Origin of the sequence: Pseudomonas sp. KUIN-1, assembly GCF_009176725.1 — a bacterium.
Classification (GTDB): domain Bacteria; phylum Pseudomonadota; class Gammaproteobacteria; order Pseudomonadales; family Pseudomonadaceae; genus Aquipseudomonas; species Aquipseudomonas fragariae.
Map to the genome: position 1 here is coordinate 2006029 of NZ_AP020337.1, position 56296 is coordinate 2062324.

Annotated in this window: 54 protein-coding genes and 1 other RNA gene (2 of these 55 running past the window's edge); 26 read left to right on the forward strand and 29 right to left on the reverse strand. The window is 60.2% G+C overall.

Annotated features, from left to right (window positions below):
• Positions 1 to 26, forward strand: partial view of a LysR family transcriptional regulator gene (locus KUIN1_RS09400; RefSeq protein WP_058822608.1) — the 3' portion only. The gene continues 829 nt to the left of window position 1, outside the view; the window shows 26 of its 855 coding nt (coding positions 830-855); its start codon lies beyond the left edge, outside the window; its stop codon occupies positions 24 to 26.
• Positions 27 to 77: 51 nt separating this feature from the next.
• Here the strand turns inward: KUIN1_RS09400 and KUIN1_RS09405 are convergent, their stop codons facing one another.
• Positions 78 to 1094, reverse strand: coding sequence for a 1-aminocyclopropane-1-carboxylate deaminase (locus KUIN1_RS09405; protein WP_002552793.1), 1017 nt, complete (start codon positions 1092 to 1094; stop codon positions 78 to 80).
• Between the two features lie 186 nt (positions 1095 to 1280).
• On the opposite strand from KUIN1_RS09405, the gene KUIN1_RS09410 reads away from it, so the two are divergent.
• Complete coding sequence (locus tag KUIN1_RS09410; RefSeq protein WP_003315203.1) at positions 1281 to 1787, forward strand: Lrp/AsnC family transcriptional regulator; 507 nt, start codon at positions 1281 to 1283, stop codon at positions 1785 to 1787.
• Between the two features lie 147 nt (positions 1788 to 1934).
• Positions 1935 to 2843, forward strand: coding sequence for a DUF808 domain-containing protein (locus tag KUIN1_RS09415; RefSeq protein WP_003404371.1), 909 nt, complete (start codon positions 1935 to 1937; stop codon positions 2841 to 2843).
• 176 nt (positions 2844 to 3019) lie between these two features.
• Here the strand turns inward: KUIN1_RS09415 and KUIN1_RS09420 are convergent, their stop codons facing one another.
• The 6 genes from KUIN1_RS09420 to puuE all read right to left on the reverse strand — a co-directional run bounded on the left by KUIN1_RS09420 (position 3020) and on the right by puuE (position 8661).
• The gene (locus KUIN1_RS09420) at positions 3020 to 3805 is read right to left on the reverse strand and encodes an outer membrane protein OmpK (RefSeq protein ID WP_003423373.1); all 786 of its coding nucleotides are present in this window, start codon (positions 3803 to 3805) and stop codon (positions 3020 to 3022) included.
• A gap of 365 nt (positions 3806 to 4170) precedes the next feature.
• Positions 4171 to 5463 carry a urate hydroxylase PuuD gene (locus KUIN1_RS09425; RefSeq protein ID WP_024651259.1) on the reverse strand — a complete coding sequence of 431 codons (1293 nt, stop codon included), beginning with the start codon at positions 5461 to 5463 and terminating at the stop codon, positions 4171 to 4173.
• A 5-nt stretch (positions 5464 to 5468) separates the two neighbouring features.
• On the reverse strand, positions 5469 to 5981 hold the full coding sequence (locus tag KUIN1_RS09430; RefSeq protein ID WP_003415815.1) for an ureidoglycolate lyase: 513 nt from the start codon (positions 5979 to 5981) through the stop codon (positions 5469 to 5471).
• Between the two features lie 201 nt (positions 5982 to 6182).
• A complete protein-coding gene (gene alc, locus KUIN1_RS09435; protein ID WP_024641047.1) occupies positions 6183 to 7178 on the reverse strand; it encodes an allantoicase in 996 nt (331 codons plus the stop codon).
• 41 nt (positions 7179 to 7219) lie between these two features.
• Positions 7220 to 7735, reverse strand: a complete 516-nt coding sequence (uraD, locus tag KUIN1_RS09440) for a 2-oxo-4-hydroxy-4-carboxy-5-ureidoimidazoline decarboxylase (protein WP_152091953.1) — start codon at positions 7733 to 7735, stop codon at positions 7220 to 7222.
• Positions 7732 to 8661 carry an allantoinase PuuE gene (puuE, locus tag KUIN1_RS09445; RefSeq protein ID WP_024641045.1) on the reverse strand — a complete coding sequence of 310 codons (930 nt, stop codon included), beginning with the start codon at positions 8659 to 8661 and terminating at the stop codon, positions 7732 to 7734. Before puuE ends, uraD begins: the two co-directional genes overlap by 4 nt.
• Positions 8662 to 9059: 398 nt before the next feature.
• Here puuE and uraH point away from each other — a divergent pair, with 398 nt between their 5' ends.
• Together uraH and KUIN1_RS09455 are read left to right on the forward strand one after the other, a co-directional pair.
• Positions 9060 to 9413, forward strand: a complete 354-nt coding sequence (uraH, locus tag KUIN1_RS09450; RefSeq protein ID WP_054092417.1) for a hydroxyisourate hydrolase — start codon at positions 9060 to 9062, stop codon at positions 9411 to 9413.
• Between the two features lie 111 nt (positions 9414 to 9524).
• Positions 9525 to 10274 (forward strand): GntR family transcriptional regulator, encoded by a 750-nt coding sequence (locus KUIN1_RS09455; protein WP_003397271.1) that lies wholly within the window; start codon positions 9525 to 9527, stop codon positions 10272 to 10274.
• Positions 10275 to 10946: 672 nt separating this feature from the next.
• Here the strand turns inward: KUIN1_RS09455 and KUIN1_RS09470 are convergent.
• The 5 genes from KUIN1_RS09470 to xdhA form a co-directional block, all read right to left on the reverse strand.
• A protein-coding gene (locus tag KUIN1_RS09470; protein WP_096127119.1) for an IS3 family transposase occupies positions 10947 to 12298 on the reverse strand; the annotation gives its coding sequence in 2 pieces (ribosomal slippage) (positions 10947 to 11839 and positions 11839 to 12298; 1353 coding nt in all).
• 191 nt (positions 12299 to 12489) lie between these two features.
• Entirely contained in the window at positions 12490 to 13803 is a 1314-nt protein-coding gene (gene guaD, locus KUIN1_RS09475; protein ID WP_162886098.1) for a guanine deaminase, read from the reverse strand.
• Positions 13804 to 13820: 17 nt separating this feature from the next.
• Entirely contained in the window at positions 13821 to 14660 is an 840-nt protein-coding gene (gene xdhC, locus KUIN1_RS09480; protein ID WP_024640636.1) for a xanthine dehydrogenase accessory protein XdhC, read from the reverse strand.
• Positions 14657 to 17176, reverse strand: coding sequence for a xanthine dehydrogenase molybdopterin binding subunit (gene xdhB / locus KUIN1_RS09485; protein ID WP_152091954.1), 2520 nt, complete (start codon positions 17174 to 17176; stop codon positions 14657 to 14659). Before xdhB ends, xdhC begins: the two co-directional genes overlap by 4 nt.
• Positions 17169 to 18623 carry a xanthine dehydrogenase small subunit gene (gene xdhA / locus KUIN1_RS09490; RefSeq protein WP_116830977.1) on the reverse strand — a complete coding sequence of 485 codons (1455 nt, stop codon included), beginning with the start codon at positions 18621 to 18623 and terminating at the stop codon, positions 17169 to 17171. Before xdhA ends, xdhB begins: the two co-directional genes overlap by 8 nt.
• A gap of 277 nt (positions 18624 to 18900) precedes the next feature.
• On the opposite strand from xdhA, the gene KUIN1_RS09495 reads away from it, so the two are divergent.
• The 5 genes from KUIN1_RS09495 to KUIN1_RS09520 all read left to right on the forward strand — a co-directional run bounded on the left by KUIN1_RS09495 (position 18901) and on the right by KUIN1_RS09520 (position 28124).
• On the forward strand, positions 18901 to 19560 hold the full coding sequence (locus tag KUIN1_RS09495) for a GntR family transcriptional regulator (RefSeq protein ID WP_003405873.1): 660 nt from the start codon (positions 18901 to 18903) through the stop codon (positions 19558 to 19560).
• Positions 19561 to 19564: 4 nt separating this feature from the next.
• On the forward strand, positions 19565 to 23053 hold the full coding sequence (smc, locus tag KUIN1_RS09500) for a chromosome segregation protein SMC (protein WP_024652347.1): 3489 nt from the start codon (positions 19565 to 19567) through the stop codon (positions 23051 to 23053).
• A 250-nt stretch (positions 23054 to 23303) separates the two neighbouring features.
• Positions 23304 to 24167, forward strand: a complete 864-nt coding sequence (gene zipA / locus KUIN1_RS09505; protein WP_003405868.1) for a cell division protein ZipA — start codon at positions 23304 to 23306, stop codon at positions 24165 to 24167.
• A 129-nt stretch (positions 24168 to 24296) separates the two neighbouring features.
• Complete coding sequence (ligA, locus tag KUIN1_RS09510) at positions 24297 to 26660, forward strand: NAD-dependent DNA ligase LigA (protein ID WP_152091955.1); 2364 nt, start codon at positions 24297 to 24299, stop codon at positions 26658 to 26660.
• A gap of 297 nt (positions 26661 to 26957) precedes the next feature.
• The gene (locus tag KUIN1_RS09520; protein WP_011267262.1) at positions 26958 to 28124 is read left to right on the forward strand and encodes a zinc-binding metallopeptidase family protein; all 1167 of its coding nucleotides are present in this window, start codon (positions 26958 to 26960) and stop codon (positions 28122 to 28124) included.
• A gap of 57 nt (positions 28125 to 28181) precedes the next feature.
• Here KUIN1_RS09520 and KUIN1_RS09525 read toward each other — a convergent pair whose 3' ends face one another.
• Positions 28182 to 28670: a GNAT family N-acetyltransferase gene (locus KUIN1_RS09525; protein ID WP_103753956.1), complete on the reverse strand. Its 489-nt coding sequence runs from the start codon at positions 28668 to 28670 to the stop codon at positions 28182 to 28184.
• A gap of 226 nt (positions 28671 to 28896) precedes the next feature.
• On the opposite strand from KUIN1_RS09525, the gene ffs reads away from it, so the two are divergent.
• Both ffs and KUIN1_RS09535 read left to right on the forward strand, forming a co-directional pair.
• Positions 28897 to 28993: signal recognition particle sRNA small type (ffs, locus tag KUIN1_RS09530), an RNA gene on the forward strand.
• A 334-nt stretch (positions 28994 to 29327) separates the two neighbouring features.
• On the forward strand, positions 29328 to 30452 hold the full coding sequence (locus KUIN1_RS09535; protein ID WP_003405859.1) for a mechanosensitive ion channel family protein: 1125 nt from the start codon (positions 29328 to 29330) through the stop codon (positions 30450 to 30452).
• A 5-nt stretch (positions 30453 to 30457) separates the two neighbouring features.
• Here KUIN1_RS09535 and acpA read toward each other — a convergent pair whose 3' ends face one another.
• The gene (gene acpA, locus KUIN1_RS09540; RefSeq protein ID WP_024643164.1) at positions 30458 to 32143 is read right to left on the reverse strand and encodes an acid phosphatase; all 1686 of its coding nucleotides are present in this window, start codon (positions 32141 to 32143) and stop codon (positions 30458 to 30460) included.
• A gap of 93 nt (positions 32144 to 32236) precedes the next feature.
• The gene (locus KUIN1_RS09545) at positions 32237 to 33031 is read right to left on the reverse strand and encodes a substrate-binding periplasmic protein (RefSeq protein ID WP_152091956.1); all 795 of its coding nucleotides are present in this window, start codon (positions 33029 to 33031) and stop codon (positions 32237 to 32239) included.
• Between the two features lie 100 nt (positions 33032 to 33131).
• On the opposite strand from KUIN1_RS09545, the gene dnaX reads away from it, so the two are divergent.
• From dnaX to pdxB, 4 genes are all read left to right on the forward strand, one after another.
• Positions 33132 to 35348 (forward strand): DNA polymerase III subunit gamma/tau, encoded by a 2217-nt coding sequence (gene dnaX, locus KUIN1_RS09550; RefSeq protein ID WP_152091957.1) that lies wholly within the window; start codon positions 33132 to 33134, stop codon positions 35346 to 35348.
• Between the two features lie 61 nt (positions 35349 to 35409).
• Positions 35410 to 35736, forward strand: coding sequence for a YbaB/EbfC family nucleoid-associated protein (locus tag KUIN1_RS09555; protein WP_002552818.1), 327 nt, complete (start codon positions 35410 to 35412; stop codon positions 35734 to 35736).
• 137 nt (positions 35737 to 35873) lie between these two features.
• Positions 35874 to 36128 carry a sulfurtransferase TusA gene (gene tusA / locus KUIN1_RS09560; RefSeq protein WP_003371482.1) on the forward strand — a complete coding sequence of 85 codons (255 nt, stop codon included), beginning with the start codon at positions 35874 to 35876 and terminating at the stop codon, positions 36126 to 36128.
• An 89-nt stretch (positions 36129 to 36217) separates the two neighbouring features.
• The gene (gene pdxB, locus KUIN1_RS09565; RefSeq protein WP_024660979.1) at positions 36218 to 37360 is read left to right on the forward strand and encodes a 4-phosphoerythronate dehydrogenase PdxB; all 1143 of its coding nucleotides are present in this window, start codon (positions 36218 to 36220) and stop codon (positions 37358 to 37360) included.
• Positions 37361 to 37434: 74 nt separating this feature from the next.
• Here the strand turns inward: pdxB and KUIN1_RS27625 are convergent, their stop codons facing one another.
• Positions 37435 to 37605 carry a PA1571 family protein gene (locus tag KUIN1_RS27625; RefSeq protein ID WP_003315168.1) on the reverse strand — a complete coding sequence of 57 codons (171 nt, stop codon included), beginning with the start codon at positions 37603 to 37605 and terminating at the stop codon, positions 37435 to 37437.
• 287 nt (positions 37606 to 37892) lie between these two features.
• On the opposite strand from KUIN1_RS27625, the gene KUIN1_RS09575 reads away from it, so the two are divergent.
• On the forward strand, positions 37893 to 39662 hold the full coding sequence (locus tag KUIN1_RS09575) for an ABC transporter transmembrane domain-containing protein (RefSeq protein ID WP_152091958.1): 1770 nt from the start codon (positions 37893 to 37895) through the stop codon (positions 39660 to 39662).
• Positions 39663 to 39721: 59 nt separating this feature from the next.
• Here KUIN1_RS09575 and ppnP read toward each other — a convergent pair whose 3' ends face one another.
• Positions 39722 to 40003, reverse strand: a complete 282-nt coding sequence (gene ppnP, locus KUIN1_RS09580; protein WP_003343080.1) for a pyrimidine/purine nucleoside phosphorylase — start codon at positions 40001 to 40003, stop codon at positions 39722 to 39724.
• A gap of 112 nt (positions 40004 to 40115) precedes the next feature.
• Positions 40116 to 40658: an exonuclease domain-containing protein gene (locus KUIN1_RS09585; protein WP_003405835.1), complete on the reverse strand. Its 543-nt coding sequence runs from the start codon at positions 40656 to 40658 to the stop codon at positions 40116 to 40118.
• A gap of 252 nt (positions 40659 to 40910) precedes the next feature.
• Here KUIN1_RS09585 and KUIN1_RS09590 point away from each other — a divergent pair, with 252 nt between their 5' ends.
• Complete coding sequence (locus KUIN1_RS09590) at positions 40911 to 41750, forward strand: substrate-binding periplasmic protein (protein ID WP_080397890.1); 840 nt, start codon at positions 40911 to 40913, stop codon at positions 41748 to 41750.
• Positions 41751 to 41787: 37 nt separating this feature from the next.
• On the opposite strand, the gene KUIN1_RS09595 is transcribed toward KUIN1_RS09590, so the two are convergent.
• Positions 41788 to 41955: a DUF2897 family protein gene (locus tag KUIN1_RS09595; RefSeq protein ID WP_003405831.1), complete on the reverse strand. Its 168-nt coding sequence runs from the start codon at positions 41953 to 41955 to the stop codon at positions 41788 to 41790.
• A gap of 118 nt (positions 41956 to 42073) precedes the next feature.
• Complete coding sequence (gene eat / locus KUIN1_RS09600) at positions 42074 to 43438, reverse strand: ethanolamine permease (protein ID WP_011267271.1); 1365 nt, start codon at positions 43436 to 43438, stop codon at positions 42074 to 42076.
• A gap of 291 nt (positions 43439 to 43729) precedes the next feature.
• Here eat and pyrF point away from each other — a divergent pair, with 291 nt between their 5' ends.
• Positions 43730 to 44428, forward strand: a complete 699-nt coding sequence (gene pyrF, locus KUIN1_RS09605; protein WP_024643169.1) for an orotidine-5'-phosphate decarboxylase — start codon at positions 43730 to 43732, stop codon at positions 44426 to 44428.
• Between the two features lie 75 nt (positions 44429 to 44503).
• Here the strand turns inward: pyrF and KUIN1_RS09610 are convergent, their stop codons facing one another.
• Positions 44504 to 45511 (reverse strand): NADP-dependent oxidoreductase, encoded by a 1008-nt coding sequence (locus tag KUIN1_RS09610; protein WP_024643170.1) that lies wholly within the window; start codon positions 45509 to 45511, stop codon positions 44504 to 44506.
• 231 nt (positions 45512 to 45742) lie between these two features.
• On the opposite strand from KUIN1_RS09610, the gene KUIN1_RS09615 reads away from it, so the two are divergent.
• A complete protein-coding gene (locus tag KUIN1_RS09615) occupies positions 45743 to 46678 on the forward strand; it encodes a S66 peptidase family protein (protein WP_058399297.1) in 936 nt (311 codons plus the stop codon).
• Between the two features lie 28 nt (positions 46679 to 46706).
• Here KUIN1_RS09615 and KUIN1_RS09620 read toward each other — a convergent pair whose 3' ends face one another.
• Both KUIN1_RS09620 and KUIN1_RS09625 read right to left on the reverse strand, forming a co-directional pair.
• Positions 46707 to 47900: a benzoate/H(+) symporter BenE family transporter gene (locus KUIN1_RS09620; protein WP_116830979.1), complete on the reverse strand. Its 1194-nt coding sequence runs from the start codon at positions 47898 to 47900 to the stop codon at positions 46707 to 46709.
• Between the two features lie 116 nt (positions 47901 to 48016).
• The gene (locus KUIN1_RS09625; RefSeq protein WP_003405819.1) at positions 48017 to 48487 is read right to left on the reverse strand and encodes a MarR family transcriptional regulator; all 471 of its coding nucleotides are present in this window, start codon (positions 48485 to 48487) and stop codon (positions 48017 to 48019) included.
• A gap of 82 nt (positions 48488 to 48569) precedes the next feature.
• Between KUIN1_RS09625 and KUIN1_RS09630 the strand changes: the two genes are divergently transcribed.
• Genes KUIN1_RS09630 through KUIN1_RS09640 form a run of 3 tightly spaced genes read left to right on the forward strand, consistent with a single transcriptional unit; the run spans position 48570 to position 50795 of the window.
• Entirely contained in the window at positions 48570 to 49736 is a 1167-nt protein-coding gene (locus KUIN1_RS09630; protein WP_103378557.1) for an aminotransferase-like domain-containing protein, read from the forward strand.
• Between the two features lie 39 nt (positions 49737 to 49775).
• Positions 49776 to 50378, forward strand: a complete 603-nt coding sequence (locus tag KUIN1_RS09635) for a glutathione S-transferase family protein (RefSeq protein WP_104652953.1) — start codon at positions 49776 to 49778, stop codon at positions 50376 to 50378.
• A 30-nt stretch (positions 50379 to 50408) separates the two neighbouring features.
• Positions 50409 to 50795 (forward strand): lysozyme inhibitor LprI family protein, encoded by a 387-nt coding sequence (locus tag KUIN1_RS09640; protein ID WP_011267277.1) that lies wholly within the window; start codon positions 50409 to 50411, stop codon positions 50793 to 50795.
• Positions 50796 to 50816: 21 nt separating this feature from the next.
• On the opposite strand, the gene KUIN1_RS09645 is transcribed toward KUIN1_RS09640, so the two are convergent.
• Entirely contained in the window at positions 50817 to 51194 is a 378-nt protein-coding gene (locus tag KUIN1_RS09645; protein ID WP_003405811.1) for a glutaredoxin family protein, read from the reverse strand.
• 73 nt (positions 51195 to 51267) lie between these two features.
• Complete coding sequence (folE, locus tag KUIN1_RS09650) at positions 51268 to 51813, reverse strand: GTP cyclohydrolase I FolE (protein ID WP_003343112.1); 546 nt, start codon at positions 51811 to 51813, stop codon at positions 51268 to 51270.
• Between the two features lie 488 nt (positions 51814 to 52301).
• Here folE and KUIN1_RS27630 point away from each other — a divergent pair, with 488 nt between their 5' ends.
• Complete coding sequence (locus KUIN1_RS27630; protein WP_003343114.1) at positions 52302 to 52511, forward strand: hypothetical protein; 210 nt, start codon at positions 52302 to 52304, stop codon at positions 52509 to 52511.
• A gap of 91 nt (positions 52512 to 52602) precedes the next feature.
• Positions 52603 to 52770, forward strand: coding sequence for a hypothetical protein (locus KUIN1_RS27635; protein ID WP_003405800.1), 168 nt, complete (start codon positions 52603 to 52605; stop codon positions 52768 to 52770).
• Between the two features lie 458 nt (positions 52771 to 53228).
• Here KUIN1_RS27635 and KUIN1_RS09665 read toward each other — a convergent pair whose 3' ends face one another.
• From KUIN1_RS09665 to KUIN1_RS09675, 3 genes are all read right to left on the reverse strand, one after another.
• Positions 53229 to 53786 (reverse strand): Smr/MutS family protein, encoded by a 558-nt coding sequence (locus KUIN1_RS09665; RefSeq protein ID WP_058822463.1) that lies wholly within the window; start codon positions 53784 to 53786, stop codon positions 53229 to 53231.
• A gap of 45 nt (positions 53787 to 53831) precedes the next feature.
• Positions 53832 to 54149 carry a hypothetical protein gene (locus tag KUIN1_RS09670; RefSeq protein ID WP_003405796.1) on the reverse strand — a complete coding sequence of 106 codons (318 nt, stop codon included), beginning with the start codon at positions 54147 to 54149 and terminating at the stop codon, positions 53832 to 53834.
• A 148-nt stretch (positions 54150 to 54297) separates the two neighbouring features.
• Positions 54298 to 54888, reverse strand: coding sequence for a cysteine hydrolase family protein (locus tag KUIN1_RS09675; protein WP_003315142.1), 591 nt, complete (start codon positions 54886 to 54888; stop codon positions 54298 to 54300).
• Positions 54889 to 55149: 261 nt separating this feature from the next.
• Here KUIN1_RS09675 and prmB point away from each other — a divergent pair, with 261 nt between their 5' ends.
• On the forward strand, positions 55150 to 56058 hold the full coding sequence (gene prmB / locus KUIN1_RS09680) for a 50S ribosomal protein L3 N(5)-glutamine methyltransferase (RefSeq protein WP_024651614.1): 909 nt from the start codon (positions 55150 to 55152) through the stop codon (positions 56056 to 56058).
• Between the two features lie 89 nt (positions 56059 to 56147).
• Here the strand turns inward: prmB and KUIN1_RS09685 are convergent, their stop codons facing one another.
• On the reverse strand, positions 56148 to 56296 hold the final stretch of the coding sequence (locus KUIN1_RS09685; RefSeq protein WP_024642073.1) for a hypothetical protein. The gene runs 655 nt beyond the window's last position; only the last 149 of its 804 coding nucleotides appear in the window; its start codon lies off the right edge, out of view; the stop codon is at positions 56148 to 56150.

Sequence of the window (56296 nt, forward strand, 5' to 3'; positions counted from 1 at the left end):
CCCTGCAGAAGTATTTTCGGGTTTAGCCGGGAACACTGCAGCCGAAGTGTGTTATCGACTGCAGGAACGCTTTCGGCTCAACCGTCCTTGAACAGAAAGCTGTAGGCATTCAGCGCCGGCACGCCGCCCAGGTGGGCGTAGAGCACTTTCGAGCCTTCGGGGAATTCGCCATTGCGCACCATGTCGATCATGCCGTGCATGGATTTGCCTTCGTAGACCGGGTCGGTCAACACGCCTTCCAGGCGGGCGCAGAGGCGGATGGCTTCGAGGGTGCCATCGTTCGGCAGGCCGTATTCCGGGTAGGCGTAGCGGGTGTCGAGCACCACGTCTTCGGCGGTGATTTCGCGGCCTAGCTCCACCAGTTTTGCAGTGTTCTGAGCGATACGCAGGACCTGCGCGCGGGTCTTTTCCGGTTTGGCCGACGCGTCGATACCGATCACACGCTGTGCCCGGCCATCGGCAGCGAAGCCGACGAGCATGCCTGCGTGAGTGCTGCCGGTCACCGAGCAGACCACGATGTAGTCGAATTTGAAGCCCAGCTCTTCTTCCTGCTGGCGCACTTCATCGGCAAAACGCACGAACCCCAGGCCGCCATACGGATGTTCCGAGCAGCCCGCAGGAATCGGGAACGGCTTGCCGCCGCTTTCCTCGACGTCGGCCATGGCCTTTTCCCAGCTCGGACGAATGCCGATATCGAAGCCTGCCGAATCCAGGCGCACATCGGCGCCCATGATGCGCGACATCTCGATATTGCCGACCCGGTCGTACAATGCGTCCGAATAGTTGACCCAATTCTCCTGAACCAGCACGCACTTCATGCCCAGATGCGCCGCTACGGCTGCCACCTGACGGGTCTGGTTGGACTGGATGCCACCGATCGATACCAGCGTGTCGTAGCCGCCGTCGATGGCTTCCGGCACCAGGTATTCCAGTTTGCGGGTCTTGTTGCCGCCGAAGGCCAGACCGCTGTTGCAATCCTCGCGCTTGGCATACAACTCGACCTTGCCGCCCAGGTGCTCACTCAGGCGTTTCAGTGGGGTAATGGGCGAGGGGCCGAAGGTCAGAGGGTAGCGCTTGAACTTGCTCAGGTTCATATCGGGTCTCCGTTGATGAGTTGATCCGGGCATTGAAGGTGGGCCTCGATGTGTTTATCGAGCGGCCCGGCATGGCTCCCATCATAGGAAAACTGCGAATAATCGTGGTTGCAAAGAATTGTCTATCTACAAAATAAGCGTTAGCCTGAATACAACTAAACAGACTTTTATTGTGTGATTTTCATTATGAAAGCAATAAATGAACGCACTAAAAAGTCCGGTGCCGATGTAACGCCGCTGCTGGACAGGATTGACCGCGCCATCCTCAAGACCCTGCAACGTGACGCGTCCATTTCCAATGTGGCACTTGCCGAGAAGGTCAAACTGAGTCCGCCTGCGTGCCTGCGGCGCGTCGAGCGGCTGAAAGAGGCGGGCGTGATCAAGGGCGTGGTGGCGCTGCTCAATGGCGATGTTCTGGACGCGGGCATGGTGGTGCTGATCGGTGTCGTGCTGGACCGCTCGACACCGGATTCATTTGCGCAATTCGAAGCCGCCGCGCAGAAGGTTTCCGGCTGCATGGAGTTTCATGTCGTCACCGGCGAGTTCGACTACTTCATGTTGCTGCGCACCCGGGACAGTCAAAGCTTCAACCGCCTGCACGCTGAACAGTTACTGTACTTGCCCGGTGTCAGGCAGATCCGTTCGTTCATGGGGCTGCGTCAGGTCGTTTCCACGACACAATTACCTCTCTGACGGGGTTCGGCGTGGCCTGTTTGCTGCATGCAGCGTCAAACGTTCACATCTGACCAAGGTCAGAGTTGCTGACTGCCACACGATTGACTCTGGCGCATGATTCAATCAGTGCCGTTTCCTTTTTTTACTTGCTCAAGGATTTTCATTTTGGCTGCTGGAAGCTTGCTTACCCTGCTTGACGATATTGCGACGCTGCTCGATGACGTGGCACTGGCCACGAAGAAGACGGCGGGTGTGCTGGGTGATGATCTGGCGCTCAATGCCCAGCAGGTCACCGGTGTTTCGGCGGATCGCGAGTTGCCGGTTGTCTGGGCCGTGGCCAAGGGGTCGCTGCTCAACAAGGCCATTCTGGTTCCGGCAGCGTTGCTGATCAGTGCTTTCGCACCCTGGGCGATTCTGCCGTTGCTGATGATCGGCGGTGCGTTTCTGTGCTTCGAGGGCTTCGAGAAAATCGCCCATAAATGGCTGCATCCCGAAACCGGCGAAGAGCATGAGCAGCGTAAGCAGGCGTCGACGGATGCCTCAGTGGACATGGTGGCGTTCGAAAAGGAGCGCGTCAAAGGCGCGATTCGTACGGACTTCATTCTTTCGGCGGAAATCATCGTGCTCGCACTGGGTGTGGTCTCGGCCAGACCCTTCATGGATCAGGTCGGTGTGCTGGTCATCGTCGCAGTGCTGATCACCGTCGGTGTCTACGGGCTGGTGGCCGGTATCGTCAAACTCGATGACCTGGGCCTGTACCTGAAGAAAAGCGCAGGTTCGGCGTCACAAAAGATCGGTGCCGGCCTGCTGTGGCTGGCACCGGTGTTGATGAAAGTGCTGTCGATCGTCGGTACGGCTGCGATGTTCATGGTCGGCGGCGGGATTCTGGTCCACGGCCTGCCGTTCGCTCATCATTGGGTCGAAGGCGTGACCGAAGCGGCAGCGGGGGCTGTAGGCGGTCTGTCGATGATCGTCCCGACCCTGATCGATGCGCTCGCCGGGATCATTGCCGGTGCCGTGCTGGTGTTGGTCGTGACGCTGATTGGCAAGGTCTGGAAAGCTGCGAAGGAGTGATTGAGGCGGTCATCCACACTTCTGATCCAAGGCCGTGAAGGCGAGCCGGGCGACGCTTCGCTTGCTCGCGAAGGGGTTGGTACAGCCAACCGAAGGGTGGCTGAAACACCGCCTTCGCGAGCAAGCTCGCTCCCACAGAATTCCGGAGTGAGCGTCATCACCGTCAAACAACGTGCTTAGAAGAACACCTTGACCAGCAAACTCGCGGTGTTCTGATCGGTGTCGAAGGAGCTGGTGTCCTTGATGCCGTATTTGTTGGTCCAGTAGTCGTATTCGATACCCACGTACAGCTGCCGCTCCGGGTAATTCAATGCCTTGCCCAGGTCATACTTGATCTGCGGGTTGAAGTGCAGGTTGGAGTGGTAAGTGCCACGCGAGGTCTTGTCGTTGTCGACCACCCAGTCCATGAAACCGTCGATCAGCACATCCGATTTGCCCACCGGAATGGTGTAGGACCACACCGGAGTGATCTGCCACACGCCGTCGCCCGGGCGATTGCCTTCGGTCTGGCGCTGGTAGAAGTTGAGCTGGAAGTAGTCGAAACCCGGAATCTTCAAGTCGAACGCCGGACCGATCAGGTACGACTCGTTATCGCCCTCACCAAACTCGTAAGTTGCGGCAATCAGCACATCGCTGATCGGCCCGAACTCGAACTTCTGGCCGAAGATCTTGCCCAGCGACAGGCGTGGCGAGAACTCGCCGTAATAGGTGTTATCGCCAGCGGTGGCGTCTTTCTTGCCGTTGTAGAAGATCTTGTCGACGAAGAAGAAGTTGTCGCCGTACTTCCAGCTGTCCGCGTGCTCAAAGGTAAAGGTCTGCTGATTTTCCGGGTTGACAGCAAAGTCTCGTCCATTGAGATAGGTCAGGCTATTACTCTGCCACTGGAAAATATCCCCTGCCATGGCGGGTGCAGCAGCCAGCAGACTGCTGGCCAGTAATGCACTGGAAATCGTACGGTTCATGCGGTGAGCCCCTTGATGTAGATCGTGATTTTTTCGGACTGGCGTTCTATGCATGACGCCTTGTCGGTGGTTGCAATAATTTGTCTGTCTGGTCAGCTTTGTGTTGTTAGCAAGAGCTGCGCCAATCAGTGAAAAAAAGTTTAAGTAACCCTTCAAATCGATATCCAGGTGTCGATTTCAGGTCATTTTTTTCAAGGGGCAGCGTTCTGAGTGCCGTTCAGCCAATGGGCCGCCCGGTCAGGTTCAGCTGTCGGCAAAGAGAGGGGCGGGTTGGCAGCGGCGGCGGAGGATACTGACTCGCGTCGCCGTGCTCAAGTGCTCCAGAGCAGGGCGTCCGGAGCGAAAACAGGGCAATGCCCGTTGCCTCAGTTGATGTGTGCGCCCTGATCGATCCAGGCGCCTACCAGATCACGTTCCTGCTGGGTCATCTGGGTGATATTGCCCAGTGGCATGATCGGCGCGGTGATTGCCTGCGCCTTGATGCGCGGCGCCTGTTGCTGGATCTGTTCAGGCGTATCGAACATCACACCGGCCGGAGCGACGCTGAACAGCTGGCTGGTAGGCGTGGCCGAGTGACAGACCGAACAACGTTGCCGGATGACGTCGTGCACCTTGTTGAAGTCTGCACCTGCCACCTTGGCAGGCTCGGGCTGAGCAGGCGCTGCCTGGGCAGGCGCAGCGGCGGGTTGCGCAGGTTGCTCATCAGCCCGATGACCGCCGACCGCCGTACCGGGCAGTGGCTGATAGACGATCTTGGCTGGCGGTTGCGCAGGGCCGGTGACATACGCCAGGCACAGCATGCCCAGTGCCGCGACCGGCAGGGTCCAGGCGAATCGATGGCTGTTGTGCCGCGTATTGAAGTAATGGCGCACCAGCACGGCCAGCAGCGCGATGCCGGCGAGAATCAGCCAGTTGTACTCACTGCCGTAGGTGCTTGGAAAGTGATTGCTGATCATGATGAACAGCACCGGCAGGGTGAAGTAGTTGTTGTGTCGTGAACGCAACAGGCCTTTTGCCGGCAGGCTTGGGTCCGGCGTACGGTTCTCGGCAATGGCGGCCACCAGCGCGCGCTGGGCCGGCATGATGATGCGGAACACGTTGCCGACCATGATGGTGCCCATGATCGCGCCCACATGCAGATAGGCACCGCGACCGCTGAACACTTTGCTGAAACCATATGCCGCCGCCACCAGCAGCACGAACAGGACCACGCCCAACAGGGCTGGGCGCTTGCCCAGTGGCGAGTCACACAGAAAGCTGTAGATGAACCAGCCAACGAACAACGAACCCAGGCCGATGTGCACACCCTCGGCGCCACTCAGGCTGCTGCCCGGGGCCAGCAGGTACAGCGTCGGGTTGGCGTAGAACACCACGCACAACAGCGCGACCCCTGATAGCCAGGTCGAATAGGCTTCCCATTTGAACCAGTGCAGATTCTCCGGCATGGTCGGTGGTGCGAGCTTGTACTTCTCCAGGTGGTAGATGCCGCCGCCGTGGATCGCCCACAGATCACCCGACAGGCCTTCACGCGGGTTGCTGCGGTTGAGGTTGTTCTCCAGCCAGACGAAGTAGAACGATGCGCCGATCCAGGCGACGCCGACAATCATGTGAATCCAGCGCACGCCCAGATTCAGCCATTCCATCATATGTGCCAGCACGGTGTTTACCCTTCCAGTGGGTGGGGATCGAGAACCAGCAACTGGCTCTCGGCAAAGTAATGCTCGTCGCAGTTGTTGCCTTCGCCACTGCGATCAACCACCAGGAAGTCATCCCGCTTTTCGATCGTCAGCACCGGATGGTGCCAGACGCCGCGATGGTAATTGACACCCTGCCTGCCGTTCGACACGAAGGCGCGGGTCGCCTCTGATTCAGGCACATCGCCGACCGGCGCGACCACGATCAGAAAGGGGTTGCCGAGCAGCGGCACGAACGCCTGACTGCCCAGCGGATGACGCTCCAGCATGCCGATGGTCAACGGCATCGGCAGCGCTTCGGCGCGGAAGATGCTGATGATCGCCTTGTCCTCCGGCTGCGCGGTCTGCACGTCAGCCAGACGATGAAAGCGCATGGTCGAGCCGTTGTTGATCATGAAGTGATCGCTGCCGTCGGTTTCGATCACATCACCGAATGGCGCAAAGGCTTCCTTGGTCAGTGGCTCGATTATCAGTTTGCGCATGCGGGTTCTTCTTCAATGGTTTTGAGGGTGCGCTCATCGTTATACACAAATCCGCTTTGGATTCTGGCCGGAGGCCGTAGGAGCGGACCGGGCGACGCTCCTACGCCCTTCGGGCAGAAGCCTGGCAGCCTTTTATTCAGGGCGCTCCAGGACTTATGTATATGATGAGCGCCGAACGTAGGAACGAGAGTTTATGCGTTGTTACCTGGCCACCTTGCCCAGCACTCGCAGGCGGCTCACGCCACCGTCCGGGAATACGTTCAGGCGGATGTGGGTGATCGGGCCGATCGCCTTGATCTGCTCGGCGAACTCGTGTTCGGCGTGCATGGTCAGCTTCTGGCTGGGCAGCAACTCGCGCCAGAACAGGCTCTGGGTTTCGATCTGGCTGTCGGTGCCACCCTTGACCAGGGCGCCCTGGATCGAGCAACTGTCCGGGTAGTTACCTTTGAAGTGCAGGGTATCGACGATGACTTTTTCGACTTCACCCTTGTGCCCGAGCGCCACGATCACCCAGTCGTTGCCGGGCGTGCGGCGCCGCGCGGTTTCCCAGCCGTCGCCCATGTTCACGCCGCGACCAGGGTTGAGGATGTTGCTCATGCTGCCGTAGTGTTCATCGGAGCAGGCAATCGATCGGCCGCCATTGAGTGCTGCAACCAGATCGATCTGCTCGTCCGCGCTGACTTTCGACCAGTCGCGATGCGGCACGCCGTACACGCGCAGACGCGCGACACCGCCGTCCGGGTAGATGTTGAAGCGCAGGTGGCTGAACGCCTGATCGCTGCTGATCTCATGGTAATGATGGCTGTTGCCTTGCAGCTCCACAGACGGCAGCACTTCGGTCCAGGCGGTGTTTTCATCGGGCTCGCCCGACGCCAGGAAGCACGCTTCCAGCGATGCGGAAGGCGGGAAGTTACCGGTGAAAAACGAGGTGTCGATGTCCACACCCTTGATGGTTCCCGCCACACCGAGGCGAATCACCGCGCTGTCGTACCCTTCGAAACGCTTGCGGCGTGACTCCCAGCCGTCCATCCACTTGCCGTTGTCGTCGAACACACCTTCTTTCCAGACGGCCGGGGTCGGCTGGAACAGCCGGTTGGCGTCGGCGAACCAGTCATCGGTGACCGAAAGGATCTTGGTGCCCAGACGCGCGTCGGCCAGGTTCACGAACTTCTCGAACGGTGCGGCGTAAACTTTCATGCTCTTTGTCTGCCTTCTGAATACGGTTATGACTGCGACGCTCAAAGCGCCTGTAGACGAAACAGTGCGATCTTGTTGATCTCGGCCAGGGCGCAAGCGAACTCGGCCTCGAGCGAGTGGTGAATGCGTTGCTCGAACGCCGCCAGAATCTTATGCCTGTCGCTGCCCTTGACCGCCATGATGAACGGAAAGCCGAAGCGGGCCTTGTAAGCCTCGTTCAGCTCGGTAAAGCGCTGGAACTCCTCAGGCGTGCAATGGTGGATACCGGCGCCGGCCTGTTCATCGGTACTGGCCTGAGTCAGCTCGCCTCGAACGGCAGCCTTGCCCGCCAGGTCCGGGTGGGCATTGATCAGTGCCAGTTGTTGCTCGTGAGTGGCACCCAGCAGGATCGCGCTCGTGCGCGCATGCAGGGTCTCGAGCTGATCGAGTTGCGCGCCTGTGCTTTGGTCGAACGCCTGCTGCGCGACCCACGGTGAGTGTTCGTAGATATCGGCAAAGGCCGCGATGAACGCATCCCGGCCCAGGCTTGAAGGTGTCAGTGTCTTGAACGTGCTCATTGCTCGGCCTTGCCGGTAAACGGATGTTCAGTGTGCCAGTGCCGGGCGATATCGACACGACGGGTAAACCACACTTGCTCATGACCTTTGGCGTACTCGATGAAACGCTTGAGTGCGGCGAGGCGGGCGGGGCGGCCGATCAGGCGGCAATGCAGGCCGATGGAAAGCATCTTCGGCGCGTCTTCGCCTTCGGCATACAGCATGTCGAACGCATCCTTGAGGTACTGAAAGAACTGCTCGCCGTTGTTGAAGCCCTGCACCTGGGTGAAACGCATGTCGTTGGTGTCCAGGGTGTACGGAATCACCAGATGCGGCTTGCCGGTCGGGTTGTTCGGCTCCCAGTACGGCAGGTCATCGTCGTAGGTGTCGCAATCATAAAGAAAACCGCCTTCCTCCATGACCAGGCGCCGGGTGTTGGGGCCGGTGCGCCCGGTGTACCAGCCCAGCGGCCGTTCGCCACTGATTTCGGTGAGGATCTGGATCGCCTGGCGCATGTGCTCACGTTCCTGGGCTTCGTCCATGTTCTGGTAGTCGATCCAGCGATAGCCGTGGCTGCAGATCTCATGACCTTCGGCGACCATGGCGCGGATCACCTCCGGGTGACGCTGCGCGGCCATGGCCACGGCGAAAATGGTCAGTGGGATATCGAACTGTCTGAACAGCTTGAGAATGCGCCACACACCGGCGCGGCTGCCGTACTCGTACAGCGACTCCATGCTCATGTTGCGCTGGCCCTGGAGTGGCTGCGCGGCAACCATCTCGGACAGAAAGGCTTCTGATTCCTTGTCGCCATGCAGAATATTGCGCTCGCCACCTTCCTCGTAATTCAGCACGAAAGACAAGGCAATGCGCGCATTGCCCGGCCAGCGTGGGTGAGGCGGGTTGTTGCCGTAACCGATCAGGTCGCGTGGGTAGTCAGCGCTCACTGCAAGCTTCCTTCTTGTCCATGGGGTGCGTTGGTTGCGTTAAGTCAGGTGCAATGCCAGGCGCGGTCGAGGCATTGCTGGGTCAAGATTGTATACAATTTTATTTTCAGCTTGTAACCCTGTACGTTTCTGCACCGAAGCGTGTCGGCAAGAGTAAAACAAGCAAGAAACCTGCCTGACTGGTCAGCTAATCATAAAAAACCTGATATTTTTCCTCTGCTTCCTCAAGGTTCGGCCCATCCCGTGCCCAGCCACCCTCTTGAATACGGGCTGTCGGTCGATCAGGAATTTATTGTGTACAGGTTTTCCCGAAAGTGTCTTAATCGGTCGCAATCGCACGATGTAGAGCACTTCATTGGTGCACTGCGTCACCATGGCCGGATGTAAGGAGTGAAGTTTTGGGAAAATTGACCACACACGTACTGGACGCCGCCCACGGCTGCCCGGGCAGCGCCATCCGCATCGAGTTGTACCGGGTCGAAGAGCAGCAGTTGCTGCATATTGTCAGTGCGCTCACCAACAGCGATGGGCGCTGCGATGCGCCTCTGCTGCAGGGCGAGGCCTATCAATCCGGCGTCTATCAGTTGCACTTCAAGGCTGGCGATTATTACCGCGCGCGGGGCGTGGTCCTGAATGAGCCCGCCTTTCTCGATGAGGTGGTGCTGCGCTTCGGCATTGATGCAGGTCAGGAACACTTTCATGTGCCGCTGTTAATCTCGCCGTACAGCTACTCGACGTATAGGGGCAGCTGAATACCTCTTGCCCGCCCCACACTGCGGGCTTTTTTTTGCGCGTATCTGCGCTTTTGCCCTGTGTACAATGCGCCAGTCCCGACGCCGCCATCCACCTGCGCACGAGTGCCCATGAACGACCAGTCCCTGCCTCTCAAGAAACAGCCGCGCAGCCTTGGCTCAAGCCGTAACGTCACGCAGGACGATGTCGTTTACGAACATGTTTTCGATGCCATTCTGGAACAGCGGCTGGCGCCGGGCACCAAACTGAGTGAGGAGGCGCTGGGCGAGATTTTCGGTGTCAGCCGCACCATCATTCGTCGCGCCCTGTCGCGGTTGGGCCATGAGGGCGTCGTGCTGTTGCGCCCCAACCGTGGTGCGGTGGTTGCCAGCCCCAGCGTCGAAGAGGCGCGTCAGGTGTTTTTCGCGCGGCGCATGATCGAGAAGGCAATCACTGAACTGGCGGTCGAGCACGCCACTGCCGAGCAACTGGCCGAGCTGCGCCAGATGGTCAGCGACGAGCGCGACAGCTTTGCTCGCGGTGATCGGGGCGCCGGTATTCGTCTGTCCGGCGAGTTTCACCTCCAGTTGGCCGTGGCCGCGAGGAACGCGCCGCTGATCAGCTTCCAGCGCAGCCTGGTGTCGCAGACCTCACTGATCATTGCCCAGTACGAAACCGGCAATCGCACGCATTGTTCCTACGATGAGCACAACCAGCTGATCGACGCCATCGAAGCCCGCAATGCAGCGCTGGCCGTCGAACTGATGATGCATCACATGGACCACATCGACAGCAAGCTCAACCTTGACGAAGACAGCGCCTCGGATGATTTGCATGCGGTGTTCTCGCACGTCATGGGCCGGAAAAAGCCGGTGCGTTGAGGGTGTCTGGATAATTCAATCTCTTGACGACGCAGAGCGTCGTGAACTGCATTCCCACGCTGGAGCGTGGGGAACGATAATCTTAACTTCGTGCTGAAGCTCTGCGTCGTAATTCAACTATCGTGCGACGCTCCGCGTCGTCATGCCGTTCCGGACGCTCCGCGTCCTCTTGGCGACGCAGAGCGTCGCGAACTGCATTCCCACGCGGAGCGTGGGGAACGATAATCTTAACTTCGTGCTGAAGCGCTGCGTCGGTAATTCAACTATCGTGCGACGCTCCGCGTCGTCATGCCGTTCCGGACGCTCCGCGTCCTCTTGGCGACGCAGAGCGTCGTGAACTGCATTCCCACGCTGGAGCGTGGGGAACGATAATCTTAACTTCGTGCTGAACTGCGTCGGTAATTCAACTATCGTGCGACGCTCCGCGTCGGCATGCCGTTCCGGACGCTCTGCGTCCTCTTGACGACGCAGAGCGTCGCGAACTGCATTCCCACGCGGAGCGTGAGGAACGATAATCTTAACTTCGTGCTGACGCTCTGCGTCGGTAATTCAACTATCGTGCGACGCAGAGCGTCGTCACGCCGTTCCGGACGCTCCGCGTCCTCTTGGCGACGCAGAGCGTCGTGAACTGCATTCCCACGCGGTGGACTGCCCCCCGAAAGTTGGACAGTTTTAGCTCGCCGCCTGAGCCCTGTATTTTACGGGGCTCAAGCCGTTTAGCTTCAGCTTGATGCGGTCATTGTTGTAGTAGCGGATGTACTCATCCAGACCTGCCTTCAGCTCTTCTATGCTTTCAAATCGTTTCAAATAGAAAAACTCGGACTTCAGCGTACCAAAGAAGCTTTCCATTGCGGCATTGTCCAGGCAATTTCCCTTACGCGACATGCTTTGCTTCACGCCCTTGACCGCCAGCTTTTGACGGTACTGCGCGTGTTGATACTGCCAGCCCTGATCCGAGTGCATCACAAGCTTCGGCTCGTCCTGCAACTGCTGGAGAGCCTTGTCCAGCATATTGGTGACCAGCTCAAAGCACGGCCTGGTAGACACTTCGTACGCCACGATCTCACCGTTGTACAGGTCCATCACGGGCGAGAGGTACAGCTTTCGATTGGCCACTTTAAACTCGGTCACATCGGTCACCCATTTCTGGTTCGGGCGTTGCGCCGTGAACTTGCGCTCCAGCAAATTCGGCGCAATTTTCCCGACGGTGCCCTTATAGGAGCGGTACTTCTTGGGTCGCACAACTGATCTCAGGCCCAGTTCAGCCATCAATCGCTCCACAACCTTCTTGTTGACCAACGTGCCTGAGTTGCGAATGACCGCCGTGATACGCCGAGCCCCATAAAGACCTCTCTCCTCGTGATAAACACGCTCTATCTCCTGCTTCAGAGCTGCATCTGGATCGGGTCTGGATTGCACCTGAGCCTGATAGTAAAACGTGCTGCGCGCCAGGCCCGCCAGCGTCAGAAGGGCGCACATCGGAAACCGGTTCCTCAGTTGTTTGACGATCAGGGCTTTTTCTTTTGCCGTCGTTGCTGCTCCTTCAACTCTTCCAACTTTTTTAGGTAAGCGTTCTCCATGCGCAGGTATTCAAGCTCGGCCATTAACTGGTCGCGTGTCTTGTGCGTATCGTCAGCGGTTACGGGTTCGGTGGGATAAGGCTTCTTGGGCATGGCAGCAGGCTTTCTTCTTGTGGGAACACGCGGGGCTAGACCGTCACTGTAATGCTGCTGTTCCCAAATGACTATTTGGCCAGGATCACCAATACCAAAATGCGCTGCGGTCTGGCGAAGCGACAGCCCGTGCTCGCGCTTGTGCTCAAGCACTGAGCGTTTGAAGGCTTTACTGTACCGAAGACCAGGCTTGCGATGGCCTGTGTGCCCATGGCTCTTGTAATTGGCGACCCAGCGTCGAAGCAGGCTGAAATCGATCGAGAACTGACTGGCCACCTTACGAAAGCCGATGTTGCCTTCAAGGTACGCTTTGACGACGGTGAGTTTGAATTGCTCTGAATACTTGGCCATTTGAACACCCCCATTAGGTCGGATTGGTGTCCAACTTCTTGGGGGCAGTCCACGGAGCGTGGGGAACGATAATCTTAACTTCGTGCTGAAGCTCTGCGTCGTAATTCAACTATCGTGCGACGCTCCGCGTCGTCATGCCGTTCCGGACGCTCTGCGTCCTCTTGGCACGCTGGGGCGTGAGGAACGAGGTGCTAGCCTCTGTCATGCACCAATCGCCCACCCGACCAGGTCTGCTTCACCGTCCGGTCGTCACCGATGGTCATCAGCACGAACAGAATCTCTTCGATAGTCTTCGCCTGCTTCAAGCGATACGACAGCAGCGGGGTGGCGTTGTAGTCGAGCACCAGGAAGTCGGCCTCGTTGCCGGGCTTCAGGCTGCCGACCTTGTCTTCCAGACGCAGCGCCCGCGCGCCGCCCAGCGTTGCCAGGTACAGTGATTTGAACGGATTGAGCCGTGCGCCCTGCATCTGCATGACCTTGTAGGCCTCGTTCAGGGTCTGCAGAATCGAAAAGCTGGTGCCGCCGCCCACGTCGGTGCCCAGACCGACATTCACCTTGTGCTTCTCGGCCATCGGCAGGTTGAACAGGCCGCTGCCCAGAAACAGGTTGGAGGTCGGGCAGAAGGCAATCGCCGAACCGGTCTGCGCCAGTCGGGCGCATTGTTCGTCGCACAAATGAACGCCATGGGCGAACACCGAGCGCTCGCCGAGCAGGTTGAAGTGATCGTAGACGTCCAGGTAATGCTTGCGCTCCGGGAACAGCGCCTTGACCCACTCGATCTCCTGAAGGTTCTCGCTGATGTGGGTCTGCAAGTACAGGCCGGGATACTCGGTGAGCAACTGGCCAGCCAGACTCAATTGCTCCGGGCTGCTGGTCGGCGCGAATCGCGGCGTCACTGCGTAACTCAAACGTCCTTTGCCATGCCAGCGTTCGATCAGTGCCTTGCTGTCGGCATACCCGGATTCTGGCGTATCGACCAGATAATCCGGCGCATTGCGGTCCATCATCACCTTGCCGGCAATCATGCGCAGATCAAGTGCCTGCGCCGCGCTGAAAAACGCCTCGACCGATTCCTTGTGCACGCTGCCGAACACCAGCGCCGTGGTCGTACCGTTGCGCAGCAGCTCTTTGATGAAGATGTCGGCTACCTGCGCCGAATGCGCGGGGTCGGCGAACTGGCTTTCGCAGGGGAAGGTGTAGGTGTTGAGCCAGTCCAGCAATTGCTCGCCGTAGGAACCTATCATGCCGGTTTGCGGCAAGTGGATATGGGTGTCGATGAACCCCGGTGTGATCAGTGCGTCCGTGTATTCGATCAGCTCGACATCGTCGGCGAGCCGCTCCAGCAGATCGGCAGCGTGACCCACCGAAACGATCTTGCCGTCCTCGACCAGCAGCAAGCCGTCGGCAAAGTATTCATAGGATGCTTCCAGCGCCACTTCGGCCGGGTCGGCGAGGCTGTGAACGATGGCGGCGCGGTAGGCTTTACGGCGGGAAACTGAACTCATGGCACTCTCGTTGTAACTCATTGCGACTGACTGCGGCGCGATGCAGGCAGCAGTCTGGCGATAGGTTCGGCGTTGGCGGTGTGTTGGCCAAAGCTGACATTGTAAGTGGCGATTATTTCCGCGGCGATCGACACCGCGATCTCGATGGGCAGCTTGCCTTTGACCTCGGCCAGGCCCATCGGGCAACGCATGCGTTGCAGCAGACTGGCGTCGAAACCGCGTTCCCGCAAGCGATGTTCGAACTTGACCCGTTTGGTTTTCGAGCCGATAAGCCCGAAGTAACCAAAGTCGCCACGCGTGAGGATGGCGGCTGTCAGTTCCAGATCCAGCTGATGGTTGTGGGTCATCACGATGCAATAGGTGCCGACCGGCAGTTGCGCGACCTCGTCGACCGGCTCGTCATTGATGATCTTCGTCACGCCCTCGGGCATCTGTTCGGGGAATTCCTGCTCACGGCTGTCGATCCAGCGTACCCGGCAGGGCAGGCTGGCCAGCAACGGCACCAGCGCGCGGCCGACATGACCGGCACCGAATACGGCGATCTGCGCGACGGGCTCGCCCATCGGTTCGAACAACAGCACGTTCACGCCGCCGCAGCACTGGCCCAGGCTTGCACCCAGGTTGAAACGTTCCAGGCGCGTCTGCCGGGTGCCGCTGGCAAGCATCTCGCGGGCGATTTCCATGGCCTTGTATTCCAGGTGGCCGCCACCGATGGTGTCGTGGATGTGCTCGGCGCAGACCACCATTTTCGATCCGGCATTACGTGGCGTGGAGCCCAGCTCCTCGATGATCGTCACCAGAATGCCGGGTTCTCCACGGGCCTGCAGCTCGGCCAGGGCGCTGATCCAGTTGTTCATTTCTGCTCCAGGACAGAGTGATCCAGGCCAGGCGCCTTCGCGAGCAAGCTCGCTCCCACGGGGGCATCCTGAATAGGTGAAGGCGAGCCTGGCGAAGCTTCACTTGCCCGTGAAGAGGCAGAAACAATCGGCTCGGCGCCTTCGCTGGATGCGCGACGCGCAGCGCTGTTCTGGCGCATCTGTTCACAGCCCCACAACACTTTTTCCGGTGTCGCCGGGGCGTCGATGTTCGGTTGATGACGGTAGTCGCCCAGACTCGCCACGGCGTCCTTGATCGCGCACCAGGCGGCGATGCCGAGCATGAACGGCGGCTCGCCGACGGCCTTGGAATGGAACACCGTGTCTTCCGGATTCTTGCGGTTCTCTACCAGCTTGATGCGCAGATCGAGCGGCATGTCTGCCACTGCCGGGATCTTGTAGGACGCCGGGCCGCTGGTCATCAGCTTGCCCTTGTCGTTCCACACCAGTTCCTCGGTGGTCAGCCAGCCGGCGCCCTGAATATAGCCGCCTTCGACCTGACCGATATCGATGGCCGGGTTCAGCGACGCGCCGACGTCGTGCAGGATGTCGGTGCGCAACATCTTGTATTCGCCGGTCAGCGTATCGACGATGACCTCCACGCAGGCTGCGCCAAAGGCGTAGTAATAGAACGGCCGACCACGCGCCTGGCTGCGGTCGTAAAAAATCTTCGGCGTCTTGTAATAGCCGGTGCTCGACAGCGACACCTGGCCCATCCATGCCAATTGCGCCAGTTCGGCGAACGGCAGGAACAGCTCGCCGATCCGCACATGGCCGTTGCGGAATTCGACCTCCGCTTCGCTTACCTGATAGTGCCTGGCGGCAAACTCCACCAGCCGTTGCTTGAGGATTTCAGCGGCATTCTGTGCGGCCTTGCCGTTCAGGTCCGTGCCGCTCGAAGCGGCAGTGGGCGAGGTGTTCGGCACCTTGTCGGTGTTGGTCGCGGTGATCTGGATGCGCTCGATGTCCACCTGAAACACCTCGGCGACCACCTGCGCGACCTTGGTGTTCAAGCCCTGGCCCATTTCAGTGCCGCCATGGTTCAGGTGGATGCTGCCGTCGGTGTAGATATGAATCAGCGCACCGGCCTGATTGAGAAAGCTGGCGGTGAACGAGATGCCGAACTTGACCGGCGTCAGCGCCAGGCCTTTTTTCAGAACCGGACTGCCGGCATTGAACGCACGAATCGCTTCGCGGCGCTCGGCGTACTGGCTGCTTTGCTCGAGGTCGGCGGTCATCTCTTCCAGCAGGTTGTGTTCGACCGTCTGGTAATAGTGGGTGACGTTACGCTCGGTCTTGCCGTAATAGTTGGCCTTGCGCACGTGCAGCGGGTCCTTGCCCAGGAAACGTGAAATGCAGTCCATGACCTCTTCGATGGCGACCATGCCCTGCGGGCCGCCGAAGCCCCGGTAGGCGGTGTTGGACGCGGTGTGCGTCTTGCAGCGGTGGCCGTTGACGGTGGCTTCGCCCAGGTAATACGCGTTATCGGCATGGAACATGGCGCGGTCGACGATGGACGCCGAGAGGTCCGGCGAATAGCCGCAGTTGCCGGCCAGATCCAGCTGTATACCCTGCAGACGACCGTCATCATCGAAACCCACGTCGTACTCGATGTAGAACGGGTGGCGCTTACCGGTCATCTGCATGTCTTCGAAACGTTGCAGGCGCATCTTGGTGGGCTGGCCGGTCAATCGGGCGATCACTGCGCACAGGCAGGCCGGGCTGGCCGCCTGGGTTTCCTTTCCGCCAAAACCACCGCCCATGCGGCGCATGTCGACCACGATGCGGTTCATTGGCACGCCCAGCACCTCGGCCACCAGTTTCTGGATTTCCGTGGGGTTCTGGGTCGAGCAATAGACGATCATGCCGCCGTCTTCGGTCGGCATCACCGAGGATATCTGGGTTTCCAGGTAAAAATGCTCCTGGCCGCCAATGTGCAGGTTGCCCTGCAGGCGGTGGGTTGCGCGCGCCAGCGCAGCGGCAGAGTCGCCACGCTTGTGCGTATGGCTGTCGAGCACGAAGTGTTTCTGGCGCAGGGCCTGGACCACATCCAGCACCGGTTGCAGGTCTTCGTATTCGATGATCGCCGCCATCGCCGCCTGGCGTGCAGTGTCCAGGTCGCGAGCCGCCACGGCGAGCACCGGTTGTCCGACGAACTCCACCTTGTCGATGGCCAGCAGCGGGTCGCCGGGCAGCAACGGCCCGATGTCCTTGAGCCCCGGAATATCCTGATGGGTAATCGCGATGCGTACACCTTCGAAGGCGTAGCAGGGCGAGGTATCGATGCTGACGATGCGCGCATGGGCGCGGTCGGAAAGGCGTGCGTACACGTGCAACTGGTTGGGAAATTCCAGGCGATCATCGATGTACACCGCTTCGCCGGACACGTGTTTGTCGGCACTGTCGTGCTTGACGCTGCGGCCCACGCCGGTGTTCAGACCCTGCTGAAATACCGCCAGCATCTCCGCCTGGGTGCTGTTTGAGGAATGCTCAGACATAGTCAGTCACCCGCGTTGGAACGGCTGGGGTCTGTAACTCGATGAAGTACTTGCGCAGCAGGTTTTGCGCACTCAACAGGCGGTATTCCTTGCTCGCCCGGAAATCCGAGAGTGGGGTGAAGTCCTCGCTCAGTGCCGCGCAGGCGCGCTCGACGGTTGCATGGCTCCATGGTTGCCCGATCAGCGCCTGTTCGCAGGCCGCTGCACGCTTGGGAATCGCCGCCATACCACCGAACGCTATGCGCGCCTCGCGGATGACGCCGTCTTCCAGGGTCAGACGAAAAGCCGCGCAGACCGCCGAGATGTCGTCATCCAGCCGTTTGGAGACTTTATAGGCGCGGAAGGTCTGCCGCGAAGTGGCGGTGGGCACGATGATCTTTTCGATGAACTCGCTTTCCTGGCGGGCCGTGACCTTGTAGTCGATGAAATAGTCTTCCAGCGCCAGGGTGCGTTGACTGTTGCCTTTGCGCAGCACGATCTGCGCACCGAGGGCGATCAGCAGCGGCGGGGAGTCGCCGATGGGGGAGGCGTTGCCGATGTTGCCGCCCAGCGTGCCCTGATTGCGGATCTGCAACGAGGCGAAGCGCTGCAGTAACTCGCCAAAGTCCGGGTATTCGGCCTTGAGTGCTGCATAGCAATCGGTCAGCGGGGTTGCCGCACCGATCTCCAGGCGGTCATCGAAACGCTTCACGCCCTTCATTTCATCGATGTGTCCGACGTAAATCATCACCGGCAACTGTTTGTGAAACTGCGTGACCTCCAGGGCCAGATCGGTACCGCCGGCCAGCAGGCGCGCCTGTGGATGGCTGTCGTAGAGGTCTGCCAGATCCGCCACGGTCAGCGGAATGAAGCAGCGTTTTTCGCCGTCATTCAGTTCATCGGTGCCGGCCGGGGCGATGGCGCGCAGGCGTTCGACGGTTTGCGTCTGGCGCTGATCGAACTGGTCCGGCAGGCGCTGCGCGCAAGACTGCTCGGCGGCGGCCAGAATAGGGCGATAACCGGTACAACGACACAAGTTGCCGGCCAGGGCTTCGTGGGCCTGATGGGCATCGGCTTCGCTGCTGTTCTTTTGCAGGGCAAACAGCGACATCACAAAGCCGGGGGTACAAAAGCCGCATTGCGAGCCATGACACTCGACCATCGCCTTCTGCACGCTGTGCAACTGCCCCTGATGCTTGAGGTCTTCGACGCTGATCAATTGCTTGCCGTGCAGCGACGCCATGAACGTCAGGCACGAATTGAGGCTGCGATAACGCAGCGTTTGCTCGCCGTCGGTGTCACTGTGCAACTCGCCCACCACGACGGTGCAGGCACCACAGTCACCACTGGCGCAACCTTCCTTGGTACCGGGCTTGTGTGCCTGCTCACGCAGGTAGGTCAGCACGGTCATGTTCGGATTCAGGCTGCGCTCGGTTTTTAGCTCTTGGTTCAAAAGGAACTGAATCACGGCGCAAAGCCCTCACGTTTATTGTCATCAGACATGTCGATGAATCTATCAGCTCTGTTTATTGGGTCAATTTGTTTCTGACTTCCGAGTCAGGAAATTGAGTTTTTCGGCAATCTGCCGATCAAAGAGCCTCTGGTTCTTGAATCGCCTGTCGGCTGTGATTCAAGGTTTTGCGTATTTCGTGCCAGTTTCCGCGTTTATGGCCCTGCGCCACCCGTGCCGGTTGAGATACACTCCGCGACTTGCATGCGGAACTGGTTTTTTCTGAAGGATAGTCATGACGTTCAAGGCCCCGGACAGCCTCGCTGAGCAAATTGCTCATCATCTTGCCGAGCGGATCATTCGCGGTGAGCTCAAGCCTGGAGAGCGTATCCAGGAACAGAAAGTCACGCAGGCGTTGAACGTCAGCCGTGGCTCCGTGCGCGAAGCATTACTGATTCTGGAGCGCCGCCACCTGGTAGTGATCCTGCCGCGTCGTGGCGCACAGGTCACGGTGCTCAACGCACATAACGTCACCAGCCTGTGCAGCCTGATGAGCGAGCTGTACATTCTGCTGGCCAACGCGGTGGTCGAGCGCTGGAAGACCGAAGAGGATCTTGCACCGTTTCTGCAGATACAACAGCGCCTGCAGGCCAGTTTCGAGCAGCAGGACGTCAATGCATTCGTCGAAGAGAGCTTCAATGTCATGCGCGCGGCTTACCCGTTCGCCAGCAACCCGTACCTCGAAGAAACCGTCGAGAACCTGCAGCCTTCCATGAGCCGCAGCTATTTCATCGCGCTCGAGCAACGCAAGGCTGACATGGGTGACTACCTGGCGTTGTTCGGCGATCTGCTTGGCGCAGTGGTGGCGCGGGATATGCCGAAGATTCGTGTCGTGCTGGTCAGCTACTGTCAGCGCAGCTGCCAGCTGGTGCTGGCCGCCCTGGCAGCGGGCTGACGCCGTGCGCCTGAAGTGCATCAAGCTGGCGGGGTTCAAATCTTTCGTCGACCCCACCACGGTGAACTTCCCCAGCAACATGGCGGCTGTCGTCGGCCCCAATGGCTGTGGCAAATCCAACATTATCGACGCCGTGCGCTGGGTCATGGGCGAAAGCTCGGCCAAGAACCTGCGCGGCGAGTCGATGACCGACGTCATCTTCAACGGCTCCACCAGCCGCAAGCCGGTGAGCCAGGCCAGCATCGAGCTGGTCTTCGATAACTCCGACGGCACGCTGGTGGGCGAGTACGCGGCGTATGCGGAAATCTCCATTCGCCGCAAAGTGACCCGCGACAGCCAGAACAGCTACTACCTCAACGGCACCAAATGCCGCCGTCGCGACATCACCGACATCTTCCTCGGCACCGGCCTGGGGCCGCGCAGTTATTCGATCATCGAACAGGGCATGATCTCCAAGCTGATCGAAGCCAAGCCCGAAGACCTGCGCAACTTCATCGAAGAAGCCGCAGGGATTTCCAAGTACAAGGAGCGGCGTCGGGAAACCGAAAACCGCATTCGTCGTACCCATGAGAACCTGGCGCGCCTGACCGACCTGCGTGAAGAACTCGAGCGTCAGCTGGAGCGTCTGCACCGGCAGGCTCAGGCGGCCGAGAAATATCAGGAATACAAGGCCGAAGAACGCCAGCTGAAAGCGCAATTGTCGGCCCTGCGCTGGCAGGCGCTGAATGATCTGGTGGGTCAGCGCGAGGCGGTGATCAGCAATCAGGAGGTCGGTTTCGAGGCGCTGGTGGCCGATCAGCGAAGCGCCGATGCCAGTATCGAAAGGCTGCGCGACGGCCACCATGACCTGTCCGAACGCTTCAACCTGGTGCAGGGCCGCTTTTATTCGGTCGGCGGCGACATTGCCCGCGTCGAGCAGAGCATTCAGCACGGTCAGCAGCGGCTGCGCCAATTGCAGGATGACCTGCGTGAAGCCGAACGTGCCCGCCAGGAAACCGAATCGCACCTTGGGCACGACACCACGTTGCTTGCCACCCTCGGCGAAGAGCTGGAGATGCTCGAGCCCGAACAGGAAATGACCAGCGCCGCCGCCGAGGAGTCGGCCATCGCTCTGGAAGACGCCGAAGCGGCCATGCAGGGCTGGCAGGAGAAGTGGGACGTCTTCAATCAGCAATCCGCCGAGCCGCAGCGTCAGGCACAGGTCCAGCAGTCACGCATTCAGCAACTGGAACAGAGCATCGAACGCCTGGCCGAGCGCCAGCGGCGTCTGGCCGAAGAGCGTCAACTGCTGGCCGCGGACCCGGAAGATGCGGCCATTCTGCAATTGAGCGAAGACCTCGCCACCCGCGACATGACCCTTGAAGAGCTGCACATGGGCGAGGAGCAGGCGGTCGAGCGTCTTGAGCAATTGCGCGAGGCGTTGCAGCACGCCAGCCAGGCGCAACAGCAGGCGCAGGGCGAGCTGCAACGTCTCAACGGCCGGCTGGCGTCCCTCGAAGCGCTGCAGCAGGCGGCACTTGACCCGGACACCGGCACCGCCGAGTGGCTGCGTGATCAGCAACTGGCCGAGCGACCGCGTCTGGCCGAGGGGCTGAGCGTCGAAGCCGGCTGGGAACTGGCCGTGGAAACTGTGTTGGGTGCCGATTTGCAGGCCGTGCTGGTCGATGACTTCGACGGGCTCGATCTGGCCAATTTCGAACAGGGCGATCTGCGTTTGCTCAGCGTGGGTGCCGACACGATTCGCGCGCCGGGCAGCTTGCTGGAAAAGGTCGACAGCACGGTCGACCTGTCGGCCTGGCTGGGCCAGGTGATTCCGGTCGAGAACCTGGATGAGGCGCTGGCGCGACGCGCACAACTCAGTGCCGGGCAAAGCCTGATCAGCCGTGACGGCTACTGGGTGGGGCGGCACTTTTTACGTGTCCGCCGCGCCAGCGAAGCGCAGAGCGGTGTGCTGGCGCGCGGTCAGGAATTGCAGCGGCTGGGTCTGGAACGCGATGAGCGCGAAGCGACGCTGGCCACTTTGGAAGAGCAATTACTGGTCTTGCGCGAGCAACAGTCGCAGGAGGAAGACGCGCGTGAGCAGTTGCGCCGTCGCGTGCAGGACGAAACCCGTCAGCAAAGCGAACTGAAAGCGCAGCTGTCGGCGGTCCGGGTAAAAGTCGAGCAGTTGACCCTGCGCCGCACCCGCCTTGATGAAGAACTGGCCGAGCTGGGCGAGCAGCGCGCGGTCGAGCACGAACACCTTGGCGAATCGCGCCTGCAATTGCAGGACGCACTGGACAGCATGGCGCAGGATACCGAGCAGCGCGAAGTGCTGCAGGCCCAGCGTGATGCGCTGCGTGAGCGTCTGGACCGGATACGTCAGGACGCGCGGCAACACAAGGATCACAGTCATCAACTGGCGGTGCGTCTGGGCTCGATCAAGGCGCAATACGATTCGACCCGTCAGGCGCTGGAGCGCCTGCGCATGCAGTCCGAAAGGCTTACCGAGAAGCGCGAGCAACTGAGCCTGAATCTGGAGGAGGGCGAGGCACCGCTCGAAGAACTTCGCCTCAAGCTTGAAGAGCTACTGGAGCGGCGCATGGTGGTCGATGACGAAATGCGCATTGCCAAGAACGCACTCGAAGACGCTGATCGCGAATTGCGTGAGGCAGAAAAGCGCCGCACCCAGGCCGAGCAGCAATCGCAACTGCTGCGTGGCCAGCTGGAACAGCAGCGTCTGGAGTGGCAGTCGCTGACGGTGCGTCGCAAAGCCTTGCAGGACCAGTTGCATGAGGACGGCTACGACCTGCATGGCGTGCTCGCCACGCTGACGCCGGAAGCCAGCGAACAGGCTGCCGAGCAGCAACTGGAAAGCATCGCCGGGCGTATTCAGCGCCTGGGCGCAATCAACCTCGCGGCCATCGACGAGTACCAGCAGCAGTCCGAGCGCAAGCGCTATCTGGATGCGCAGGATGCCGATCTGGTCGAAGCGCTGGACACCCTGGAAAACGTCATCCGCAAGATCGACAAGGAGACCCGAAACCGCTTCAAGGATACCTTCGATCAGATAAACAGCGGAATTCAGGCACTTTTCCCAAAAGTTTTCGGTGGTGGCTCCGCTTATTTGGAACTGACAGGCGAAGATTTACTCGATACTGGGGTGACAATCATGGCGCGTCCCCCTGGCAAGAAGAACAGCACCATTCATTTGCTCTCGGGTGGTGAAAAAGCCCTGACCGCGCTGGCGCTGGTGTTTGCCATTTTCAAACTCAATCCTGCGCCGTTTTGCATGCTTGACGAGGTGGATGCGCCGCTGGATGACGCCAACGTGGGGCGCTATGCACGGTTGGTGAAAGAAATGTCACAAACGGTGCAGTTCATCTACATCACCCACAACAAGATCGCCATGGAAATGGCCGATCAACTGATGGGGGTTACGATGCATGAGCCCGGTTGTTCGCGGCTGGTAGCGGTGGATGTGGAGCAGGCGATGGCGCTGGTGGATGCCTGATTCGACGCCTCGTTCTGCGGGCAAATGGCCGCCCGGAGGCCTGAAAATGAGACGCTGGTACATGAGATGGCAATTTGGGCGGCGAAGAGACGTAACAGACGGTGTAAAGTTACCTTTGGTCGTGCTAGTTTAGTGACCACTTTTTATTTTCGCGTGGGCGAATTGCCAGTCAGAACATAGACTTGGCACCACGTATTAAAGGGGTTTAGGCCCTTATTTTCAGATTTCTTCATTAGAGGCACTGGATTACATGGAAATCGGTCTGCGCGAGTGGCTGATCGTCATCGGCATAATAGTCATCGCCGGTATTCTCTTTGATGGCTGGCGCCGTATGCGCGGCAGCAAGGGTAAATTGAAATTCAGACTGGATCGGAGCTTCTCCAACCTTCCGGATGAAGAAGAAACCACGTCTGCCGAAGTGCTGGGGCCGCCCCGTGTGCTGGATACGCACAAGGAGCCGCAGCTCGACGAGCACGATCTGCCGTCCATGAGCGCCAGCCCGCGTGAAGGCAAGCGTAGCAACAGCGACAAACGCAGTGACAAGAAGCGCAAGGACGAGCCACAGCAGGGCGACCTGAACCTGGATCTCGACGGCCCAAGCCTGTTCACGGGCCGCGACGACGATTTCCCGGATGACAAGCCGACCCAGCGCATCACTGAAGACAAGGATCTGCCTCCGGTGGAGGAAGTGCTGGTCATCAGCGTGATCTCGCGCAGCGAAGGCGGTTTCAAGGGCCCGGCACTGTTGCAGAACATTCTGGAAAGCGGCCTGCGTTTTGGCGAGATGGATATTTTCCACCGTCACGAGAGCATGGCTGGCAACGGCGAAGTGCTGTTCTCGATGGCCAATGCGGTCAAGCCCGGCGTGTTCGACCTGGACGATATCGACCATTTCAGTACCCGTGCGGTCAGCTTCTTCCTCGGCTTGCCAGGCCCTCGTCATCCCAAGCAGGCCTTCGACGTGATGGTTGCCGCGGCTCGCAAGCTGGCTCACGAGCTGGATGGCGAACTGAAGGATGATCAGCGCAGCGTCATGACCGCGCAGACCATCGAGCATTATCGCCAGCGCATCGTCGAGTTCGAGCGTCGTGCGTTGACCCAGCGTCGCGGTTAAGCAAGCCCTTGGGCGGGTCCCCGATCATGAGCGTGCTGCGGCACGCCCTGTCGGGGCCTGACCTGAACAGAACAGAGCCAACAGATTGAGCAGCCTCGGCTGCTTTTTTGCTTTTTGAGAGAACACCGTATGAAGGCCGTCGAAACCCGAATCCTGGAACTGCGTGCAGAGCTGGATCAGCACAACTACCGCTACCACGTTCTGGATGAACCGAGCATTCCGGATGTAGAGTACGACCGCCTGTTTCACGAGCTCAAGGCCCTGGAGGCGGAAAACCCCCATCTGGTCACCCCTGATTCGCCGACGCAGCGGGTCGGAAGCGCGGCCTTGTCGGCGTTCACCCAGGTGCGTCACGAAATGCCGATGCTCAGCCTGGGCAACGCGTTCGAAGAAAACGACATGCTCGAATTTGATCGGCGGGTCACCGAGGGGCTGGATCTGCCGGCCGGGGACCTGTTTGGCGAAGGCGGCAAGGTGCAGTACAGCTGCGAGCCCAAGCTGGACGGTCTGGCCGTCAGCCTGCTGTATCGCGACGGTGCGCTGGTGCGGGGCGCGACACGCGGCGACGGAACCACCGGCGAAGACATCAGCGTCAACGTGCGCACAGTGCGTAACATCCCGCTCAAGCTGCAGGGCAAGGGCTGGCCGGACGTGCTGGAAGTGCGCGGTGAAGTGTTCATGTCCAAGGCCGGTTTCGAGCGGCTTAACGCCAGTCAGCTGGAAATCGGCGGCAAGACCTTCGCCAACCCGCGCAACGCAGCCGCAGGCAGCCTGCGTCAACTGGATTCCAAGATCACGGCCAACCGGCCGCTGGAGTTCTGCTGCTATGGTCTGGGCCAGACGTCGGCGGAAATCGCCGACACTCACATCGGCGTGCTTGAAGCGCTGAAAAAATGGGGCATGCCGGTCAGTCGCGAGCTGAAAATGGCGAATGGCGTCGAGGAGTGCCTGGCCTATTACCGCGATATCGGTGAGCGGCGCCTGACGCTGACTTACGAGATCGACGGTGTAGTGTTCAAGGTCAACAACCTGGCAGCGCAGCGCGAACTTGGCTTCCGCGCCCGTGAGCCGCGCTGGGCGATTGCCCACAAATTCCCCGCCATGGAAGAGCTCACCGAACTGCTGGATGTCGAGTTCCAGGTGGGTCGTACCGGCGCCGTCACGCCGGTCGCACGCCTCAAGCCGGTCAAGGTGGCAGGCGTCATGGTCGCCAATGCCACGCTGCACAACATGGACGAAGTGGCGCGGCTGGGGCTGATGATCGGCGACACGGTGATCATCCGGCGTGCCGGTGACGTGATTCCGCAGGTGGTGCAGGTGGTTGCCGAGCGCCGCCCCGAGAATGCCAGGGCAGTGCAGGTTCCGCAGACCTGCCCGGTGTGCGGCTCGCATGTCGAGCGCACGCAACTGATCAAGCGCAGCAAAGGCAAGGAGACTGTCACCGAGGGCGCGGTGTATCGCTGTGTCGGGCGTCTGGCCTGCGGTGCGCAACTCAAGCAGGCGATCATCCATTACGTGTCGCGTCGCGCCATGGACATCGAAGGGCTGGGTGACAAGACCATCGAGCAACTGGTCGATGAGAAACTCATCGGCTCGCCTGCCGATCTGTACAAGCTGAAATACGAACAGATCATCGACCTGGAAGGCTTCGCGGAAATCTCCAGCAACAAGCTGCTCAAGGCCATCGCCGACAGCCGACAGCCGACCCTGGCGCGCTTCATTTATGCGCTGGGCATTCCCGATGTGGGTGAAGAGACGGCCAAGGTCCTGGCGCGTTCGCTGGCGTCGCTGGAGCGTGTCAAACAGGCCTTGCCGGAAGTATTGACCTACCTGCCGGATGTCGGCCTGGAAGTCGCTTACGAGATTCACAGCTTCTTTGAGGACGAGCACAACCGTAGCGTTATCGATGCGCTGCTCGGTGAATGCGGTCTGCAATTGCAGGACCAGGGCGAGCTGGGCGCCGAGTTCGCTGCCAGCACCACGCTGGAAGGGCTGATAGACAAACTGCACATTCCGTCGGTAGGGCCGGGTGCTGCGCAGAAACTGGCGGACCGGTTCGGTACGCTGGAGGCCATCATCAGCGCCGACTGGCTGGACATGCGTCAGGCACTGCCGGAGAAACAGGCCAAGTCGGTCCGTGACTTCTTCGACGACAGCGCAAACGCAGAGCGCGCCCGCGCCATCGAAGCCCAGCTCAAGGACTTCGGCATGCACTGGCGCAGCGAGAAAAAAACCGTCGAAGGCTTGCCGCTGGCCGGGCAGACCTGGGTGCTGACCGGCTCGCTGGAGCGCATGAGCCGCGATGTCGCCAAGGAAAAACTCGAAAGCCTCGGTGCCAAGGTGTCCGGCTCGGTCTCGGCCAAGACCCACACCGTGGTGGCGGGGCCGGGTGCCGGCTCGAAACTGACCAAGGCCAACGAACTGGGCCTCACCGTGCTGGACGAAGATGCACTGCTCAAACGCCTGATCGAGCTGGGCGTGGCGGTTGATTGAGGAAGGCCGACGCTGCGTATGCCCTGATGATCGTGCGACGCTCCGCGTCGCATGCAGTTCTGGACGCTCTGCGTCCGATCTTGAGTGTGAGGGTGCGGCGTAGATCTGTGACGCGGAGCGTCACGCACTGCATTCCTACGCTGGAGCGTGAGGAACGATAATCCCGACTACCGTGCGACGCACCGTTTTGGTCCATGAACACGCCGTCAGCCTCATCATCCATGCCGCTCGATAATATTTTTGAACCCCTGAAGCGTCGGCATGATCTAGTCCATGCAAGGTCAACGGGAGATCGCCATGTATCGCTTTTTCGAGCAACTGAGTTCACGCATCACCGCCCCATTTGTCGGCGAATCCAAACGTAACAGCAAGGTCTGGCAGTGCACCTGTGGCCAGTCGGTGTTTTTCCCCAATACCCAATGCCTGGCCTGTTCGGCAGCGCTGGGCTACCTGCCTGAGCAGGGACGCGTCGCTACGCTCGAAGCAGGGCCTGAGCCCACTACCTGGCGCTTGAGCGATGAGCCGGGTGCCGGGCTGTATCGGCGTTGCGCCAACCTCGGCACTCCGGCAGCCTGTAACTGGCTTTTTCCAGAGCACAATGCCGGCGAATTCTGTGTCGCGTGCAGCCTCAATCACACCATTCCCGACCTGTCCGTGGTTGAAAACGGCGAGCGCTGGCGCAAGGTCGAGACCGCCAAACGGCGTCTGGTCGCACAGCTGATTTCCCTGGGCCTGCAGGTCATCCCCAAGACTGTCGACGAAGAAACCGGCCTGGCCTTCGATTTTGTCGGTGTCGATCTGGAAGGCAACCTGCCAACCACAGGCCATGCCAACGGCCTGATCACCCTGAACATCGAAGAAGCCGACGACGCACACCGCGAAGCGATGCGTGTACAGATGCACGAACCCTATCGCACCTTGCTCGGCCATTTCCGTCATGAAGTCGGTCATTACTACTGGGATCGGCTCATCGCCAATACCCACTGGCAGGACAGCTATCGCAACCTGTTCGGCGACGAGCGCGCCAGCTATGCCGACGCGCTCGATCACCACTACAAGAACGGCGCGCCGGACAACTGGCAGGAAAGCTTCGTCAGTGCCTACGCGACCATGCATCCGTGGGAAGACTGGGCCGAAACCTGGGCGCATTACCTGCACATGATGGATGCGGTCGACACCGCGCTGGGGTTTGGCATGAGCGCTCGCGACATGGAGCTCGATTACCAGCCGTTTCCGCTGGAAGTGCTCTACGACCCTCAGCATCCGGGCGGCCCGGCGTTCCTGTCGTTCGTCAATGCCTGGATCGAGCTGGCGAGCATGCTCAACGAGCTGTCACGCAGCATGGGGCAGCCGGATTTCTATCCGTTCGTGCTGCCTCCAGCAGTCATCGCCAAGCTGCACTTCATCCATCTGGTGATTCAGGATGCCGGTGGCAAGGCCGATGAGGTTCTGCAGGCCCAGTAAACACGGGTCTTGCCTGACACGCTTCGGCGGCGTGTCAGGCCTTTGTTCAAAGCAGGTTCAAAGCATCAGCGTCAGCCTGCGCTCGAAGCCGATGCGCCCGCGGTACGCCTCACCGGTATCGGTCCAGCCCTGGCCTGTATAAAGCCCGATGGCGGCCGAGTTGTCCGCATCCACCGACAGCATCAATTGAGTGATGTCCGGCCATTTCAGACGCAACGCCGCAGGCAGCGCTTGCAGGCACGCCTTGCCCAGCCCCTTGCCCTGTTCGCGGTGATCGATCTGCAACGCATGCAGTGTCGCCGTCAGATCCTCCTGAGCCCAATGCGGCAGACAATCGTCGCGCTTGAGCAGGAAAAACCCCACCGCCTTCTCGTCACCGAGCAGCGCGAAGCCGCAAATATTCGGACTGGGTCTGACCAGAAGCGTATTGAGCGCGGTGTAGATGTCGCCGGAAAACTGTATCTGTTCCTGCGTAACCTCAAGGTATCCGAGCTGCTGGCGTTGAGAGGCGGTGAGGTCGTGGTAGTCGACCAATCGAGTCTGCATGAGCAACCTGCTGGCTGATTATTGTTGAGGCGGGCAGGGTACAGGATCGAATGGGGTCGTTTCGAGGATTTGTAACGCTGATGACCGGTACGCATTTGCCGTTCAGCCCCGGCACACAAGTGCTTGAGCCCCCTCGAAATTTTTATCCGCAGCAACGGTTGTAAACTCGCGCAAGACCGGTACAATGGCGCGGCTCACCAACTGGTGAGTGTCGTTATGGTGACCCCATCGGTCCCCCCGCAACGATTACCCGTGAACCTGGTCAGATCCGGAAGGAAGCAGCCACAGCGGGAACATTGTGTGCCGGGGTGTGGCTGGTGGGGGCACCACCTTAACGAATCTTCAGTCGTTCCTCGACGCAGTTGCACTGCAATTCCCCTTTCTCCCAGTACCTCTGAACCCTCGCCATATGCCGAACGCGCATTAGCTATTCCTGCTTTTGTGTCCGCGCATGGATACCTTTTGCAACGCGTGTGGCCATCCTGATGTAGAGCGGCCGGTAATGCGATCCGAATTCGTCTGAACCCTCCGCGCCATGTGCCACCTAACCCCTTACGCGTCGCTTGAAACCGTTTTACGGCAAGGGGCAATTCAAGTCGCTGCGGGTGTCACAGGCTTTTCGGTCAGGCGTCTCGCAGCAGTGGAGCCGGGGGCCGGATGGAACAGGACATCATCAGATTTTTCACAGACTCGCAATTTCTGGGCATATCGCTCGCTAACTGGATACTGGCTATTTTTGCCTCGACCCTGAGTTTTATTCTGGTCAGGGGCGTGATCGGTTTTGTGCTCAGAAAGATGCGTTCGCGTGCCCAGGCGCCCAGCACGCATATGCGATACATCGTGGTTCAGGTGCTGTCGGGCACCAGTAATACGTTATTGCTGCTGGCTTCGATCCTGATCGGCATCGGCATGCTCGATCTGCCGGAACGCTGGCTCGGGCGGGTCAGCAGCCTATGGTTCGTGGTCGCCGCATTGCAGGTCGGGTTGTGGGCGAACCGGGCGATCGCGCTGGCGTTGCAGCGCTACTTCGTGCGTCACAACGCCGGCGGCACCTTTCAGGGCAGTGCGCTGGCCACGTTGAGTCTGTGGGGCGCGAAGGTGTTGCTGTGGGCCACGGTGGTCATGGCGATGCTGTCCAACGTCGGGGTCAATATCACCGCGTTTGTCGCCAGCCTCGGGGTCGGCGGCATTGCGGTCGCGCTGGCGGTGCAGAACATTCTGGGCGACGTGTTTGCCTCGCTGTCGATTGCGGTGGACAAGCCTTTCGAGGTCGGCGACTTCATCGTCGTCGGTGCGCTGTCCGGCACGGTCGAACACGTGGGCCTCAAGACCACGCGGATCCGCAGCCTGGGTGGCGAGCAGATCGTGATGGCCAACGCCGACATGATCAATAACACCATCCAGAACTACAAACGCTTGCAGGAGCGACGCATTGTCTTCGAATTCAGGCTGACCTATGACTGCTCGGTCGATCAGATCAGGGAAGTGCCGAAGAAAGTCGAAGCGATCATCAACGCGCAGAAACTGGCACGTTTCGACCGTTCGCATTTTCGGGGGTTTGGCGAGACATCGCTGGAGTTCGAGACCGTTTTCATCGTGCTCGACCCCAGCTACAACGTCTATATGGATGTGCAGCAGGCGATCAATCTGGACATCATGGAAGCCTTTGCCGAACTGGATGTGCGTTTCGCGTTCCCGTCCCGTACGGTGTACGTGGCGTCCCTGCCACCGGTTAAAACCGCTCGTCCGACTGCGCTTGAAGCAGCCGACGCGACGACCTGATCGAATCAGGCCGGAAACTGCAGCGCGTTGGTCAGGTCGCCCATCGGCGTCTGGCCACGCGCGATCATGGCCTCGTCGCGGCGTTTCAGGCCGTCGAGCTTTTCCAGGCCATGCACGCGGGTGATCAGGCGCAGGATCGAGGCCGTGTCGTAAACCGTGTGGTCGACCTTGCCCTTGCGGGCGAAAGGGGAGATGACCAGGGCGGGAATGCGCGTGCCAGGACCAAAGCGGTCGCCTTTTGGTGGTGCAACGTGGTCCCACCAGCCGCCGTTCTCGTCGACGGTGACGACGATCACCATGTTGTCCCACTGCGGGCTCTTGCGCAGCACCTTGATCACCCGGTCGATGTGCCGGTCACCCGCAGCCACGTCGGCGTAACCGGCGTGCATGTTCAGGTTGCCCTGGGGTTTGTAGAAGGTAACGGCAGGCAACTTGCCCGCTTCGGCATCGGCGAGGAAGCGATTGGTGCTCGACTCGTCACCCAGGCCACCATCACGCAGGCGCTTCTTGCGCTCTTCAGGGTGCTGCGGACCCTGCTGCTTGAAGTAGTTGAACGGCTGGTGATGGTATTGAAAGTTGGGGATTTTCGGGATCCCGGTGGAGTCCTTGAATTCATCCAGCGTCACTTGCCAGGCACCGGCATACCAGGCCCAGTCGACATTCCTTTTCGACAGTTTGTCACCGATGTGCTCGTGGCTTTGCGGAACCAGCACGTTGGGCAGATCCGGTTTCGAGTAATCAGGGTTCTGCGGGTCACGCAGCCAGGTTGGCCAGTACGGCGGGGCCATGGTGTTGACGGCGTAGTTGTCCGGCGTGATGGCGCTGGGGCCGAACTGCGGCGGCCCGTCCATGGCGCTGGCCGGCGACTTGTCGAGTGGTTTGAGGCGCGGGTCCTGCGGGTTGAAACTCTGCAGGGTGGCGATTTGTGACTTGGCCGGCGATTCGGCGGCGTTCGGGTAAACAGGCGCCGTGGCTGAAATCAGGTACTGGTGGTTGAGGAACGAGCCGCCGAAAGCACCCTGAAAGAAGTTGTCACAAAGTACGAACTCCTCGGCCACATCCCACAGGCGCAGCGAGTACTGAGTCTGTGCGTAGTTGCCCATGGTCAGGCCGCCTGCATCGGCCCAGGCCACGAAGCGGTCGTTCTTGCCGTCGTTGATCTGCATCTGGTTCTGGTAAAAGACGTGCCACAGGTCGCGGGTCACCAGGCTCAGCGGCAGGTCTTCACCGTTTGGTCCCTTGAGCGGGAACGGCGCGTTGGGCAGGTCTTGCTGAAATTGCTCGCCCACCGGATAGGTCACGCCATCGACGGTTTGCGGTCCGACCTGCAGCACGCCGCCCCAGGCCGGGGGCAGTTTGGACAAGCGCGTGCCGTCGCGGTCGCGCTGCTCGTAATCGGAAGGCCTGAGCGAGGAGAGCGGCTTTTCGACACCGGGGAAATCGCCGAACAGGTTATTGAAGCTGCGGTTCTCGGCGTAGATCACCACAATGGTTTTCACATTTTCGCGCAAGGCGCGATCCAGCGCGGGTCCGGCAAGGTGATGATGCCGTTCGTTGTCGCCAGGCGGCTTCTCGTGGGCAGAAACGTAACTGCTAAGGGTGACACCTGCACCCAGGGCAGCCATCCCGCCCAGAAAACGACGGCGGCTGGGGTTTTCGTTGGTCTCTTCGTCGTCTGGTCTGTCGCTCATCGCCAAATACTCGCGCTGGTTAATGTGTTACCAAAGATTTCACGCGAGCGTAACCATGGAATATGACGCTATTGCGACAGCGCAGATCAAGGATCAGGGTGCGGTGGGTGTGGTGTAGTGATCGATGATTTGCTGGATCTCGCCCGACAGACGCATCTGCACCAGCGTGCGCAAAATTCTGCCCACTGGCAGTTCGGGGTTATTGCGGATCAGGCAGGCGGCCGGCTGTTCGGCGACCAGTGAGATCGGCTTGAGTTTCTTGCCGTCAGGCAGGTTCCGGTTGGTCCATTCGAGGATCAACTGATTGGTCACCGCATAGTTGTAGCGCCCGGCCATCAGCTTGCCGAGCGTCTGGTTTTGCGTGCGTGCATCTTCACGGACCAGTTGATGAGTTTCGAAAAGGTGCTCGAGGGCCGGGTAGGTGTAGCCCAGCACGGTGCCGACGGTTTCGTTGTCGAACTGCTCGGGGTAGGGGCCGGCAGCTGTTGCGGCCGAAGCGACCAGCCAGTCGCGCTGATAGAGAATCGGCAGGCTCCACAGGTAGTCGCCGGAAAGGTCGGGGTACCACGCCTGGGCGCTGTAGCAGTGCATGTCGACTTCGCCGCGCTCGAGCGCCGACTGGATACGCAGGCGCGGCATCACGTGATAACGGGCTTCGAGGCCCACATGGTGCGTAAGGCTTTGCATGATGTCGAACAGAATGCCGGATTCGGGACGAAAGTCGGTGATGTGCATCATCGGCATGGTCCAGCCTTCGTTGACCGCAAAGCTCAAGGTCCTCTGCGCCGCGCTGCCGTTTTGCGGCAACAGCAATAGCAGGCAGACCGCCGCTGCACGAGGCAGCCGCGGCGTGGTAAAGGCCCGGATAAAGCGCGTCAATAGAGTCATTTGCACAGCTTAGCCACAATAGAGGCGGACACCAGATGCAATTTTGCCCCTGCTCGGCTAGCATTGGCGGTCTTCCGCTTACCAGTTGCGACGGTTTTAAATGAGTTATCAGGTTCTTGCACGTAAATGGCGTCCGCGCTCGTTCCGCGAAATGGTCGGCCAGGCTCATGTGTTGAAGGCCCTGATCAACGCGCTGGACAGCCAGCGCCTGCACCATGCCTATCTGTTCACCGGCACACGGGGCGTCGGCAAGACGACTATCGCGCGGATCATCGCCAAGTGCCTGAACTGTGAAACCGGCATTACTTCGACGCCCTGCGGCACCTGCTCGGTGTGCAAGGAGATCGACGAGGGCCGGTTCGTCGACCTGATCGAAATCGACGCCGCCAGCCGCACCAAGGTCGAAGACACGCGCGAGCTGCTGGATAACGTGCAGTACGCGCCCAGTCGCGGTCGCTTCAAGGTCTACCTGATCGACGAAGTGCACATGCTTTCCAGCCACTCGTTCAACGCCTTGCTCAAGACGCTTGAAGAGCCGCCGCCCTACGTCAAGTTCATCCTGGCCACCACCGATCCGCAAAAACTGCCGGCGACCATCCTTTCGCGCTGCCTGCAGTTCTCGCTGAAAAACATGACGCCCGAGCGCGTGGTCGAGCATCTGACCCACGTGCTGGGCGTCGAGAACGTGCCGTTCGAAGATGACGCGCTGTGGCTGCTCGGGCGCGCCGCCGACGGTTCGATGCGTGATGCGATGAGCCTCACCGATCAGGCCATTGCCTTCGGTGAAGGCAAGGTCATGGCTGCCGATGTACGTGCCATGCTCGGCACGCTGGACCACGGCCAGGTCTTCGATGTACTGACCGCGCTGCTGGAAGGCGATGCCCGCGGGGTGCTGGAGGCGGTACGCCATCTGGCCGAGCAGGGCCCTGACTGGAATGGCGTGCTCTCGGAAATTCTCAACGTGCTGCACCGTGTGGCGATTGCCCAGGCGCTGCCGGAAGGCGTCGACAACGGTCACGGCGATCGTGACCGGGTGCTGGCCCTGGCGCAGGCCCTGCCTGCCGAAGATGTGCAGTTTTACTACCAGATGGGCTTGATTGGTCGTCGTGACTTGCCACTGGCCCCTGATCCGCGTGGCGGCTTCGAGATGGTCCTGCTGCGTATGCTGGCGTTTCGTCCTGCCGACAGCGAGGACGCGCCGAGGCAGCCGCTAAAGCCAGTGGGGATCAGCCAGGCCACGGTTGATTCCCGAAAAGCAGTGGCTGATGCGACACCTGTTGCATCGGCAGCTCCCGCAGTGTCGAGCGCTCCGGTGATGGCTGCGCCCGATCCGGCCTTCGAAGCGCTGCCGCCTGCAGCGGCGCCGAAGCCGCCCGCCGCCCGGCCAGAGCCCGCGGTGCAGCCGGAATCGAAGCCAGAGCCACAAGCCGCGCCAGTCGAAGACCTCGACCTGCCGTGGAATGAGCCGAAATCCCCGGCTGCCGAACCCGCCGCCGAAACTGCGCCTGATACCGATACCGATACCGATACCGAGCCAGTCGCCGAGCCGGTTCTGGAGACCGTTTCCGAGCAGCCTGACCTGACGCCCATGCCGACGCCTGCGCCCGCCAGCCCGGTGCCGGCCGCACCCGAGGCCGAGCCTGAGCAGCCGGTTGCCGAGCAGCAGGACGCGCCGGCAATGCTCGAAGCCATCCCGGACTCTGCGTATCTGTCCACGCACACCGATTCGATGTCTTCCGACTCCGGGCCGATGGGGCGTGATGACGAACCGCCAGCGGATGATGATTACGTCGAGCCGGATATCGATATAGACCCGGCGTCCTACAGCTATCTGGACGAGCTGGCCCACGAAAGTGTCGTCGAGCTTGAAGCGGTCGAGCCGGAGCCTGCTCCGGCCGCCAAACCGGCCACCGGTCTTGCGGCCGAGTGGCTGGACGTGTTCCCCAAGCTGCCGATCTCCGGCATGACCGGCAGCATCGCGGCCAACTGCACATTGATCTCGGTCGATGGCGATAACTGGCTGCTGCACCTGGACCCGGCGCACAGCGCGCTGTTCAACTCGACTCAGCAGCGGCGTCTGAACGATGCGTTGAACCAGTACCATGGGCGCACGATCAATCTGAGTATCGAGCTGATCAAGCCCGAGCAGGAAACCCCTGCGCAGGCCGCTTCACGGCTGCGTGCCGAGCGCCAGCGCCAGGCCGAAGCCTCGATCCAGGCCGACCCGTACATCCAGCAGATGCTGCAACAGTTCGGCGCTGTGATCCGGGAAGACACGATCAAACCCGTTGACGCGCCTGCGGTGCAGGCTCAATAACTGAATACAGGGTGCCGCTGGCGCCACGCAAACGAACCATCCATTTTCGAGGAGATATCCCATGATGAAAGGTGGCATGGCTGGCCTGATGAAGCAGGCGCAGCAAATGCAGGAAAAAATGGCCAAGATGCAGGAAGAACTGGCCAACGCGGAAGTCACCGGTCAATCGGGCGCAGGCCTGGTCAGCGTGGTGATGACCGGTCGTCATGACGTCAAGCGTATCAACCTGGATGACAGCCTGATGCAGGAAGACAAGGAAGTGCTGGAAGACCTGATCGCCGCCGCCGTCAACGACGCCGTGCGCAAGATCGAGCAGGCCAGCCAGGACAAGACGGCTTCCATGACCGCTGGCATGCAGTTGCCGCCCGGTATGAAGCTGCCGTTCTGACGGTCGCCCGGCTCATGATCAATGCCAGGCCCCGTGCCTGGCATTTTTCTGTCTGCTGTCTGGCCGCGCACCGCCATCAGCATTTGGCCTGATCGACTGAATTGAGCGACAATCCTCCCCCGTCTCTGGAGTGCCCCATGTCTGAGCCCATTGAAAACCTCACTGTCGACGCCGAGCTGGACGCCGTAGGGCTGTTTTGTCCGGAACCGGTGATGATGTTGCACCAGAAGGTGCGTGATCTGCCTGCGGGTGGTCTGCTCAAGGTCATTGCAACCGATCCGTCCACGCGTCGCGATATTCCGAAATTCTGTGTATTCCTCGGTCACGAACTGGTTGCCGAGCAAGCCGAAGAGGGCACGTTCCTCTACTGGATCCGCAAGAAGTCCGACTGATCGCCATATCGCTGCAACCCGCGCCTGTTCACGACACGCCTGTTCCCGATTCGAGCAGGTCCTTGTTCGCCAGACCCAGAGAGTCTTCCATGCGCATTGTTGCCGACGAAAATATTCCCCTGCTCGACGCCTTTTTTGCTCATTTTGGTGAAATCCATCGCTTGCCGGGCCGCGCCATGGACCGCGCCGCGGTGGCGGATGCCGACATCCTGCTGGTTCGCTCGGTCACCGCAGTGACCCGCGAACTGCTTGAAGGCAGCCCGGTACGTTTTGTCGGGACCTGCACCATCGGCACCGATCACCTGGATCTGGACTGGTTTCAGCAAGCCGGTATCCAGTGGGCCAGTGCTCCGGGCTGCAATGCGCGTGGCGTGGTGGACTACGTGCTCGGCAGCCTGCTGACCCTGGCTGAAATCGAAGGTGTCGACCTTGCGCAGCGCACCTACGGAGTGGTCGGTGCAGGGCAGGTGGGTGCTCGGCTGATCAGCGTATTGAAGGCCCTAGGCTGGAACGTGCTGGTCTGCGATCCGCCACGCCAGGCTGCCGAAGGCGGCGATTTCGTCAGCCTCGACGAGATCCTGCAGCGCTGTGACGTCATCAGCCTGCACACGCCGCTGAGCAAAACCGGAGCGTCACCGACCTGGCATCTGCTTGACGACGCGCGCCTGCGTCAGCTTCGGCAAGGCGCCTGGCTGATCAATGCCAGCCGTGGCGCCATAGTGGATAACGCGGCGCTGCATGACGTCCTGCTTGAGCGGGAAGACCTGCAGGCTGTGCTGGATGTGTGGGAAGGCGAGCCGCAGGTCAACGTCGCACTCGCTGATCTGTGCATTCTGGGGACGCCGCATATCGCCGGCTACAGCCTGGATGGCAGGCAGCGCGGCACGGCACAGATCTATCAGGCGCTTTGCGGCTTTCTTGATCAGCCTGCGACGATCGAGCTGGACGATCTGCTGCCAAAACCCTGGCTGGCCCAGGTCAGTCTCGACGCGGCCTGCGACCCGGTCTGGGCACTTAACATGCTGTGCCGCGGCGTGTATGACCCGCGACGTGACGATGCGGACTTCCGCCGCAGCCTGACCGGTGACACCGCCAGCCAGCGTCTGGCCTTTGATGCATTGCGCAAGCAGTACCCGCCACGCCGGGAAATAGAAGGGCTGAAGGTGCGCCTGGAGGGCGAGTCCGAGGCGTTGGCGCAACTGGTGCGGGCGCTGGGTGCGGTGCTGGTCTGATCGCCAGCCGGGCTGGCGGACAATAAAAAACCCGACCAAGTGGTCGGGTTTCAAATGTCTGGTACGGCTCGGTTTTATTTTTCCGGGGTTACCCAGTTCTTATCGCATTCCTGGCAGGCAGCCTGAACCATTTCTTCGGTGATCAGGACTTCTTCCCCGTGCTGGTCGAGAACTGCACCGCCAACCGGCAGATTGGGCGTGGCTCGAACGACTTGAACTTCGTTGCTGCGCTCTTGCGGGTTCATGGTGTTTCTCCTTTCATCAGGTAACGGCGTTAAGTTAACCGCGCTTGATGACCGGTCCGTGACACGTACTGTCAGCCGCTCAAACGCGCTCCAAGTGCAACAGATATGATGCAAATCTGCCAGCAGGCGCTTAGATCGATGTCTTATAGCGGCCTCTGTAAAGCAGTCATAACCTGACTCTGGAAACCGGCCGCAAGTTCATTCGAAATGATGTTCGGCGCGCCCGGCAACACAGGTGTAGGCTTTGCAATTCAGACAGATCGGGCAGACAGGCAGGTTCATCGTTCATGATTTCACGGATTACCCGACGTCATCGCCAGGCCTTGCGTCTGGCTGCGAGTTTCATCGCGCCGTATCGCTGGCAGGCGCTCGGCGCATTGCTGGCACTGGTCATTACCGCGGGCATCACCCTGTCGATCGGGCAGGGCATCAAACTGATGGTCGATCAGGGTTTCATGACCCGCTCACCGCAATTGCTCGAGCGCTCGATCGGGTTTTTCATGCTGCTGACGGTCGGCCTGGCCGTCGGAACCTTTGCCCGTTTCTATCTGGTGTCGTGGATCGGCGAGCGTGTGGTTGCCGACTTGCGCAAGAAAGTATTCGATCACCTGATCGAGCTGCATCCGGGCTTCTACGAGAACAATCGCAGTTCGGAAATCCAGTCGCGACTGACCGCCGACACCACGTTGTTGCAGTCGGTGATCGGCTCGTCACTGTCGATGTTCCTGCGCAATGCGCTGATGGTTATCGGCGGCATCGTGCTGTTGTTCATCACCAATCCCAAACTCACCAGCATCGTGGTGGTGGCGTTGCCGCTGATCATCGCGCCTATTCTCATGTTCGGGCGGCGGGTACGAAACCTGTCGCGCGAGAGTCAGGACCGGGTCGCCAATGTGGGCAGCTACGTGGCCGAGGCCCTGGGGCAGATCAAGACGGTGCAGGCCTACAATCACCAGCAGCAGGACAAGCAGCGTTTCTCGTATACGGTGGAGCAGGCGTTCGAGACCGCTCGCAAGCGCATCCTGCAGCGTTCCTGGCTGATCACGCTGGTGATCGTCCTGGTGCTGGGGGCGGTGGCGGTGATGTTGTGGGTGGGCGGCATGGACGTGATCAGCGGCCGCATTTCCAGCGGTGAGCTGGCAGCGTTCGTGTTCTACGCGCTGATGGTCGGCATGGCGTTCGGCACGTTGAGTGAGGTGATTGGCGATCTGCAGCGCGCCGCCGGTGCCGCAGAGCGGATCGGCGAGCTGCTTCAGGCGCGCAGCGAGATCAGCGTGCCCACCACGGACCTGCAGAGCCTGCCACCGCGCATCAGCGGGCGTCTGGCGCTTGAGAATGTCACCTTCGCTTACCCGTCGCGTCCCGAGCGCAATGCACTGGATAATTTGACCCTGAGCATCGAGCCTGGTGAAACCCTGGCGCTGGTCGGGCCCTCCGGAGCAGGCAAGTCGACCATCCTCGATCTGCTGTTGCGTTTTTACGACCCGATTCAAGGACGCATCCTGATCGAGGGCGTGCCGATCGCGCAGCTCGATCACCATGACCTGCGCCGCTGCTTCGCGCTGGTTTCACAATCGCCCGCGCTGTTTTTCGGCACTGTCGAGGACAACATTCGTTACGGTAACGCCACTGCGAGCCTCGAGCAGGTGCAGGCGGCGGCGCGCATTGCCCATGCGCATGAATTCATTCTCGACATGGCCGACGGTTACCGTACGCATCTGGGTGAGGGCGGGGTGGGCTTGTCCGGCGGACAGCGGCAGCGTCTGGCGATTGCCCGAGCCTTGCTGGTCGATGCGCCGATTCTGTTGCTGGACGAGGCGACCAGTGCGCTGGACGCGCAGAGTGAGCACTTGATTCAACAGGCTCTGCCGAGCTTGATGCAGGGGCGTACCACGCTGGTCATCGCCCACCGGCTGGCCACGGTGCAGAATGCCGACCGGATTGCCGTCATGGATCAGGGGCGGTTGGTCGCGGTGGGCACCCATCAGCAGTTGATCGCCAGCAACCCGCTTTATGCGCGACTGGCGGCGTTGCAGTTCAATGCCGGGGTTGAGTAGGAGAGGGCGAGAAGGGCTTGTGGGGAACGTGGGAGGTCAAGCCTCCCACTCGGTGAGCCTCAGCGATATTCGCACAGGTAGGCGGTATCGACTTTGACCTTGATCTGGAACTTGCTGTTGGCCGGTACGTTGAACTGGTTGCCGGTGGCAAAGGTTTCCCAGTCAGTGCTGTCCGGAAGCTTCACGCTCAACTCGCCGGAGATCACGTGCATGATTTCCCGTTGCGCCGTACCGAACTCATATTCGCCCGCTGCCATGACACCGATGGTTGCCTCACCATCGGCCTGGGTGAAGGCGATGGATTTGACGGTGCCGTCGAAGTACTCGTTGACCTTGAACATGGGCGGTTCCTTTTGAAAGGGCTGAAAATGGCTCGCCAGTATGCCCAACACGGTAAAACTCGTCACGCCCCTTGCACGTCGACGCTGACGAAACGTCGACCTGCAGTAGCATTCAATTGGGCAGGATCAACGGCAGCAGCCTGGCAGTATTGCGCGCATCGACCAGGGCGCGGTGTTGTTGCCCGCTGAACTGCATGCCTGCCAGTTGCAAGGCACTGTTCAGCCCTATCGGTTTCTGCAAGTGGCGGGCCTGGGCGAAACGCTGTTTGAGATTGACGTGCGGCATGCTGGACAGCGCACTGTCGAGGTGGTGGTGGCGCCATTCCTCTTCCAGTTGCTGACGATCGTAGTCCCCCCAGCTGGCCCAGCCCACGATGCGTGCCCGATGATGGCTCAACCAGCGCTCGAACTGCGGCCACACCGTCGTCAGCGGCGCGGCGCTGTCGATGCTGCTCTGGTTGATATGGGTCAGCTCGCGGCAGAAATGGGTCAGCAACGGCCTGCGTGCCGGGCGCACGAAGCGTTCGAAATGGTCCAGCTCGCGTCCGTCCTGATTGACCAGCGTCGCGCCTATCTCGATGACTTCCATTTCTGCGACCGGCCATCCACCTTCTTCGGTCGTGGCCTCAAGATCAATCACCAGCCAGTGCGGCATCATCCAGCTTCCTTACGATAGTCAATGGCTTGAGCGTAGCCAGATTAACCCGTTGCGCACACTCAGGGCTTTGCATCGGCATTCTTGTTGTTACAACTGCCCCTACAGTGACCACAGGTGATTGCATTGGTGCCTAGCAGGCGGCTTTCACTTGCCTGTTCGAATACTGCAAGCGCACCGCAGAGCGCTGACGCTGTCGATTTGACAGTTGTTTAAATCCTGGAAACCGCATAGCTTGAACGGCTTTGATTGATGTCGTGTTTTATGAAAAGACTTGCAGTGTTAATTGACGGTATGGCGCGCACGATCGTTACCGGTGTCATGCTCTTCATTCCGTTGATGGCAACGCCGCAGGTCTTCGCCGCGCAGATCGTGCGGGTGGCTGCAGTGCATTTCCCCCCTTATATGGTGCGTCCTGAAAAAGGTGAAGACACCGGTCTTTTACCCCAACTGATCAATGCCCTGAATGGCGAGCAGGACGACTATGAATTCGTGATGGTCCCCACTTCAGTGCCTCGGCGTTTTCGTGACTTCACGGAAGGGCGTTTCGATGTAGCCGTTTTCGAAAATCCCGAGTGGGGCTGGAAGGACATTCCCCATGAGCAGATCGATATGGGGCTCGAGGATGCCGAGGTCTATGTGGCGCGCCGAGTGGAAGGACGTGGGCAGGATTACTTCGACACCCTGGCTGACAAACGTCTGGCACTGTTCAGTGGCTATCATTATGGATTTGCCAACTTCAATACCGATCAGAAGTACCTGAGCGAGCACTTCACCATTACCTCCACGTACTCCCACGACAGCAATTTGCTGATGGTGGTGCGTGGCCGCGCCGATGTGGCGCCCGTGACCCGTTCGTACCTGATTGATTTCATGGCGCATAACAAGGAAGAAGCGGCGCAACTGATGGTGTCCGAGCGTGTCGATCAGGTCTACCGTCAATACGCGTTGTTGCGTCCGAATGGCAATATTGATGTGCCGCATTTCAAGCAGCTACTGGAAAGGCTGCGTGCAGATGGGCAGCTGGCGAAGATTTTCGAGCCGCTGCACATCAAGGTGCTTCCGGTGAATGCCGAGATGCCCGGCAACTAGCAGAGGGGCAGGTTTTGCGCCTGCCACCCGGAGGCACTCAGCGGTCGTTGGCGTCCTTGGCATCCATTTCTGCGTTGCGCTCGTGGACGCGCTTGAGCTGTTCTTCGGTGAGGGGCAGTTTCTTGGCTGTGTCGCGCAGCATCATCAGACCGCCGACGATCGAGCCAATGGCTACGAGCAGAATTAACCAGGCATACCAGGGCATAGCGCTCTCCTTATTGTGATACCGCTTTGAGCAGCACGGCTGCCTAATGGTTCAAGAGTATGCGCCCTGAAGGGTTGCGTGCGAAAGCATTCGCCCGCAACCCCTTGGAACCTGGCAGTTACTCCCCGGTCAGCATCGCGTCGGTCGGCGCGTCGGCACGCAATTTGGCGGTCAGGCTGAAGTAGATGAAGCCGACGGCCATCAGGCCGAGGAAAATCAGGCCGATCAATGCGTTGAACCAGGCCATTGCCACCAGACACACGACGGCCAGCGCCAGGGCGATGCCGGGCACTACCGGATAACCGGGGGCGCGGAACGTGCGCTCCAGGCCAGGCTCGGTCTTGCGCAGTTTGAACAGGCTGAGCATGCTCATGATGTACATGACGATGGCGCCGAACACGGCCATGGTGATCATCGCAGCGGTCAGCGTCATGCCACTCAGGTTGATCAGGCCGTCGCTGTAGATCGCGGCGATGCCGATCAGACCGCCGGCGATGATTGCCCGGTGCGGCGTCTGGAAGCGCGAAAGCCTGGCCAGCGAGGCGGGCAGGTAGCCGGCGCGGGCGAGGGCGAAGAACTGGCGCGAGTAACCCATGATGATCCCGTGGAAGCTGGCGACCAGACCGAACAGGCCGATCCACACCAGCATGTGCAGCCAGCCGGAACTGTCACCGACCACGGCTTTCATGGCCTGCGGCAGCGGATCGTTGATGTTGGCCAGGGTGCGCCAGTCGCCCACGCCACCGGCAAACAGCATGACGCCGATCGCCAGTATCACCAAGGTCAGAATGCCACTGATGTAGGCCTTCGGGATGGTGCGTTTCGGGTCCTTGGCTTCTTCGGCGGCCATTGCAGCGCCTTCGATGGCCAGGAAGAACCAGATGGCGAAGGGGATGGCAGCGAACATGCCGGCAATGGCTTCGGGTCCGAAGGTCTGCGAACCGGCCCAGCCGTTGAGGGCGAAGTTGCTGAAACTGAAGGCAGGCGCGACGACGCCCATGAACACCAGCAACTCGGCGACGGCCAGAATGCACACCACCAGCTCGAAGGTTGCGGCGAGCTTCACGCCCACGATGTTGAGCGCCATGAAGACGATGTAGGCGCCGACTGCCGCATGCTTGGGGTCCAGCCCCGGGTATTGCACATTAAGGTACGCACCGATCGCCATGGCAATGGCCGGTGGCGCAAAGACGAACTCGATCAGGGTGGCCATGCCTGCGATCAGTCCGCCTTTTTCGCCAAAGGCACGACGGCTGTAGGCGAACGGACCGCCGGCGTGCGGGATGGCGGTGGTGAGCTCGGTAAAACTGAAAATGAAACAGGTGTACATGGTGGCAACCATCAGGGCTGTTACCAAAAAGCCCAGCGTACCCGCAACGCCCCAGCCGTAGCTCCAGCCGAAGTATTCGCCGGAAATCACCAGCCCTACCGCGATCCCCCATAAATGAATCGTGCCGAGCGTCGGCTTGAGTTGTGTGCTCATTGTTCTCTCCCTGGGATTCGATAAACGTTGAAACATCCTGTTGCAGAGGCCGTGCCAGTGCACGGATCACTGTCGTGATGCTTCAAAACGGGTCGTTTACAGAACGTCAGGGTGAATCGATTCAACTCGTTGTACAGGTTTGGTCCGGTTTGGTGCGGCGATGACCGCCAGGGGTGCATGGAATTCAGAAGTCTCAGGACGCTGTTCGGGCAAATGCCGATCGATGGGTCCCGCCTGTGCGCCGGTTCGGCTACAATGCGCGCCGATTTCGACTTACCTGAGACCACGCTCATGTCCGCCTGCCAGACTCCTGTCATCGTCGCCCTGGATTTTCCGACCCGCGAAGCCGCCTTGCGCCTGGCTGATCAGCTCGACCCCAAACTGTGCAGGGTCAAGGTCGGCAAGGAACTGTTCACCAGTTGCGCGGCCGACATCGTCGAGACCCTGCGCCACAGGGGCTTCGAAGTGTTTCTGGATCTCAAATTCCACGACATCCCCAACACCACGGCGATGGCGGTCAAGGCGGCGGCCGAGATGGGCGTGTGGATGGTCAATGTGCACTGCTCGGGCGGCTTGCGCATGATGGCGGCCTGTCGGGAAGTGCTTGAGCAGCGCACCGGTCCACAGCCGTTGCTGATCGGCGTGACCGTTCTGACCAGCATGGAACGTGAAGACCTGGCCGGTATCGGCCTGGACATCGACCCGCAGGTACAGGTGCTGCGCCTTGCGGCTCTGGCCGGGAAGGCCGGAATGGATGGTCTGGTCTGCTCGGCACTGGAAGCGCAGGCCCTGAAAGCCGCTCACCCGTCGTTGCAACTGGTGACGCCCGGCATCCGTCCGGCGGGCAGTGCGCAGGACGATCAGCGCCGTATCCTGACCCCTCGTCAGGCACTGGATGCAGGCTCTGACTACCTCGTCATCGGCCGCCCGATCAGCCAGGCGGCTGATCCGGCGAAGGCCCTGGCGGCGGTGGTTGCGGAGCTGGCTTGAGTAGATGGATGCGTAACATCACGGCTCTACCCACAGAGTGGCGAAGAGCTGTGACGCTGCGAAAAGCCCGTGGGTTTATTCCACTTTCAGGATCAGCTTGCCCTGATTCTCGCCGCTGAACAGCATCTGGAAGGTCTCCGGGAACGTCTCGAGGCCTTCTACGATGTGCTCCTTGCTCTTGAGCTTGCCTTCCTTGATCCAGCCGGCCATGACCTGACCCGCTTCTGCATAGCGTTCCGGATGGTCCAGTACGATGAAGCCTTCCATGCGAGCGCGGTTGACCAGCAGCGACATGTAGTTGGCCGGGCCTTTGATCGCCTTGGTGCTGTTGTACTGGCTGATGGCACCACAGATCACCACACGAGCGCCGACCGCCAGCTGGCTGAGCGCCGCATCGAGGATGTCGCCACCGACGTTGTCGAAGTACACGTTCACACCATCCGGGCAGTGGCGTTTCAGACCGTCCATGACGTCTTCGGATTTGTAGTCGATGGCTGCGTCAAAGCCCAGCTCCTCGGTCAGCAGACGGCATTTTGCCGTGCCTCCCGCGATGCCGACCACACGGCAGCCCTTGAGCTTGGCAATCTGCCCGGCGATGCTGCCGACAGCGCCAGCCGCACCGGAAATCACCACGGTGTCACCGCTTTTCGGTTGGCCGACGTCCAGCAGCGCCAGGTAGGCGGTCATGCCGGTCATGCCCAGTGCCGATAGATAAAGGGGCAGGGGCGCAAGGTTGGTGTCCACCTTGTAGAAGCCCTTCGGTTCACCGGCAAAGTAGTCCTGCACGCCCAGGCGTCCCTGAACATGGTCACCTACAGCGAACTTGGGGTTTTTCGATTCTATTACTTCACCCACGCCGATGGCACGCATCACTTCGCCCAGCTCTACGGCTGGAATGTAGGATTTGCCCTCATTCATCCAGCCACGCATTGCCGGGTCCAGTGACAGGTATTTGCTCCTGACCAGAATCTGCCCGTCGGCAAGTGCGCTGACCGGGACTTCCTGATAGGTGAAGTCTTCACGGCGCGCATCGCCCGAAGGGCGCTTGGCGAGCAGGAACTGGCGGTTGGAAAGATCGGTCATGGCAGGGTCTCCTGAAAAGGGTTCAAGAATGGATTCAAACGCTCATCGCGCCATTCGGGCAAGAAGCGATCACCCAGCGAATGCCGTTTGATCCATGTGGTTGATAGGAGTACGTTGCGCCACTGGCGTTCAGACGGATCTGCGAATGAAACATTCTGACGACGGATATGGCTTGAGTCGCCCACCCTCAGTGCTCTAGATTCCTTGTTCGATCAACACTTGGAAGACATCATGCCTGCTACCTCTTCGAACACTCTCCACCCCCGGGCTCTGCGACCTGGCGACGCCGTTGCGCTGGTGTCTCCGGCAGGGCCTGTGGACCCCGGCAAGATCCAGGCGGCGGTGGCGGTGCTTGAGGGGTGGGGGTTGCGTCCTCGGGTCTATCCGCATGCGCTGGGCAGCTACTCGTTCTATTCCGGGACCGATGAACAGCGGCTCGCCGACCTCAACGCCGCGCTGGCCGATCCGGAAATCCGTGCGGTCCTGTGCACTCGCGGTGGTTATGGCGTGCAAAGGATTGTCCAGCAGGTGGATATGGACGCGGTGCGTCGTGACCCCAAGCTGGTGACCGGCTTTTCCGATATCACCGCGTTGCACGGTGCGCTTTGGAACCACGCGCGCCTGGCGACCATTCATGGGCCGGTCGCTTCGCAGCTGGAACGTGGCGGCCTGTTCGTCAGCGGTATGCGCCATGTGCTGATGAGCACCGAGCCGGTCCTGCTCAAGGCTGATCCGGCCTCGCCAACTGCCAGGGTCAGAACCGCTGGCAGCGCACAGGGCCTGCTGTTGGGCGGCAACCTGTGCATCCTCGATACCTCTGTGGGTACGCCGTTCATGCCCGACCTGAGCGGTGCGATCCTGCTCATCGAAGAGGTCAACGAACCTGCCTACCGGGTCGACCGCATGCTCACCCACCTGGGCAACTGCGGGATTCTTGCGTCTCTGGCCGGCATTGCCGTCGGCGAATTTACCCCTGCCGCGAACACTGGCCGCACCATCAGCCCCGCCGATGTGCTGATGGAGCGGCTGGGCAGTCTTGGCATTCCGGTGCTCGGCGGTGTGCCTGTAGGGCATGGAAATCCCAATCAGGCCGTGCCACTGGGCACTCAGGCGATACTCGATGCCGACGCCGGAACTCTGCTGGTAGCCCCCGCCGCGCGTAGCTGATGTCTCTGTCGTGCTGCTGGCGGCTGGCCTAATCGGTCTTGCGTGTGTTCAGGATCAGCAAGGTCAGCAAGCCTGCGACGATGCCCCAGAATGCCGAGCCTATGGAGAACAGCGTCAGTCCCGAAGCGGTCACCATGAAGGTGATCAAGGCGGGTTCGCGCTCCCTCGGTTCGGCCATCGCAACAGTCAGGCCATTGATGATCGATCCGAGCAGCGCCAGTGCGGCAATCGAGAGCATCAGTTCCTTGGGGAACGCACTGAACAGACCCGCCAGGGTTGCACCGAAAATGCCGGCTATCGCATAGAAAATCCCGCACCAGATCGCCGCTGTATAGCGTTTTGATTTGTCCTCATGGGCATGAGGGCAGGTACAGATGGCGGCACTGATCGCCGCCAGATTGATCCCGTGGCAGCCAAATGGCGCTGTGAGCAATGAAGCGAAGCCGGTCACCGATATCAGCGGCGAGGTAGGCGGGTAGTAGCCGTCGGCTCGCAACACGGCCACACCGGGCATGTTCTGCGAGGTCATGGCCACCACGAACAGCGGAATGCCGATGCTGACCGTCGCCGCCCATGAAAACTCGGGCGTGGTCCAGACCGGTATGGCGACTTCCAGCGCCAGGCCGTCAAAGTTCAGCAAGCCCAGCAGGCCGGAGATGCCGATACCGACCAGCAGCGCGAGCAGCACCGAGTAGCGCGGCGACAGACGTTTGACCAGCAGATAAGTGAAAAACATGCCCAGCACCAGGCTGGTGTGGTGCTGGGCGGCAATAAAGATCTCGCTGCCGATCCGGAACAGAATCCCTGCCAGCAAGGCCGCGGCCAGCGAGGCTGGGAGGCGCCGCACGATGCGCTCGAAACTGCCAGTCACCCCGCACAGAATCACCAGCAGCGCGCTGGTGATGAACGCGCCAATGGCCTGTGGGTAGCTGACGCCGCCCAGGCTGGTGATCAGCAGGGCGGCGCCGGGTGTCGACCACGCCACGGTAATCGGCATGCGGTAGCGCAGCGAGAGGCCGATGCTGCACACCGCCATGCCCATGAACAGCGCCCACAGCCAGGATGAAATCTGCACGCTGCTCAGCCCTGCCGCCTGGCCCGCCTGGAACATCAGCACCAGCGAACTGGTGCAGCCGGTCATCATGGCGATGAAACCGGCAACCACCGCCGACGGCGATGAGTCTGTCAGCGGGCGCAATGGCACCTTGAGGGATTGGTTCATGCTGGGCGTTCCTTGAAGCGGGCAGGTAGCAAAGGGCGCCAAGCCTAAACGCATGGCTGCCCGGCCTTGCAATACAGCGACACGAGTAAACGCCAGCACAGTTGCAGCCGTGGCGTTTACTCGGCGTCAGCCCCGGCCGGGCAAGCGCCGGACTGCAGGGTCTGCCCCAGCGCCCGATTGACCATCAGCCAGCCGTCCACGGCATCCTGACCCGCTTCGGCGAACACCCGCTGCAGCAGTTTGACCTGTTCGCGACGCAAGCCCTGTTCAAAAAGGGCGCCTTCATCGGTAAGGCCCAGCAGTCGTTTGCGCTTGTCATTTTCGGGGGCCGCGCTGTGCACCAGGTTCATGGCGATCAGCTGGCGCAGCGGAGCATTGAGGGCCTGTTTGCTGACGCCCAATACGGTGAGCAGCTCCTTGACGCTCAGGCCGGGGTAACGGGCGATGAAAAATACGATGCGCTGGTGCACGCGACTGAAGCCGCGTCTGGCCAGCATTTCATCAGCCTTGGCAGTGAATGCCTGATAGCCGAAGAAGAAGGCTTCCATAGCCATTTGTTGATTGGCGGGTTTTTTAAGGTCAAGCATGTTGACGTATCCGGGTTGATCGTCGTAATTTGAGTCAATCAGTTTGACGTATTTCCAATTGTCTCGGCTACAGGTAACTGCCATGGCTTTCTCCGAACGCGTTTCCCGTCTGAAAAGTTCTCTGATTCGCGAGATCCTCGCCGCCGCTCAGCGTCCGGAAGTGATGTCGTTCGCCGGTGGTCTGCCCGCCGAGTCGATGCTGCCCAAAGTGGAGTGGGCCGACATGCCTGTTGCGCTGGGCCAGTACGGCATGAGCGAGGGCGAACCTGCGCTGCGCGAAGTGCTGGCCGCCGATGCTCGCGCCCTGGGTATCGACTGCGATGCCCGTCAGGTCATGGTGGTCAGCGGTTCTCAGCAGACACTGGACCTGGCGGCCAAGCTGTACATCGACAAGGGCACCGAAATTCTCCTCGAGGCGCCTACTTATCTGGCGGCGCTGCAGATATTCCAGCTGTTCGGCGCCGACTGCATCACCGTGCCGCTACAGGCCGAAGGCCCGGACCTGCTGGCCATGCGTCAGCGTCTGGAACAGCACAAGCCAGCCTTCGCCTACCTCATCCCGACGTTCCAGAACCCCTCGGCGGTGCGCTACAGCCAGGCCAGTCGCGATGCCGTTGCGGCCTTGCTCGACGAGTTCGGTGTCACGTTGATCGAGGACGAGCCGTATCGTGAACTGAGCTTTGACGGCGGCAGTGCCAGGCCGATTGTCAGCGGTCTGAAGACGGCCAGCTGGATTTACACCGGTACGGTTTCCAAGACGCTGCTGCCAGGCCTGCGGGTCGGCTATCTGATCGCCAGCCCCGATCTGTTTCCGCACTTGCTGCGTCTGAAACAGTCGGCCGATCTGCATACCAATCGCCTCGGCCAGTGGCAGGCCTTGCAGTGGATTGGTACTGAGCACTATCGTGAGCATCTGGTGACGCTGTGCGAGTTTTACCGGGGCCGTCGTGATGCGTTCGAAAGTGCCTTGCAAACGCATTTTTCCGACCTGGCCACCTGGAACAGCCCGCAAGGCGGACTGTTCTTCTGGTTGACGCTGAAGCAGCCGCTGGACACGCGCACCTTGCTGGATACAGCGCTGGCGCACGATGTGGCGTTCATGCCGGGCGAACCTTTCTTTGCCGATCCGGACGCCAATCACGGTCACTTGCGGCTCAATTTCAGCCATATCGACCCTGCACGGCTCGATGAGGGTATAAAACGACTGGCGTCGGTGGTCCGCGCAGCACACCTTCTGCAGGCCGCCTGATTCAAGACGTCAATATAGATGCAGCAAGGGAGCAGTCTGATGTACAAGGTTTATGGCGATTACAACTCGGGCAACTGCTACAAGGTCAAGCTGATGCTTAACCTGCTGGGCAGCGAGTACGAGTGGGTGCCGGTGGATATTCTCAGCGGCGAAACCCAGACCCCGGCGTTTCTGGAAAAGAACCCCAACGGCAAGATTCCGGTGCTGGAGCTGGAAGACGGCACTTGCCTGTGGGAGTCCAATGCGATTCTCAACTTTCTGGCTGACGGCTCTTCGTACCTGCCGAGCGAACCCAGGCTGCGTACCCAGGTGCTGCAGTGGCAGTTCTTCGAACAATACAGCCATGAGCCGTCGGTTGCGGTGGCCCGTTTCATCCAGTTCTATCTGGGCTTGCCGGCCGAACGCATGACCGAGTATCGGGCCATGCAGAAGGCCGGCTATCGCGCACTGGCGGTGATGGAGCAGCAGCTCGACCGTACGCCGTTTCTGGTCGGCGAGAATTTTTCCATCGCCGACATTGCCTTGTATGCCTACACCCACGTCGCGCATCAGGGCGGTTTCGATCTGGCACCCTACACCGGGATCCGCCGTTGGCTGGATCGGGTCAAGGCACAGCCGGGTTACATCGGTATGCTGGACTGACACATCCGTCATTTGAACAAAGGGAAATGTATGCGCGTTCCAATCGTACTGCTGGGTGCTTTCATTGCGCTGGGTATCGGCTGCTCGGCCCAGGCCGAGGACTGCGACGCCAATCAGGCCAGCATGAACCGCTGCGCTGCCAATGAGCAGGCAGCGCTCGATGCCGATCTCAACAAGCAGTACAACGCGCAGATGGCGTGGTTGAAGACCCCGGCGAAAAAGCAGGCACTCAAGGATGCGCAACGAAAGTGGATAGCCCTGCGTGACGCCGATTGCCTGTATCAGACGGGCAAGCCCGAGGATTCAGGCTCTATCTGGCCCTTGCTGCAGTCGCAATGCCTGGCCGAGCAGACCCGCGTACGACTGAAGCAGCTGCAAGCCTATGTGGCCTGTCGCGCGGAAGGTTGCCCGCGCTGAGAGGCGCCGGGCAAACGGCGGTCAGATCGCGCCGAAGCGCTGGTTCAGGTAGTCGATGATCACCTTGGATTCATACATCCATACGGTTTTGTCACCTTCCTCGATGCGCAGGCAAGGCACCTTGATCCTGCCGCCCTCGTTGAGCAGGGTCTGGCGATCAAGCTCGTTGTTTTTCGCATCGCGCAACGCGACCGGAACATTAAGGCGGCGCAGGGCGCGACGCGTCTTCACACAGAACGGGCAGGCATGGAACTGATACAGCGTCAGGTTCTGAGCCGCTTCAGCGACAGCCGCCTGGGCCTGCGGATCACGTTTCTTCCTGCTCGGGCGAGTCAGGAAATCGATGCCGATGACGAGTTGGCCGAGGCCGACTCTTAACGCTTTCATGAACAAGGTCATACCTCTTGCGGGCGGTGGCGTGCCCAGCCGTGCGTTCAGCGTGCCTCACGGCAGGTGAACGCAGGCTGAACGATCACTTGATCAGGCTGAGAAACTCACTGCGGGTGGCCGCGTTTTCACGGAATTCGCCCAGCATCACCGAGGTGATCATGGCCGAGTTCTGCTTCTCGACGCCACGCATCATCATGCACATGTGCTTGGCTTCGATCACCACCGCAACGCCCAGCGCGCCGGTGACCTGCTGGATGGCTTCGGCGATCTGGCGGCTGAGGTTTTCCTGGATCTGCAGACGGCGGGCATACATGTCGACGATACGCGCCACTTTCGACAAGCCAAGCACCTTGCCCTGCGGGATGTAGGCCACATGTGCCTTGCCAATGAACGGCAGCAGATGGTGCTCGCACAGCGAGTACAGCTCGATGTCCTTGACCATCACCATTTCACTGGCATCGGAGCTGAACAGCGCGCCGTTGGTCACTTCTTCCAGGGTCTGCGTGTAACCGCGACACAGATACTGCATGGCCTTGGCGGCGCGCTTGGGGGTGTCCAGCAGACCTTCGCGCGAGACGTCCTCGCCCAGTTGCCCGAGGATGGCGGTGTAATTCTGTTCCAGTGTCACAGAGGGTGATTCCGTATAGGTTTCAGAGCGGTACGTTTGGGTCTGTACCGATTTTTTACCAATCGAGCTGGTGTCCCGTTTGCCGATCCCGCTCCAGTGGAGTTGGGCGATTGCGCATACGTAACCTGCGGATCTCGTCGATTGGCGATGAAAGCGAGGTTTATCCCGGCGATTGGGCACATGTTAGCGTAGGTGTGCTCGCAGTTGTACTGCCGTGGCCTCGTAATGCTTTCGCAATCAGCGCCGGTTTTTAGACTTTGCCCTGCATTGCGCTATAGCCAGGTGCTTTTCAGAGCCGCAGAAAAGCGAATGCAGGGAGCATGTGTTTTGGCTTGGGCTCTCCGACATGCGTTTCTGTTGCCTTGATTGGAGTGCTGGAATGACATATGTCGTAGCTTTTTCAAGCGTTTGCAAAGCAGATCTGAAGCGTATCCTTGCTTCATGAAGGCGGCTTGTGAGATTAAGGTCAGACTCTGATAGGAGGTTGGATGCCGAGTCAAAAGGACGAGCTGGAACTTGAGAAACTCCAGGCTGAGGTTCACAAGTTTGTGGCTGAGGCACGAAAAATGATCGCAGAGACCAATAAGCTCCAGCGCGAAACGAGCTTTTATCCATTCGTGGCGGCTGGTGGGTTGATCACCGTAATCGTTACTGCTGCCGCTTTCATTCACAAGCTCCAGGCAGCCAGTATCCAGTAGCGGACAGCGACTTGCAGCGCTTGAGATTCAGGCTGGACCAAGCGAAAGTGTGTACGCAACGCATGAATCGGCATTTCGAGAGAAGATGAGTATGAGTCACGATCAAGTCATAAAGCGGATGCGCGAAGACCTCGAGCAGTTGGGCAACGAGGTCCGCAACATGCCTGCCCATGAACCACGAAACGTTCTGGTGTCTGCTGCATCCGGTGCAGTATTTGCTCTGGTTTTTTCATGGCTTGCATTCAAGGTCTGGTTCTGAAGGCCTGCGATAGCTATGTCAGGGCAGTTAGTCGCCTGAGTCAGGTCCAAAGTCGTATGGCTTTTTTGTGTCTGGCTGGCTGTTGTTTTGTTTGCCCTGAAAAATCCGCTTTTACAGCTTTTGTATCCTCTCGCTTACACGTTGGCGACCAGATCGCTACCCACTTCCGAGGTCCATTGCGGTCTGAGTAGGCAGGTCATCAATCCATTGCCTGTCTAGAGAGTAAACCCGGATGTTGAGTCGAGTAGCAAAAATAGCGTTGTTCGCGATTGTACTGTCGTCGGTTTCCGGTTGCTGGCCGTTCTGGCCTGGTCCGGGCGGACATGGCGGCGGTGGCGGGCATCATGAGGGCGGTGGTCCTGGTCCTGGCGGTCCTGGCCCGGGTCGCTGAGTCACCAGCGGGGCGGCAACATGCAGCCCGACGACGAGTCTGACTGACTGGAAGGGCGCGGCGGGTTCTACTCGTCGCGCCCTTCCATCATGGTGCGCCTGAGGATCACGTACACCGCACCTGCACCGCCATGTTTGGCCAGGCAGGAGCAAAAGCCCAGTACCTGCGAATGCTGACGCAGCCAGGTGTTGACGTGGCTCTTGATCATCGGCCGCTTGCCGTCCAGGCGTACCGCCTTGCCATGGGTGACGCGTACGCAGCGTATTTCCAGACGGGTTGCTTCAGCCAGATATTCCCACAGCGTCTCGCGCGCCACTTCCACGCTCATGCCATGCAGGTCCAGGCTGCCCTCGAAGCTGATCTGCCCGAGTTTGAGCTTGCGCATCTGACCTTCCTGCACACCGTCACGCGACCAGCTCAGAACATCTTCAGGACCGACGTCGATCACGAATTGATCCGACAAGCCGTCGACGGTCACCGAGTCGGTGCGCAAGGTCGCCGACTGGCGCAGGCGGGCCAGCATTTTTCGATCGGTCTTGGGTTTGCCGACATCGGCGTGTTCATGCTTGAGCGGCTTGACGCCACGTGTCTCGCTTCTGAACAGGGAAAAATCGTCGTCTTGCATGGGGCCTCCGCGAAGGAGGCCATTCTAACCGGTCCGGCGAGAGGGTCAGTTGTGTTTTTTCATCAGATGCGAAGAGATACTCAAGCCGCCAGCACTGCGCTGACGACGGCAGCGGCGCCATAGCCAGACACCCATGTACAGCACCAGCAATCCGCCGATGGCGACAAACGCCGCGCCGCCGGGACTGGCGTTGAGTTCACCGAGCATCTGCGGATGAACCGTGAGGCTGGATGCACCGGCAATCGTCAGCAACAGGCCCGCGACCACAAGGAGCAGTGCGATCAGCGTGCCGATGCGTTTGCCCCAGTTGCCCTGACCCCTGGGGCGCAGGCGACGTGCATCGAAACCATCTGACGTTTTCATGCCTTTTCCTCAACAGGTATCAGCTCAATGGAGTATCGGCGCTCTGACCCGGGGAAGGAGGGGTGGTTCCCGCCTCCGGGACGATCCATGACGGCACAGGATGGGCGGTTATGTGAACGCTGTCACACGCTTCCTCGCCTGTGTCGCGTCAGACAAGATCTTTGGTCAGTGCCAGGGTGGCGAAGTTGTCGGCCATGATTGCCATCTCGGTTCGGTGCACGACCTCTGCGCTGACCACGCCGTGCGGGCTCGGCAGGTCGCGGGTTGCGCAGGCATCGTCGACCAGGGTGCAGCGATAACCGTAGTCCTTGGTGGCGCGAACCGTGGTGCTGATACTCGAATGACTCATGAAGCCACAAACGATCAGGTCCAGGTGCCCCAGACTCTGCAGCAGTTCATGCAGCCCGGTGCCATTGAAGGCATTGGGCAGGCGCTTCTCGACCAGATGTTCATCGCCCTGCGGCAACAGCTCCGGCACCAGTTCACCGCGCTCGCCATGGGGGTCGAACGGGCCGCCCACAGTGCCCAGATGGCGGATGTGAACGATCGGGCACTTGACCGCACGTGCCTTCTCGACCAGCCGGCCGATGTTGGCCATGGCTTCTCTGACGCCGGTCAGGGCCAGCGGGCCGCGGAGGTATTCTTTTTGCGCGTCGATGATGATCAGCGTCGCGTTACTCAGATGGGCGGGCGCATGCACCCTGCCACTGAGTTGAAACATGGTCTTTAAATCGGACATTCACGGGCTCCTTGGTGTGGGGCTTTTGCGACATTGTCCTCTGGCTGAAGCGTTCTGGGAATGGCAACCATCGCAGGCCACGGTTTTTATGGCCTGCAGGGCAGTTGCAGGAGGGGGTGGCTGGCGGTTTGCCTTGATGGCGGTAGACGAATCATGGAAACTTCCCCGCCTATCGGGTACGAAGAATGCACGTTGTTCGTAACCAGACTGTTCACCGAGGCTCGTCTTACAGCAGTTCGTTGCCTTTCAAGGAGTTTGTCCATGATCACTTCCCGTCTGCGTACCGTGCGCGACCATATACGCTGGGCCGTCAGCCGCTTTCACGAGGAAGACGTATTTTTCGGTCATGGCACCGACAATGCCTGGGATGAAGCACGGCAACTGGTGCTGGGCGCACTGCACCTGCCTTGGGAAATTGCCGACAGCTACCTGGATTGCCGTATGGAAGTCGATGAAATATCCGAACTGCAACGCTTGATCAAGCGTCGCATCGATGAGCGTGTGCCAACTCCTTATCTGCTGGGCGAGGCCTGGTTCTGTGGCATGTCGTTCATTGTCGATGACCGCGTCTTGATCCCGCGTTCGCCCATCGCCGAGCTGATCGAAGAGCGTTTCGCCCCCTGGCTGGCCGACGAGCCGGCGCGGATTCTCGACCTGTGCACAGGCTCCGGTTGCATCGGTATCGCCTGCGCCGAGGTGTTTCCCGAAGCCGAGGTGGCCCTGGCCGACCTGTCCTACGACGCACTGGAAGTGGCCAATCAGAACATCGAACGTCACGGCATGGAGGATCGCGTCTACACCGTTCAGGGCGACGGATTCGACGGCCTGCCGGGTCAGCGCTTCGACCTGATCGTGTCCAACCCGCCCTATGTGGACGCCGAAGACTTTGCCGATATGCCCGACGAGTATCAGCATGAGCCGGAGCTGGCGCTGGCCTGTGGCAGCGACGGTCTGAACCTGGTCCGCCGCATGCTCGCCCAGGCCGCCGATCATCTGAACGAGAAGGGCCTGTTGATCGTCGAGGTCGGCAATAGCCAGGTGCACGTGCAGGCGCTGTACCCGGAGGTCGATTTCGCCTGGCTGGACTTCCAGCGCGGCGGGCATGGTGTGTTCATGCTCACGGCAGAACAGTGCCGCGACCATCAGGCACTGTTCCAGTCGAAGGTTTGAGCTCAACAGCCGCGATAAGCGGCTGAGGCTGAGACAAAAGGGAGGCTGATATCAGCCTCCCTTTTTTATCGGCTTTATCGGCGCGTCTCTTATCGGTGCGTTGCGATCCAGATCAGCAGCCCGGCCTGGAATACCGCGAAGGTCACCAGGCAGGCAATCGTGAAGCGCAGGCCGCTGTCTTCACGCTTGTATTTGCTGACCCGGTCTTCATGCTGGCGAATCGTCACTTCCTGCTCGA

Bases quoted from the DNA above. Each gene is read 5' to 3' on its own strand.
- KUIN1_RS27635 (WP_003405800.1), top strand. From the start codon at position 52,603: ATGAGTCACGATCAAGTCATAAAGCGGATGCGCGAAGACCTCGAGCAG.
- prmB (WP_024651614.1), top strand. From the start codon at position 55,150: ATGATCACTTCCCGTCTGCGTACCGTGCGCGACCATATACGCTGGGCC.
- pyrF (WP_024643169.1), top strand. From the start codon at position 43,730: ATGTCCGCCTGCCAGACTCCTGTCATCGTCGCCCTGGATTTTCCGACC.
- KUIN1_RS09520 (WP_011267262.1), top strand. From the start codon at position 26,958: ATGTATCGCTTTTTCGAGCAACTGAGTTCACGCATCACCGCCCCATTT.
- zipA (WP_003405868.1), top strand. From the start codon at position 23,304: ATGGAAATCGGTCTGCGCGAGTGGCTGATCGTCATCGGCATAATAGTC.
- KUIN1_RS09405 (WP_002552793.1), bottom strand. From the start codon at position 1,094: ATGAACCTGAGCAAGTTCAAGCGCTACCCTCTGACCTTCGGCCCCTCG.
- KUIN1_RS09670 (WP_003405796.1), bottom strand. From the start codon at position 54,149: ATGAAAACGTCAGATGGTTTCGATGCACGTCGCCTGCGCCCCAGGGGT.
- KUIN1_RS09645 (WP_003405811.1), bottom strand. From the start codon at position 51,194: ATGACCTTGTTCATGAAAGCGTTAAGAGTCGGCCTCGGCCAACTCGTC.
- KUIN1_RS09525 (WP_103753956.1), bottom strand. From the start codon at position 28,670: ATGCAGACTCGATTGGTCGACTACCACGACCTCACCGCCTCTCAACGC.
- KUIN1_RS09575 (WP_152091958.1), top strand. From the start codon at position 37,893: ATGATTTCACGGATTACCCGACGTCATCGCCAGGCCTTGCGTCTGGCT.
- tusA (WP_003371482.1), top strand. From the start codon at position 35,874: ATGTCTGAGCCCATTGAAAACCTCACTGTCGACGCCGAGCTGGACGCC.
- KUIN1_RS09610 (WP_024643170.1), bottom strand. From the start codon at position 45,511: ATGACCGATCTTTCCAACCGCCAGTTCCTGCTCGCCAAGCGCCCTTCG.
- KUIN1_RS09675 (WP_003315142.1), bottom strand. From the start codon at position 54,888: ATGTCCGATTTAAAGACCATGTTTCAACTCAGTGGCAGGGTGCATGCG.
- pdxB (WP_024660979.1), top strand. From the start codon at position 36,218: ATGCGCATTGTTGCCGACGAAAATATTCCCCTGCTCGACGCCTTTTTT.
- KUIN1_RS09635 (WP_104652953.1), top strand. From the start codon at position 49,776: ATGTACAAGGTTTATGGCGATTACAACTCGGGCAACTGCTACAAGGTC.
- KUIN1_RS09455 (WP_003397271.1), top strand. From the start codon at position 9,525: ATGAACGACCAGTCCCTGCCTCTCAAGAAACAGCCGCGCAGCCTTGGC.
- KUIN1_RS27625 (WP_003315168.1), bottom strand. From the start codon at position 37,605: ATGAACCCGCAAGAGCGCAGCAACGAAGTTCAAGTCGTTCGAGCCACG.
- KUIN1_RS09615 (WP_058399297.1), top strand. From the start codon at position 45,743: ATGCCTGCTACCTCTTCGAACACTCTCCACCCCCGGGCTCTGCGACCT.
- xdhB (WP_152091954.1), bottom strand. From the start codon at position 17,176: ATGTCTGAGCATTCCTCAAACAGCACCCAGGCGGAGATGCTGGCGGTA.
- xdhC (WP_024640636.1), bottom strand. From the start codon at position 14,660: ATGAACAACTGGATCAGCGCCCTGGCCGAGCTGCAGGCCCGTGGAGAA.
- ppnP (WP_003343080.1), bottom strand. From the start codon at position 40,003: ATGTTCAAGGTCAACGAGTACTTCGACGGCACCGTCAAATCCATCGCC.
- KUIN1_RS09620 (WP_116830979.1), bottom strand. From the start codon at position 47,900: ATGAACCAATCCCTCAAGGTGCCATTGCGCCCGCTGACAGACTCATCG.
- ligA (WP_152091955.1), top strand. From the start codon at position 24,297: ATGAAGGCCGTCGAAACCCGAATCCTGGAACTGCGTGCAGAGCTGGAT.
- alc (WP_024641047.1), bottom strand. From the start codon at position 7,178: ATGAAAGTTTACGCCGCACCGTTCGAGAAGTTCGTGAACCTGGCCGAC.
- eat (WP_011267271.1), bottom strand. From the start codon at position 43,438: ATGAGCACACAACTCAAGCCGACGCTCGGCACGATTCATTTATGGGGG.
- KUIN1_RS09545 (WP_152091956.1), bottom strand. From the start codon at position 33,031: ATGACTCTATTGACGCGCTTTATCCGGGCCTTTACCACGCCGCGGCTG.
- KUIN1_RS27630 (WP_003343114.1), top strand. From the start codon at position 52,302: ATGCCGAGTCAAAAGGACGAGCTGGAACTTGAGAAACTCCAGGCTGAG.
- KUIN1_RS09585 (WP_003405835.1), bottom strand. From the start codon at position 40,658: ATGCCGCACTGGCTGGTGATTGATCTTGAGGCCACGACCGAAGAAGGT.
- KUIN1_RS09420 (WP_003423373.1), bottom strand. From the start codon at position 3,805: ATGAACCGTACGATTTCCAGTGCATTACTGGCCAGCAGTCTGCTGGCT.
- dnaX (WP_152091957.1), top strand. From the start codon at position 33,132: ATGAGTTATCAGGTTCTTGCACGTAAATGGCGTCCGCGCTCGTTCCGC.
- KUIN1_RS09640 (WP_011267277.1), top strand. From the start codon at position 50,409: ATGCGCGTTCCAATCGTACTGCTGGGTGCTTTCATTGCGCTGGGTATC.
- KUIN1_RS09495 (WP_003405873.1), top strand. From the start codon at position 18,901: ATGACGTTCAAGGCCCCGGACAGCCTCGCTGAGCAAATTGCTCATCAT.
- acpA (WP_024643164.1), bottom strand. From the start codon at position 32,143: ATGAGCGACAGACCAGACGACGAAGAGACCAACGAAAACCCCAGCCGC.
- KUIN1_RS09625 (WP_003405819.1), bottom strand. From the start codon at position 48,487: ATGCTTGACCTTAAAAAACCCGCCAATCAACAAATGGCTATGGAAGCC.
- uraD (WP_152091953.1), bottom strand. From the start codon at position 7,735: ATGAGCACGTTCAAGACACTGACACCTTCAAGCCTGGGCCGGGATGCG.
- KUIN1_RS09595 (WP_003405831.1), bottom strand. From the start codon at position 41,955: ATGCCCTGGTATGCCTGGTTAATTCTGCTCGTAGCCATTGGCTCGATC.
- KUIN1_RS09665 (WP_058822463.1), bottom strand. From the start codon at position 53,786: ATGCAAGACGACGATTTTTCCCTGTTCAGAAGCGAGACACGTGGCGTC.
- KUIN1_RS09590 (WP_080397890.1), top strand. From the start codon at position 40,911: ATGTCGTGTTTTATGAAAAGACTTGCAGTGTTAATTGACGGTATGGCG.
- KUIN1_RS09535 (WP_003405859.1), top strand. From the start codon at position 29,328: ATGGAACAGGACATCATCAGATTTTTCACAGACTCGCAATTTCTGGGC.
- KUIN1_RS09630 (WP_103378557.1), top strand. From the start codon at position 48,570: ATGGCTTTCTCCGAACGCGTTTCCCGTCTGAAAAGTTCTCTGATTCGC.
- KUIN1_RS09555 (WP_002552818.1), top strand. From the start codon at position 35,410: ATGATGAAAGGTGGCATGGCTGGCCTGATGAAGCAGGCGCAGCAAATG.
- KUIN1_RS09430 (WP_003415815.1), bottom strand. From the start codon at position 5,981: ATGCGCAAACTGATAATCGAGCCACTGACCAAGGAAGCCTTTGCGCCA.
- KUIN1_RS09410 (WP_003315203.1), top strand. From the start codon at position 1,281: ATGAAAGCAATAAATGAACGCACTAAAAAGTCCGGTGCCGATGTAACG.
- guaD (WP_162886098.1), bottom strand. From the start codon at position 13,803: ATGAGTTCAGTTTCCCGCCGTAAAGCCTACCGCGCCGCCATCGTTCAC.